Source organism: Yersinia proxima (genome assembly GCF_902170785.1).
Lineage (GTDB): Bacteria > Pseudomonadota > Gammaproteobacteria > Enterobacterales > Enterobacteriaceae > Yersinia > Yersinia proxima.
In genome coordinates, this window is record NZ_CABHYG010000017.1 from 519,043 (window position 1) to 567,100 (window position 48,058).

Here is a 48,058-nt window from a genome sequence, read left to right on the forward strand (position 1 = left end):
CCAGCACCGAAAGCTGAGAAAAAAGCTAAGAAGTAATCTCTATCTTGGCAAATAACCTTGTCCACGGATGAGGTTATTCGCAGAAGATATAACCCCCGACAATCGTTGGGGGTTTCTTTTTACAATTATCCTTCAAGTCAATCACCTCTCCTTACGACTTACCTTTACGTATGGCCTCTCAATGCGTCATAACGGCTATTTATCTCTACCCTTACCTCATTCACACCTCTCATAAGATAGATTCGCTCTGCCCCGTTAGTGATGTTTGTATCGGGATATAAATAAGGAATGAGCTCGACGTCATCTGTACAACGGCTTTGAACAATGCACCGCGGCGGGCACCTAACTTAAGTGTTCAGTCAAAAATATAATCTTTGGAGATGCTTGTTGTGCAAATGAGCGCTATGAATGGGGCTGTAGGGTTCTATTTGGCATTAATCTTATAAAAGGCAAAACTACCCCACGGTATGAATAAAATAGCCAGTGAGGTGTTCTGTTGCTAATTAGGGGTATTTAGGGATATTGCTGAAGGCAAGCCGCTTTAATAGCTTCTTTATAATGGCGACGACAAACTGAAACGTAACTTTCATTCCCACCAATGACCACTTGTTCACCATCGTGCACTGCTCGGCCCTGTGCATCCAAACGCAACACCATGTTTGCTTTGCGTCCACAATGACAAATGGTCTTTAGCTCGACTAATTTGTCAGCCCATGACAACAAGTATTTACTGCCGGGGAATAACTCACCAAGGAAATCAGTACGCAAGCCGTAACACAATACAGGGATATGTAATTCATCTACCACCTGGCACAATTCCTGAACCTGATCTTTGGTTAGAAACTGGCACTCATCCAGTAAAATACAATGAACCGGCTTTTCCTGATGCTCAGTGGCGATAATAGAGAATAATGATGTGCCACTATTGTAAAGCAGGGCTTGTGAAGACAGACCAATACGCGAACTGACCGTTCCGACCCCAAAGCGATTATCAATCTCGGCGGTAAACACCAGTGTACGCATACCCCGCTCTTGGTAGTTATAAGAAGACTGCAATAGCGCAGTAGATTTGCCTGCATTCATTGCTGAATAATAAAAATAAAGTTGAGCCATGGGCCCGTAACTCCAATAGTCTAATAAATGGTCACATTGACAATGTGTACGCAGTTTATCATAAATTCAGGGTTTCGCGGGGAGAGACTACTTTCCGTATATTACTGTTTTCTATATTAAGTAATGATACAGCCGGAACTATCATGTTAAATGCTTCTCTATTATTAGGCGCATTACATGACTCATTTCACAATATTGATACACTCAAAGGATTACTGCTTGAACATTAACCAGGTTAGAGCGATATGAAAGCAATAGTGTTTGATATGCAGGCCGCACGATTGGTTCATTAATGATATGGGTAATGTGTTGTCATGATTAATTCGTAAAATAGTGATAACAAATATTGCCCAATCTGACAAAGCTGGAGAAGCCTCTTTTTTTACGCAATATGTCATCACTGCTATATCAATATCGCGCTTCGCTTGTATGTTCAGTTATTGTGCCTCCCAACATGAGAAGTAACGTATTTTTGCTTTATTGATATAAAGCAAACTTATAACTTAGTGAGAGAATCATGTTAGCGAGTAGGATCATTAGCGAGTAAAACGAAGATTTACGTTAAAAACAGCTCAGATAATAACAAGAGCCTTGTGTTTATTAGTAGCAAGCAGCAACTTTTCGCTAATAAAATACGTAAATTCGAGTATGCTAATCAAATTGGCTATTGCAGAAATTAAAATAGCACTCTATTATTATCCAGACGCCCCCCCACCAATTATAATTTGAGACCAGGACAATGAGCGAAGCGTTAAAGATTCTTAACAACATCCGTACTCTGCGTGCACAAGCACGTGAATGCACTCTTGAAACTTTAGAAGAAATGCTTGAGAAACTCGAAGTGGTCGTTAACGAACGCCGCGAAGAAGACTCTCAGGCACAAGCAGAGATCGAAGAACGCACACGTAAATTACAGCAATACCGTGAAATGCTTATTGCCGACGGTATTGATCCAAATGAACTGTTAAATACCATGGCAGCTGCAAAAGCCGCTACTGGTAAATCAAAACGTGCTGCTCGCCCTGCTAAATATCAGTACACAGACGAAAATGGCGATGTTAAAACCTGGACAGGCCAAGGCCGTACTCCAGCTGTGATCAAGAAAGCCATTGAAGAACAAGGTAAATCACTGGATGATTTCCTGCTGTAATCGTGATAGTTAATTAACTATTGTGATAGAAATACCCTCCTATTATATGGGGGGTATTTTTTTGCTTTCATTTTAAGAGTTAAAAATTGACGACATCCTGATAAATTACCCTATCTCCAAAATTGATAAGCAACAGTCAATCTGAACATATCATTTTCAATAAATAACGTGCTGTTACCACTATCACAGAAAGTCGATAAGAATGCTCTGCTAATTTATAACAATACAATAATCGATATAACAGCCAAATCGACACCATCGTTTTGTGATATAAGGGAAACCCAGTGACAAACCACGGCGACTGAATCCTGCGGGATTAGAGTTGGCTACAAAACAAAAACTAATTTGATTTGTACCCAACACATAAAACCATCTTTATCACTTAATGCGCACGATTAATCGAATCGCCACGACCAATCCCGTAATAAGTAAAACCTCGACTATTTAAGCGTTCCGGATCGTACAAATTACGTCCATCAAAAATAACCGGTTGCTTGAGACGAGACTTGATCATATCAAAATCGGGCGCCCTAAAACTCTGCCACTCAGTACAAATAATCAAAGCATCAGCACCTTGTAATGCTGCCTCCTTTGTACCCATTAATCTTAAGTCATCCCTGGCACCATAAATTCGCTGTGCTTCATCCATCGCCTCAGGATCATATGCTTGAATAGTTACCCCGGCTTTCCACAAAGCCTCCATTAAAATACGGCTTGGAGCCTCTCGCATATCATCTGTATTGGGTTTAAATGCTAATCCCCAGAGAGCCAATGTTTTTCCAGCCAGTTGTGAATCAAAATGATGCTGAATAAATTCGGCCAATTTAAATTTCTGCTCATTATTGACACGTTCGACAGCCTGCAACAGTTGTGGCTGATAACCACAACTTTCAGCTGTACGAATTAACGCCTGAATATCTTTGGGGAAACAAGATCCACCATAGCCACAACCGGAGTAAATAAAATGGTAGCCAATACGCGAATCAGAACCAATGCCTTGCCGCACTTTTTCGATATCTGCACCAAGACGCTCAGCGATATTAGCAACTTCATTCATAAAGCTGATTTTAGTCGCCAACATACCATTTGCCGCATATTTGGTCAGCTCAGCACTGCGGATATCCATAATTAACATCCGGTCGTGATTTCGATTAAATGGTTCGTATAGTTCACTAATTAGATCGATGACGCTGTTATCATTTGTATCAATACCGATCACGATACGTTCAGGTCGTTTACAGTCAGCGACTGCTGCCCCTTCTTTTAGAAACTCAGGGTTTGAGACTACATTGAAAGCTATTTGCTTCTCGCGTTGTTGCAGAATAGTTTGAATCCTTTGCTGCACTTTCTCCGCAGTCCCTACTGGTACGGTTGACTTGTCAATAATGACTTTCGGAGTATCCATATACTTAGCGATTGTACTGGCAACCTCAAGGACATATTGGAGATCTGCAGCTCCATCCTCATCAGGAGGTGTACCAACGGCAATGAATTGGATGACACCATGTTTCACCCCTTCCGCTGCATCCGTAGAAAAACGGAGTCTACCCTCATCATAATTTTCTTTTACCAATGGAGCTAATCCAGGTTCGAAAATAGCGATACGGCCTTTCTGTAGGTCAGCAACTTTGTTTTCATCAATATCTATGCACAGGACATCATGGCCAACTTCAGCCAAGACTGCTGCCTGGACTAGCCCTACATAACCAATGCCAAAAACCGTAACTTTCATTCGATCAGTCCTCGAGTTCATATTCAATAAAGAGCGCGCTACTGACCATTATCAAGAACCAACCTTAATTTAGCCTGAGGCGATACTCTTTATTGCCTGCAAACAATAAAGCAGGTTAAAAATTTCAGAGACAAATAAGTAAGAAAGTATATCAACCGGTCATTCGGACATCTCGGCTGCACACATCGATTGAAACAAATTAGGTTTATTTCGCAGATTCGTTATAGAACCATTTATATTAGGATAGGCATTGCAGATAAAAACTGCGCTAATAGATTAGTTAAATAAATACTTTATTCTGTCATCAACTCACAGTAAGACCTATTCGTCAGTTGAAAGCATTAAGCGTAAGCGGCTACCTCCCCCCCAAACCTGGCACTGCCATGCATCACAACGTTGGCTGATTTGATTTAAATGAGTGGTTTTTAGAGTGCCTAGAGGCACACCATTACTGAGTTGGATCTGATTTTTACCGGCGTTGACATTAGCATGCAAGCCCGCAGAAACCAGAATCAGATTCTGATACTCCACATGATAATAGCCTACAAGCAAAGGAAACTGCCCATCCAAATGAGTACGCCTTAAGAGTTGGTTCAATTGTTCAAGCAAAGATGACATCTGCGGCAAGCGATGTTGTTGATGTGCCAAATGCTCCTGGAGAATCCCGTTGAATAGCACTCTTAACAATAACGCCGCCAAAATGCCATTATCTCCAGCCCGCGTGACATCCAGGCAGTAAAAGGCTAAATCTTTATCTGACAGTGCAGCAATATCCAACACCAGCCCGGGTTTCTCAACCATGGTCAATTGACGATAATTTATGCGGCAGTGTGCAAGAGTCTGCTGAGCGGGTGGTTGTAACTGTTTTAATAACTGAGCGGCGTCATAAGGATTCTTACGCAGCGCCTCCCAATCTTGAATAAGTTCACGTTCCTCAATGGCATGTGAGGTGAACAATGCAGGGTAAAGACAAGCAAGTACGGCTTCACGTAAACGATTTAGATCCCCAATCGGCTTCAGCAAAACATCTTTTACCCCCAGACGTAAGACTTGAGCAATATCTGTCATTTTATCGGTTGCTGATATGACTAAAACTGGAACCTTCACCCCTTGAATCAGTAAGCGCTCGACAAACTCTATCCCACCCATCACAGGCATTGCCAGATCGCAAAGTATTAAGTCAGGAACCTGAATTTTTAGCTGTTCCAAGGCTACCTGCCCATTTTCCGCCTGGTGAATTGTCGCGCCGAGTGACCCTAAGAATCCCGCAATAACTGAGCGAAAAACGGTTTCATCCTCAACAACTAAAATATTTTTACCTGCTAATGGTTTTTCCATGCACTGCTTCTCTTACTAACCTTAATGGTAATAGTGGCTCAAAATGATTGTTTGTGCTTGTCAGAAATTGTTATGTGCTGCTTTACAAACACCAACTTGTGCTATCGGTGCCTTATCAGTTGATATAATTGTTCCTCACACTTCTCCACAGCTAATTGCCCAGCAGCAATAGCTTCATCCGCACGATGAAAATCCAACATGGATATTTGTGGGCAATAAGGTTGAATGAGAACATCTGGAGGATCGCCGGCCATACGATTACGTTTCAACCGATTTTCTAATACTTGAATTGATGTAGACATTATTTCCATGGCACTGGGCGCATTTTTCGTCACGTTGTTAGAGGATAAACTCGCTATTCGAGCCCTTAAGCGCCCACGCCAACTATCCGGTATATCTGTAAACGTGTCCTCAAGAGGCGCTTGAGTAGAAAGAATATCTTGCTGAATAAGATGTGCGTCATGCTGTAAATCAACCGCAATAACCCTATCTGCACCCATTGCTCTGGCCAAAGAGATTGGAACCGGGTTAACTACTGCACCATCAACCAGCCAATATCCCCCGAACCATACGGGTGAAAATAACCCCGGCATACTGCATGATGCCCTAATCGCTTGCTTAATATCGCCCTCAGTAAGCCATAACTCCCGCCCGGTAGTTAAATTTGTCACTACAGATCCGAAAGGTAATACACAATCGGCAATATCCTGTACTTCGATTATTTCGTTTACAGCATTAAAAACCCGTTCCCCACGTAATAATCCACTGCGCCGCCACGAAAAATCCATCAAGCGGATAACATCCCAGTACTTAAATGAACGCACCCAGCGCTCCATGGCATCCAGATGATCACTCGCGTAGGCGGCACCGACTAATGAGCCGACTGAGCATCCGGCAACAACATCAATTTCGACGTCCATTTTTTTCAGCGCATTAATGACGCCAATGTGGGCCCATCCTTTTGCAGCCCCAGCCCCCAGTGCCAGTCCAATTTTACTTTTTCTCATTATGTTTCATCCATATATAATCGGTTTGGCACTGCCTCTCATCTGTATAAATCAAATAAATGTAACGTCACATACCGACAATCAATATAGTTCACATCAATCTGACTGTAACTAAGGAGTAAAACGCCTATTTATTCTTTTACTTTGCAGCATTACAGATGAAACTATAGTGAATATTTTTCCTTCTGGTATTTTGATACAAATACTTTACATTTCCTGACTAAGATATAGGCATCGGATCAAAGGAGGTACTATGAATATTGAAATATGCCAAGCCGACCTATTTATTCCTGAGCTTCTTACATTAATGACTCAATTAGATGCGTATCAATCCGCACTATACCCCGCTGAAAGTAATCAGGCAGAATCGCTCGAGAGTTTGGCTCAAATAGAAACATTCGTTTATGTTGCTAAATGTGAGGAAGATATTGTTTGATGCGCTATTCTGGCACTGCCCAAGACGCCCTACCCTGAAATTAAGCGCGTTTTTGTCAGCCCAGATTATCGAGGCCAAGGGGTTGCTCGACGACGAGTAGCCGCGTCACTCCAACAAGCTAATGCGTTAAATTTAAATGAAATTTATCTTGAAACGGGAGTTTATCAACTTGAAGCGATAAAATTATATCAGCGATTAGGTTTTGAATTAATATCTCAATTTGGCCGCTATGAATATGACCCATTAAGTGTGTATATGATGAAATCACTAGATTCCAGCCACTGAGCAAATGATGAGTAACATGCATAAAGTACATGCATCTAATTTAGGTCATTTGAGTTTTACTATTTTCAAAACAGCTGAAATGCAAAATAGCCGCCCTATGGCAGCTATTTAGAATAAATATTCAGGATTATACAAATCAAAATACTAAATATTGTATAATAACAACAAATTCAGAATCAGATAATTACATATTATGCTGTTATTTTACATTCTGTTTCCGATGTATACAGAACCATCATCCGCAAACTGAATTCCATCCAGAATATTGTGAAGAATCACGGATTAATGGTGAAGTAATTAACCGTTAATAGTGCCAAATGAGACGCTCATTTTTTCGAACATTGCGATAACTTTATTAATCAGTTTCATAGGTAGCTCCAGTAAATATCTTTATTTTTATGTGATACACATCACAGTTATAAAGTTACGCTGAAATGGAACGGCGGTCAAGTATTTTTGTGACGTCCATCACAAATCTTTTAGCTCAAACTTTTCTCTTGCATGGCTATCCACTTTGAACCTCAACACATGATTAGGTAAGATAGCTTTAGTATTCGCAAAAATTCGATTTTCCCAGCCCTGCTTGACGGCTTACAGGCAACGAGTCGTTATCACGGCATAGTAATTATCTGGAGAAATTTTGTCAGAACAGTGTCCTTGCGACAGCACACTTGAATATCAGAGGTGTTGTGAACCTTATATTCTGGGTACAGAAGTTGCGGCCACACCGGCCATATTGATGCGTTCCCGTTATAGTGCCTACGTGAAAAAGAATGTGGATTATCTCATTGCAACCTGGCACCCCGACTGCCACGCCGAAGAATGGCGCGATGGAATTATTCAAAGTTTCGGCAATACCACATGGCTGGGATTAACCGTTATTGCAGAAATGGCAGAAGATCATGAGGCCTTTGTTGAGTTCATTGCCCGCTTTAAAGATACAAACAGTCCTCAGGTTAGCGCGATGCATGAACGTTCCCGCTTCCTTCGTATAAAAGAACACTGGTACTATATTGACGGAATTCGACCATCTGTGGGTAGAAATGATACCTGCCCATGTGGGTCTGGAAAAAAATATAAGAAATGCTGCGGGCGCTAACAGTAAAATCGTTCTCTTACTGACCGTACCATCGAACATTTACATAACATCAAGTCATGATAAGACAGGATTTACCACCTTATGCCACACCAGAATATACAAAAGAAAGTGCTACGCACTATTTGCCCTGATGCCAAAGGCTTGATCGCAAAAATCACCAATATCTGCTACAAGCACCAACTGAATATCGTGCAAAATAATGAATTCGTCGATCATCTGACTGGCCGTTTTTTCATGCGCACAGAGCTTGAGGGTATTTTTAACGATACCACCTTATTGGCTGATCTGGATGATGCCTTGCCTGAAGGGACTAACCGCGAATTACACACTGCCGGACGTCGTCGCATTGTTATTATGGTAACGAAAGAAGCGCATTGCCTTGGCGACTTATTGATGAAAAGCGCGTACGGCGGTCTGGATGTTGAAATCGCGGCTGTCATTGGCAACCACAATGAGCTGCAGAATTTAGTCGAACGCTTTGATATACCGTTCCATCTTATTAGCCATGAAGGTTTAACTCGTGACCAACATGATCAGCGCCTGATTGAACAAATTGAACAATACCAACCAGATTATGTTGTATTGGCAAAATATATGCGCGTATTAACGCCAGCCTTTGTGCAACGTTTCCCATATCAGATTATTAATATCCACCACTCATTCTTGCCAGCATTTATCGGCGCGCGTCCTTATCACCAGGCTTACGAACGTGGGGTGAAAATCATTGGTGCTACAGCGCATTATGTCAATGACAGCCTGGATGAAGGCCCCATCATCATGCAGGATGTGATCCATGTTGATCATTCATATACCGCCGAAGATATGATGCGTGCCGGGCGAGACGTAGAAAAGAATGTGCTGAGCCGTGCGCTGTATCGTGTATTAGCACAGCGCGTTTTTGTTTACGGTAACCGTACTGTTATTCTGTAACCACACAATAAATCGATATTTTTTGCCGATATAACCATCGCCACGGACAAAAAAGCACCGAACAAATTATTTTTTTCATTTCAAGTCTTTACAGGGGCGCTTCATTTGATATGATGCGCCCCGCTTACCAAGACACTGTTGTTAAGCAATATTGTTGAGTAAATAGGCCAGTGGTGGGGTTCCCGAGCGGCCAAAGGGAGCAGACTGTAAATCTGCCGTCATCGACTTCGAAGGTTCGAATCCTTCCCCCACCACCATATCTCTATAATCATCCCAACCTTCTGATAAGCCTTTCAAGCAAAATAAACCTCATTATCAGGAAGGTAAGAACCTTCGACCAAGGTTCGCGCCGAGCGCAGCGAGACAACGACGTGCAGCGGCGGCCCGAAGGGTGAGGAACGAAGTGACGAATAATCCTTCCCCCACCACCATCTCTACTCAGTCGCTCTTCTCCATCATATGTTCATGTGTAAAAATAAAATCCAATAAAAAAACCAAATCAACTTACTAAGAATCAATAGATAAAGACCAACGTTATCGATAGCAAATTAACGGCCGAGATTTTCACACCAGAGTATGTATATAATCAATTAACCTATTAAGTACACTTGAATGTGACCTTGATTTGTAGAAATATAATTTATTTTCATCTTGAAAGTTTGTTAAGTCTATAAAATCTAATTTTGAGTCACCATTAAAATTATCCATAATGGAGTCTGTGATACAGATATATCTGCCAGAATAGATGAAATTCAAACAACAAGCCAGGTTATCCACCTGCCTCACATTGACTTTACTATATTGTTTTTTAACACATTCCTCCAGATATTTGACAAATTTACTTCTATATAACATAGGATTACACAGCCAAATGTTATTATGAAGAATGTTTATAATATCAGGACTTTCATTAATTATGTCTTTTCTACCATAAATACCAAATCCACTGTCCGGAACTTCATTCAATAGTATAAATCTGTCACTGCTGACTTTTTCAGACGAAAGGATAAGTGAGTTTCCATCATAGTCTCCAATCTCATCAATATTTTCATAATGAAACTTTATTATATTAGCCTGGATATTGTTCTTCTCAGCCACTCTATATAAATTCGTCAACTTTTCACTTTTCCCCCAGTCGTAATAAATGTTGATGATATTGGAAACGTGACCTGTGAGATGTTTTTTGGTGATTTCTTTTTCTTGTTGATATAAATCTTTTAGATCATTATATAAAACCTCGCCATCCCGCGTTAAACTCATGCCAAACTTTTCTCGTTTAAATAATTTTTTTCCTATTATGCTCTCAAAGTCTTTTATCGACTTCGCAACAGGCGGTGTAGTCCTGTTCATCACTCTTGCAGCCTTACTCAACGAACCATTCTCTACTACGGCCATAAAGGCCTCCAACTTACGAGATAGAAACATAATTCACCAATCCTTTGCTTTGCGTCAAAAACTATCAGAAAAAAAGACAAGCATGCCTACGTATATAATGCCAACTGTAGATATTGTTTATATATGTAATGAAAAAAATACCAGTGAATTTAAAATAATTTAGAAATATATAATAATAAGTTATTATCGCGTAGGCACTAACGACGTAAAGTTGCATGTTTTGCAATCAAAGTTTTGGCGATTTCGTGTATTACCGCCTTAACAGTGGAAATATTTTTAACAGAGTTCGCAATGTAGATCTATGATATCAAATGACTATTTTTTATTCTTCTCGTGATAAAATCGGTTACCTCGTTCTAATAGAAAAAAATAAAAATGCCTGTAATATTTGTCACCAAAAAATTGAAGTGAGTTTCTGTTTATAAAGGATGACTTAAATCATTTGTACCAAGAGAGTAATCAAGACACACTAATAGATATTTATAATGTTTCAATCACGAAAGATTGAAACTTATTTTCCTGTCAAAAAAAAACAGGATACTCTATAATTTATGGTTTTATGTTAAAGGCGACATTAAATATAGATAATACATCCAATACAACGTCTAATTAACAACCTATGACATCACGATAGCTCGTGATAAATATAAAAATATTCATATGTTATTTTGAGTTTTGTTGACAAACAATAATCCTTATTATCTATTTCCATTATGCTCTATTATTTATTCTTTTGTTGTACATTACATTTCCATTCGACATCTGCTAATATTCGACATCATTTCTAGCGAATATACGGTGCTGACCATGAAGTTTGTCTCTTTTAATATCAATGGCCTACGTGCTCGACCTCATCAGTTGGCTGCAATAATCGAACAACATCAACCGGATGTTATCGGGCTTCAAGAAACAAAAGTCCATGATGATATGTTCCCGCTTGAAGAGGTCAGTCAGCATGGTTATCACGTCTTTTATCATGGGCAGAAAGGGCATTATGGTGTTGCACTACTAACCAAGAATGAACCTTTAGCGGTTCGTCGCGGCTTCCCCACAGATGAAGAAGATGCGCAGCGCCGTATTATCATGGCCGATATTGCCACGCCACAAGGCCCTTTAACGGTCATTAATGGTTATTTCCCTCAAGGAGAAAGCCGCGACCATCCCATTAAGTTTCCCGCCAAAGAACGTTTTTATGCTGACTTACAGCAGTATTTAGAGCAGCAACTTTCAGCTGATGCTCAGGTGCTAATTATGGGCGATTTAAATATCAGCCCAACCGACCTCGATATTGGTATTGGCGAAGATAGCCGTAAGCGCTGGCTGCGTACCGGTAAATGCTCATTCTTGCCTGAAGAACGCGCATGGTTAGAGCGCCTGCAAAATTGGGGATTGGTAGATACATTCCGTGCAGCAAACCCGGATTGTAATGACCAATTTTCATGGTTTGACTACCGTTCGCGTGGTTTTGACGAGAATAGAGGCTTGCGCATAGATTTATTACTGGCAAGCCAACCTCTGGCCGCGCGCTGTATTGCTACTGGTATCGATTACGATATTAGAAGTATGGAAAAACCCTCGGATCACGCCCCGGTCTGGTCTGAATTCGCACTCTAATCATATTTTAGCTTGCGGCCGCCCTATTTACCTATAGGGCAACTTTTTGACACTACAAATAAACGTTGTAATCGGGCAAATAGAAAATGATTGATGTCGTTGCGGCAATAATAGAGAGAGATGGTAAGATTTTATTGGCGCAGCGGGATCCACATCGCGATCAGGCCGGTTTGTGGGAGTTCCCTGGGGGCAAAGTCGAAGCTGGAGAGAGTCAACCGCAAGCATTGATGCGCGAACTTGCCGAAGAATTAAATATTGACGCAATAATAGGTCGATATATTGCCACCAATCAATGGGACTCGCAGCAACGTATCATCCGATTGCATGCCTGGCATATTGAAAACTTCATTGGTGAGCCAGTATTACATTGTCACTCGGCTCTGGCATGGTTAACGCCAGAGGATGCTTACCACTATCCTCTGGCTCCCGCTGACATCCCGTTATTAGATGCTTTTATCGAACAAAAACGTTAATCGATTATCGGGTTAATCTTTTCCAGATAAGTGGATTAGTTCCAACTACGTTGGGATCACGCACACATTGCAAAACTTCACCTTCAACTCGTAATACGGCACCTTCCGAGTAATTTTGATTTTGGTAAATACAACAGCGTGTGCAGGAATTATTGTTGGTATTGCGATTTGATGAGTTATTCCACACCTCGGGAGGTAAAGGAACGACAACATCAACATTATTCCGATTTGCCAAAACCTGACCGGAAATAAGTGTGGCAAAACCAATACATCCCAGCATTACCCATGTTCTCATGACTTATTCTCCTTGGTTTTGGATGGTGTTTTCTTGCGCTTCTTTATCGCCCCAGTCGGGGCTGTTGGCAACCCGCGAAAAACCTGAGGTGAACGATTTTGTTTTGCCTGATTAATTAAATCCTGCAATGTGGCCACCAGCGGTTGCATAAAATCCTGATAGCGACAGTTTTTCTCACTGATTTGTGTCAGTGTTGATTCCCAGTGCGCCGTCATATCAGGTCGCGCTGCGATATCCGGTAGTGCATGAATCAATGCTCTTCCCGCCGGACTGGCATGAATGTAACGGCCTTTTTTATACAAAAAAGTCCGTTTAAACAATAACTCAATAATACCGGCTCGTGTTGCTTCGGTCCCCAAACCATCGGTTGCACGTAGCACTTTCTTCAGTTCTTTATCTTGCACAAAACGTGCAATACCCGTCATGGCTGATAATAAACTCGCATCGGTAAATGGCCGGGGCGGTTGAGTCTGACGCTCCACAACCTCACCACGCTCACACAACAATTCTGCCCCCTTCTCAACCACAGGCAGTGGTGCGCCTTCATTCTCTTCATCCCGCTCTTTACTACCGAGCAAGGTGCGCCAACCCGCTTCGGCCAGAAAACGGGCTTTAGCGATAAACTTACCCCCTGCAATATCCAGCTCAATAACACATTTACGGAACTGCGCGTCAGGACAAAATTGCATCAGATATTGCTGCGCGACTAATCGATAAACTTTGCTCTCATCGGCTGTCAGATTCACTTTACTGGCCCGTGCCGTCGGAATAATGGCGTGGTGGGCATCGACTTTTTTATCATCCCAACAGCGGTTGCTCCTATCACTGTCCATCACATCCAGCGGCAAAAGATCGGCCTGATGGATACTAATGGCATTGAGTACCGAATGACGCCCGGCGAAATGCTCTTCTGGTAGATATCGGCAATCCGAACGCGGATACGTAATCAATTTGTGCGTTTCATACAATCGTTGGCAAATATCCAGCACTTGCTGTGCACTTAATCCGAACCGTTTTGCGGCCTCAATCTGCAAGGTAGAAAGAGAGAACGGCAAAGGAGCAGTTTCTGATTCCCGTTTATCATTATAGGAGGTGACAAAAGCAGGTTGACCCGTGATACGGTTTACAACATGTTCTGCCAATGGGCGATGCAACAAACGCCCCTCTTCATCTTGATAGGATTCACAAGAATCACTCGGCTGCCATAGTGCGATAAAGCGCTCGTCGGCAGGCGTGACGATATGAGCCTTAACTTCAAAAAAATCTTTGGCAACAAAATCTTCTATTTCTTCATCACGGCGTACTACCAGCCCTAATACGGGGGTTTGTACGCGGCCGACGGACAACACACCATCATAGCCAGCATTACGCCCAAGAATGGTATAGGCACGAGTCATATTGATGCCATACAGCCAGTCGGCTCTGGCTCGCGCCAGTGCAGAAACACATAGCGGGATAAATTCTCGGTTATAGCGCAACCGCTCCACGGCGCGCTCAACCGCTTGCGGGTTTAAGTCATTAATCAAACAACGCCGCACATTTTGCCGTTTCTCTGCCGCCAAATCGAGGTAATCCAATACCTCGTCAACCAAAAGTTGCCCTTCACGATCAGGGTCTCCTGCATGAATAACTTCATCAGCTTGTTGTAACAACTGTTTGATAACATTTAATTGTTTACTGACTGAAGGACGAGGTTGTAACTGCCATTTTTCAGGAATTATCGGTAAATCGGCCAATGACCAACGCGCATAGCGGCTATCGTAAGCATCAGGTTGAGCTTGTTCCAACAAGTGGCCCACACACCAGGTCACCATGTTGTCACTACCACAGGCGATGAATCCATCACCCCGGCGATGCGGCTTTGGCAAGATATCGGCTATCGCCCGTGCCAGGCTCGGTTTTTCGGCAATAAAAAGTCGCATCATTCACCGCGCTGACACATCAAATAAAAAGACAGCAAAGAAAAGGTCATTCTATTATCTCAATCAAAGCTCGGTTGTCATCTGGTACATTGAGTTCACCAATGGCACTGAGCGTCATGCCATGTTGAGCGGCTATTTCCTGCACTTGCGCCTCGGCATCCGGTAAAACAGCTAACAGCAAGCCCCCTGATGTCTGCGGGTCGCAGAGTAAACTCTTCTGCAAATCGGACATTTTGCCAATCAGATGACCATAGCTGTCAAAGTTGCGCCCCGTTCCGCCCGGAACACAACCTGCAGCAATATACTCTTCTACTGCGGGTAACCGAGGGATAGACGAAAAATGTAATGTAGCCTGCACACCCGACCCCTGACAAATCTCACTGAGATGCCCCAGCAGCCCGAACCCGGTCACATCAGTCATGGCTGTGACCCCCGGAATATGCGCAAAGTCAGCACCAGACTTATTCAGTTGACACATTGTTTCCGTAGCAACACCTTGGTGCTCTGGCCGTAATAGACTCTTCTTCTCAGCGGTAGTGAGAATACCAATGCCCAGCGGTTTGGTGAGAAACAGTTTGCAGCCCGCTTTAGCTGCACTGTTTTTCTTAACCTGATCAGTGCTAACGATACCCGTAACGGCCAAACCAAAAATCGGCTCCGGCGCATCAATAGAATGCCCCCCAGCTAACGAAATCCCCGCTTGTTGGCAAACATATCTGCCGCCTTCGATAACTTGCCGGGCGACTTCAGGTGCCAGTTTATCAATTGGCCACCCCAATATCGCAATGGCCATAATCGGCTTACCGCCCATGGCATAAATATCACTGATAGCATTGGTGGCAGCAATGCGTCCAAAGTCGAAAGGATCATCAACGATCGGCATAAAAAAGTCGGTGGTACTGATAATACCGACACCACTGCCAATATCATAAACGGCTGCATCATCACGGGTTTCATTGCCTACCAGCAGGCGAGGATCAAGAAACTTTTGTTGCTCAGAATGTAAAATTTTATCCAATACTTTGGGCGAAATTTTGCAACCGCAGCCCGCTCCGTGGCTGTATTGAGTAAGACGTATCGCTGGCGATGTCATAACACTCTCCCGTCTGATGATTCAGTAATAAGCCGTTTAAAGATATATATACCCTAAATAATTCGAGTTACAGGAAGGCGGCAAGCGAGAGAACCCGATGAGCTTACATGAGTAAATGATTCGGGTAATTGAACATAGCCAACACACATGGAACTTGAAGTATGACGGGTATATGCATCCAAGGCACCTATGGTAGCGTCTCTAGCTTAGCTTAGTAAGTAGAGAGCGGTATTCGGGCAGATAGGTTGGTCACAAAGCAGGCGAAAACGCAGCTTGTTGCCGATAAAAGCAACAGGCTGCGTAGTATCGTGTAAAAAATAGCCGCTATCTCTCAGAAATAACGAACAAAAGTCGAGTGATCGGGTGGTGTCACTTTGGTCGCTGATTTCAGCTGTGGTGTCCCAAGATACAGGAAACCGACAATTTCATCTTGTTCACGGCAGGCAAAACCGTCACGGACAACCGGATGATGTGTCCAGGAACCGGTGCGCCAAATACCATTAAATCCCTGAGCCAGTGCCGCCATTTGCATAGCTTGCACCGCACAACCGGCAGAAACAACTTGCTCCCAGTTAGGGACTTTAGGATTTTCTGTAACATGAGCGATGACAGTAATAATCAAAGGCGCACGGAAAGGTGCCTGTTTCGCTTTCTCCAACACAGCTTCATCAGAACCATCGTGCTTGACCGCATCCTGTAGCAATTGGCTAAAACGTTGCAGCCCCTCATCTTGAATTAAAACAAAGCGCCATGGCTGCAATGTGCCATGATCCGGAGCGCGCATTCCTGCGTGAATAATATGGTCTAATGCTTCGCCTGCTGGGGCTGGAGCAGCTAAGCGCGACGCTGAACGGCGATTAAGTAACAGTTCCAATGCATCCATCATTTTCTCCTGATAACGATTTTCATTTTCAACACGGTAGCATAAGTTGTCGTTTTGTTGCCAGTGTTGGCCTATTAGCAAAGTTTCTCGATGATTTAAAGCTGACTTTTGTTCGTCAGGTCATTAGGATAACGATACTTGCCCGGTTTTGTTGGAGATAACATGCGCACTTTGTGGCGAATTATTGCTGGCTTTTTCAAGTGGACCTGGCGTCTGCTGAATTTTGCCAGAGAGTTTATTCTTAATCTTTTCCTGATACTGCTGATTTTGGTCGGCGTCGGTATTTACCTTCAGTTCCAAAGCAAACCGGCAGAACCGGTTAAAGGCGCACTGTTAGTGAATTTAAGCGGTGTCGTTGTCGATCAACCTGCGGTAAATAATAAATTGCGCCAATGGGGACGTGAGTTATTAGGGGCATCCAGCAATCGCCTACAGGAAAACTCCCTGTTTGATATTGTAGAAACCATTCGGTTGGCAAAAGCTGACAATAATATTACCGGTCTGGTGTTATCACTGAGCGACTTTACTGGTGCTGACCAACCTTCTCTACAATATATTGGCAAAGCGCTGCGGGAATTCCGTGATAGCGGTAAACCCATTTACGCGATTGGCGAAAGCTATAATCAAACTCAGTACTACTTAGCCAGCTTTGCCAATAAGATCTACCTGTCACCGCAAGGGACTGTCGCTCTGCATGGTTTTGCTAGCAATAATCTGTACTACAAATCACTATTGGAAAAACTCAAAGTCACCACCAATATCTTCCGCGTCGGCACCTATAAATCTGCTGTCGAACCGATGATTCGTGATGATATGTCCCCTGCCGCACGTGAGGCGGACACTCGCTGGATTGGTGGTTTATGGCAAAACTATTTGACAGCTGTTGCGGCTAATCGGCAATTAACCCCAGAACAATTGTTCCCAGGGGCGGCAGGCGTTGTCAGTGGATTGCAGGCCGCAGGTGGCTCTCAAGCGCAATATGCCCTGTCGAGCAAACTGGTCGATCAATTAGCCACACGCCCAGAAATGGAAAATGAGTTGGTTAAAGCCTTCGGCTGGGATAAGAAGAATAACGACTTCAACTATGTCAGCATTTATGACTACCAACCGACTCCAACTCCACAGCAAGGTGGACAGATAGCAGTGCTCTTTGCTAATGGTGCCATCATGGATGGGCCACAAACGCCAGGAAATGTGGGGGGTGATGCTTTAGCCGCCCAAATTCGTCAGGCGCGGTTAGATCCGAAAATCAAAGCCGTAATCTTGCGGGTCAACAGCCCAGGTGGCAGCGTCAGCGCCTCGGAACTGATCCGCTCTGAGCTGGCAGCATTACGGGCGGCTAATAAACCATTGGTGGTATCAATGGGCGGAATGGCAGCATCAGGCGGCTATTGGATCTCAACGCCGGCCAACTACATCATTGCCAACCCAAGTACCCTAACTGGCTCGATCGGTATTTTCGGTGTGATTAATACGTTCCAAAATACCCTGGAAAGTATCGGAGTACATACCGATGGTGTCGCAACATCGCCGCTGGCGAATGTTTCTGTGACCAAAGATTTGCCACCTGAGTTTTCTCAAATGATGCAAATCAATATCGAAAATGGCTACAAAACCTTTATTGATTTGGTGGCAACCGCTCGCCATAAAACACCAGAGCAAGTTGACCAAATAGCCCAAGGCCATGTTTGGATTGGAATGGATGCCAAAAATAACGGTTTGGTGGATCAACTGGGTGATTTTGACGATGCAGTTAAGAAAGTCGCTGAGCTGGCACAACTGAAAACCTGGCAACTGAATTGGTTTGTTGATGAACCAAGCCTCAGTGATTTGATTTTCGGCCAGATGAGTGCGTCAGTACAGGCGATGTTACCTACTGCGATTCAAGCCTGGTTGCCTGCACCAATATCTGCTGTGGCACAAGCGGTAAAAGATCAGCCCAACTTAATGAATACGCTCAATGACCCACAGAATCGTTATGCGTTATGCCTAACTTGCGGTGATGTACGCTAGTAAATTAAGCAAATAGTAGATAAATACTCTGCCCGGCACCTGTCGGGCTTTTTTTCCTCGCCAGTCGCCCTATAATTCAGCCATCTCATTTCGCACCACCTTTCAGGCATATTGCTCATGCAGAAGAAATCTATTTATGTCGCTTATACCGGCGGGACTATTGGTATGCAACGCTCGGATAACGGATACATTCCGGTTTCCGGCCATCTACAGCGCCAGCTTGCGCTTATGCCTGAGTTCCATCGCCCGGAAATGCCGGATTTTACTATCCATGAATATGCGCCATTAATTGACTCCTCGGATATGACACCTGAGGACTGGCAACATATCGCCAATGATATTCAGCAAAATTACGATTTATATGATGGCTTTGTGATTTTGCATGGCACCGACACCATGGCGTTTACCGCCTCAGCGCTCTCATTTATGTTGGAAAATTTAGCTAAACCGGTGATTGTCACTGGTTCGCAAATTCCCCTGGCAGAGTTGCGCTCTGATGGGCAAACCAACCTGCTGAATGCTCTCTATCTGGCCGCCAACCATCCGGTCAATGAAGTCAGTTTGTTCTTTAATAACAAACTGTTTCGCGGCAACCGAACCACTAAAGCCCATGCTGATGGGTTTGATGCATTTGCTTCACCCAATCTCTCGGTGCTGCTCGAAGCAGGTATTCATATTCGTCGGATGGCCTCAATCGAATCCCCTATCAATCGCGGCCCATTGATTGTGCATAACATCACCCCCCAGCCGATTGGTGTGGTAACTATCTATCCGGGTATCTCTGGTGCTGTTGTGCGTAACTTCTTGTTACAGCCAGTAAAAGCGCTTATTTTACGCTCCTATGGTGTCGGTAACGCACCACAAAAAGCCGAGTTATTGGATGAATTAAAAAATGCCAGTGAGCGCGGTATTGTGGTGGTGAATCTAACGCAATGTATTTCCGGCAGAGTCAATATGGACGGCTATGCCACCGGTAATGCATTGGCACATGCAGGGGTTATCAGCGGCTCTGATATGACTGTTGAAGCGGCGCTGACCAAACTGCACTATTTATTGAGCCAACCTTTATCTCCTGAAGAGATTCGCCGCTTGATGCAACAAAATCTGCGCGGTGAACTCACTGACACTAATCTATCTGATGGAGTGTGAATGAACGCAGCACTGCTCTTAATTGATTTACAAAATGATTTTTGCCCAGGTGGTGCGTTAGCGGTTGCCGAGGGCGACGCGGTAATTGCCATTGCGAATGAAGCTATTGCTACCTGCCTGGCTCACCAAATACCGGTTATCGCCAGCCAGGATTGGCACCCTGCAGAACATCGCAGTTTTGCTGTCAATTCAAATGCACAACCCTGGACGGTCGGTGATTTGGAGGGGTTAACCCAAGTGTGGTGGCCGGTGCATTGTGTTCAGAATTCAGTTGGAGCAGCTTTGCATCCAAAGTTGAATCAAGAAGTTATTACCCAGATTTTCCGTAAAGGTCAGGATCCGGATATCGACAGCTACAGTGCTTTTTTCGACAATGGACGGCGGGCAAAAACACAGCTGGATAATTGGCTACAACAACAAGGGATCAATTGCCTGTTCATTATGGGGTTAGCAACAGATTACTGTGTGAAATACACCGTGTTGGATGCATTGACATTAGGCTATAAAACATCTGTCATCAGGGAGGGGTGTCGTGGCGTCAATTTGCAACCACAAGACAGCCAACTGGCCCTTGATGCTATGAGTGAGGCCGGAGCTAACATACAGTCGCTGGCGCAATTTATTGCTGAAGTAAAGCAACTGACGGCTCGCTGATTCGATAAGATAAGCATCAACGGAGCCTCATCTGGCTCCGTTTTCCCTGTATCAAGCCTAAGTTGCTTGAACGATTATTCGGGCTTCAATTTAACCAGTGTCGGCTGACTGAATTGTTGCTTCAGCTCTTGCTTGGTTTTCATCACTATCTGGCCATCGGTGCCGATGCTCATATGTTGGGCATCTTCGTTATGGCGAGCCTGCCACAACATCACCATTTGCAGACTGTTCTCTTTCTGTTCAGGCGTCAATGCCACACCATCAGGCCATTTGCCTAACTCTACCGCCAGCATCAAACGTTGGTAGATTTCGGGCGTCATCACTGAAATCAGGTCTTCAAGCTCCATCAGAGCATCCTCAGTAAACGAATAATAAGCTGAATCGATTTTTCACTCATAAAATGGCCACAACAACCGGCATTTATCCGGGGATTTGTTCGCCATTTTGGTCATCAACAAAATTGAGTGAGGCCGAGTTCACGCAATAACGCTCCCCTGTTGGTTGCGGGCCATCAGGGAAGACATGCCCCAAATGCGCATCACAATGACCACAGCGAATTTCGACACGATGCATATTATGAGAATAATCATCGATATAGCGAATAGATTCAGCATCCAAAGGCTGATAGAAACTTGGCCAGCCACAGCCCGAATCAAACTTCGACTCTGAGATAAAAAGCGGCTGGTGGCAGCACAAGCATTGGTATACCCCTTCGCGCTTGTTATGCAGTAATTTGCCGCTAAAAGGCGCTTCCGTCCCCCGTTGTTGGGTGACATGCCGCTGAATATCGGTCAGTTTCTCAATATTTTCTGTAGGGTTCAGTTCTTTAGCCATTTGTGCGATTCTCTGGCAGGGAATAAAGTCAACGAAAACAACGTCTAATAATAACAAAAAATTAACAACAAAGCAGTTAAAATTGTCCTAAACTGTATGCCATCGAAGCGGCAACAGTATAAATGTGATAAAAATCGCAAATATTACTGATTCTCACTTTAAACTGAATAATTCGCCCCAATATAAAAATGAGGCTAATCGTATCTGGAAACGCGTGATTAATGTTCGATCTACCCTGTCTGGTTTGATTTGTAGCAATAATTGACACGATTCCGCTTGACGCTCGGTAAGGTTTTTGTAATTTTACAACCAACCTTTTATTCACTAACAAATAGCTGGTGGAATATATGACTATCAAAGTAGGTATCAACGGTTTTGGCCGTATCGGTCGCATTGTTTTCCGTGCTGCTCAGGAACGTTCTGACATCGAAATCGTTGCAATCAACGACCTGTTGGACGCTGATTACATGGCGTACATGCTGAAATACGACTCTACTCACGGTCGTTTTGACGGTACTGTAGAAGTAAAAGACGGCCACCTGGTTGTTAACGGTAAAACCATCCGTGTTACCGCAGAGAGAGATCCGGCTAACCTGAAGTGGAACGAAGTTGGGGTTGACGTTGTTGCTGAAGCAACTGGCCTGTTCCTGACCGACGAAACTGCACGTAAGCACATCGCTGCTGGCGCTAAGAAAGTGGTTCTGACTGGTCCGTCTAAAGATGACACCCCGATGTTCGTTATGGGCGTTAACCATAAAGAATACGCAGGTCAGGAAATCGTTTCTAACGCTTCTTGTACTACTAACTGCCTGGCTCCACTGGCTAAAGTTATCAACGACAAGTTCGGTATCGTTGAAGCGCTGATGACCACTGTGCATGCAACTACCGCTACTCAGAAAACTGTTGATGGCCCGTCTCACAAAGACTGGCGCGGCGGCCGCGGCGCATCCCAGAACATCATCCCTTCTTCTACCGGTGCTGCTAAAGCAGTAGGTAAAGTTATCCCAGCACTGAACGGCAAACTGACTGGTATGGCGTTCCGCGTTCCTACTCCTAACGTTTCAGTTGTTGACCTGACTGCACGTCTGGAAAAACCAGCTTCTTACAAAGAAATCTGTGCTGCTATCAAAGCGGCTTCAGAAGGCGAGCTGAAAGGCGTTCTGGGTTACACCGAAGACGACGTTGTTTCTACCGATTTCAACGGCGAAAAACTGACTTCAGTATTCGATGCTAAAGCTGGTATCGCACTGAATGACAACTTTGTGAAACTGGTTTCTTGGTACGATAACGAAACTGGCTACTCAAACAAAGTTCTGGACTTGATCTCTCACATCTCCAAATAATGGATTGATGTAGATTTCTGCCAAAAGCCACCCTTTCGGGTGGCTTTTTTATTGTTGATACAGTGTGAAACCACACTCTTTCCATTGCCCCACTACAAATAAAATTGCGCAATATCAATGATTCACTACTCGGTTAGCGCCGATTTGCTGCAAGATAGAAAGCCTGTGATATTATCGAAAGTCTGAAGTTCAATGGATCTCTAGCCCCTTTGCTCATAAGGCCAAACGAATGAACGAGAAAGTTTTCACCCTGCCCGTTGTTGAACAAATTTCACCTTATATCAGCCAGCGCCAGTTGGACGAACTGCCAATCGTAGTGGTTTCCCATCCGAAAGTGCGTGCCGCAGTCAGCTTGCAAGGTGCTCATTTATTGGCTTTCCAACCAAGTGGTGAACAGCCGATTATCTGGTTAAGCAACAACACGCCATTTAAAGACGGTGTCGCTATTCGTGGTGGTGTGCCGATCTGTTGGCCTTGGTTCGGCCCATCAGCACAACCTTCTCATGGTTTTGCTCGTTTACTGCCATGGACGCTCAGCGCCCATGATGAAAATGAGAATGGGGTTATCCTGACCTTCACTCTGGAAGACAGCGATGCCTCTCGTCAATTCTGGCCACATCCCTTCACTTTGATTGCCCGCTTCAAGCTGGGCGAAGAATGTGAAATGGAATTAGAATCACACGGTGATTACGAAGCAGTTGCTGCCTTGCACACCTACTTCCAGATTGGCGATATCAGCCAGATTAAGATCAGTGGCCTGGGCGATAAGTACCTTGATAAAGTACTAAAAATTGCTGATGCAACGCAACAAGGTGACTTGGTCTTTAACGGTCAAACCGACCGCATCTATACCCACCCTGAAGCCTACAGCCTGATAAAAGATGCCGCGCTGAAACGTACCATTGAAGTGCATCATCATCATCAAAGTGATGTGGTTGCGTGGAATCCAGGTGCTGAACTGTCGAGCAGCATGGTTGATATGCCAAATGATGGCTATAAAACAATGGTTTGTGTAGAAACTGCGCGGGTGAATAAACCGTTGGTTGCCAAACAAGACTCCCCTGCACGTCTGGCCATGACCATTCGTAGTCGCAAGAATGCCCAATAACGGCTGATATTGCAGATACAAAAATGGGGCACAAAGCCCCATTTTTTATTGTTCAGATAGGGTGCGTGATAAATTAACGGAAGGTATATGTGACCCCAGTCCACAGTACGCCGGTCCAGGATGCATCAACCATTGGGCTATTCTTAATTTCATTTGCCAGGTGAATATAACGGCCAGTAAAGAAAGCATTCCAGTTTGGGTTGATATTGTAGTTTGCCGACAATTCCAGATACGGTGACCAGCTATCATTAGGGCTGTACTGAGCCAGGCCACTACGGGCAGATTCCCCGCCGCTTACACCATAGTAATACTTATTCTGATCTTCACTGTTCCAGGCAACACCAGCGCCCGGAGTCAGCGTCCAGCTATCAACACTGAAACGATAGAGATAAGCCAGATCGCCGATAAAACCACCACTGTTATCCAGCACGTCACCGGAGAACATGGCGCGCAAAGTCCCCCAATCCTCAATATGAGAATAAGACATCCCCGCCATCAAAGTGCTACGGCGTTTATCCAACTGCTTCATCTGCTGGTCGTCACTGTCGCCCGGCGTAAAATGCAGTGGCAAATAATAGGCATCAATCGATAAACGGTTGGTGTCATCTTTCCACAGATAATAACCCGCAGCCAATGTGCGGAAATAGAAATTATCACTTTCATAAGAAACGATAGGCACTGGGTAAACACGGTCATTCTTACCGCGATATGGGTCAGGGCTGACTAATGCTGAGGCCCCCAGAGACCATGTTCCGGCCATCGCAGTTGGCATGCAAACCGCAGTTGCAACAGCCAATGCCGCCAGTGTTTTGAGTTGCTTCGTTTTTATGTCATGTTTTTTCACGGAAAAATCCCTTTGGTAACAAAATCGTTAGTTAACCTAGTGTAAATCAATTGCTTGCCCGTGGCGAAATCTTTACACATTCTCAGCCAATATCAATATTTTCTGTTCAATTTCTCGCCGAAATAAAACTAGTTAATAACCTAAAAATTTACGCAGATTTGATTACAATAAAATAACAATATATTCAAATAGATAATCTCAATTAATTAAATATAAAACACTGCCAATGAAATAAAAAATAGATTTAATTACTGAATAGTGGTTATTTAATGTACCAGGGGTGGTAAATCTGTCGTTAATGTCAACTTGACCTTTATGAGAGACGCGACCATAACAATAAGGTAGTAGTTTCAAAATTTTAACCCAATAAAGCACTACTATTATTTTATGTTCCCAACCATTCAAACAGGACGGGCATCGCTATGAACATATTTGATCACTACCGCCAACGCTATGAGGCTGCCAAGGACGAAGAGTTCACACTGCAGGAGTTCCTCACCATCTGCCAGCAAGATCGCAGTGCGTATGCCAATGCGGCTGAACGTCTGCTGATGGCTATTGGTGAGCCTGTCATGGTTGATACCGCACTCGAATCCCGCATGTCTCGGCTGTTCTCTAACCGAGTTATCGCCCGCTACCCTGCTTTTGAAGAGTTCTATGGCATGGAAGAAGCCATAGAGCAGATCGTTTCTTACCTTAAACATGCGGCTCAAGGGTTAGAAGAGAAGAAACAGATTCTGTATTTGCTCGGCCCGGTGGGTGGGGGTAAATCATCACTGGCTGAACGTTTAAAAGCACTGATGCAACGGGTGCCTATCTATATTCTAAGTGCTAATGGTGAGCGCAGCCCGGTTAATGACCATCCATTGTGCTTATTCAACCCGCAGGAAGATGCGGCGATTCTAGCCAAAGAATACAATGTTCCTAGCCGCTATCTCGGCACAATCATGTCGCCGTGGGCGGCCAAACGGTTGCATGAATTTGGTGGTGATATCACCAAATTTAAAGTCATCAAAGTCTGGCCTTCTATTCTTGAGCAGGTCGCGATTGCGAAAACTGAGCCAGGTGATGAAAACAATCAGGATATTTCTGCCCTGGTGGGTAAGGTTGATATCCGCAAACTGGAAAACCATGCCCAAAATGACCCTGATGCTTATGGCTATTCCGGGGCCTTGTGCCGCGCGAACCAAGGAATTATGGAGTTCGTCGAGATGTTTAAGGCGCCGATTAAGGTGCTGCATCCATTGCTGACTGCTACTCAGGAAGGGAACTATAACGGCACTGAGGGGATCTCTGCCCTGCCATTCAGCGGTATTATTCTCGCGCACTCTAACGAATCAGAATGGGTAACTTTCCGTAACAACAAAAACAATGAAGCCTTCCTGGACCGCGTCTATATCGTCAAAGTGCCTTATTGCTTGCGGGTATCAGAAGAGATCAAAATTTACGACAAACTGTTGAATCACAGTGAATTAACCCATGCGCCTTGCGCCCCAGGGACGCTGGAAACACTGGCGCGGTTCTCCATTCTCTCAAGAATGAAAGAACCAGAAAACTCCAGCATTTACTCCAAAATGCGGGTGTATGACGGTGAAAGCCTGAAAGATACTGATCCGAAAGCCAAGTCTTATCAGGAGTATCGCGATTATGCTGGGGTTGACGAAGGGATGAACGGCCTTTCGACCCGTTTTGCCTTTAAAATCCTGTCACGGGTATTTAACTTTGACCATGCAGAAGTGGCAGCTAACCCGGTGCACCTATTCTATGTGCTGGAACAGCAGATTGAACGCGAACAATTCCAGCAGGATGTCGCGGAAAAATACCTCGAGCACCTGAAAGGCTATTTGATCCCGAAATATGCTGAGTTTATCGGCAAAGAGATTCAGACTGCCTATCTGGAATCCTACTCTGAATACGGTCAAAATATTTTCGACCGCTATGTTATTTACGCCGATTTCTGGATTCAGGATCAAGAATACCGTGACCCCGATACCGGGCAACTGTTTGACCGTGAATCGCTGAATGCTGAACTGGAGAAAATTGAAAAACCTGCGGGTATCAGCAACCCGAAAGACTTCCGTAATGAAATCGTCAACTTTGTGTTGCGCGCCAGAGCCAATAACAATGGCCGCAATCCAAATTGGACCAGCTATGAGAAGTTGCGCACGGTGATTGAGAAGAAAATGTTCTCTAACACTGAAGAGTTATTGCCGGTTATCTCCTTTAACGCCAAGACTTCAACGGATGAGCAGAAAAAGCATGATGACTTTGTCGATCGGATGATGGAGAAAGGTTATACCCGTAAGCAGGTTCGTTTACTGTGTGAATGGTATCTGCGGGTAAGAAAATCATCATAACCTGTTATCGAACCACCCTAATATTACAGGTACAGCTTTTTGCATTGTGGCTGTGTTGCCAGCCAGCACAGTCACAGTGTGGAAGATGCAGGGAATAGAGGCAGGGGGAGTTATGGGCTACTTTATTGACAGACGACTTAACGGCAAGAATAAAAGCATGGTCAATCGCCAGCGCTTTTTGCGTCGCTATAAGTCGCAAATTAAACAATCAATTTCTGATGCCATCAATAAAAGGTCGGTAACTGATATTGAGAGTGGCGAGTCAGTGTCTATTCCCATTGACGACATCAATGAGCCGATGTTCCACCAGGGCCGTGGCGGACTGCGCCATCGGGTACATCCAGGTAATGATCATTTTGTCACTAATGACCGCGTAGAGCGCCCGCAAGGTGGCGGTGGCGGCAGCGGCAGTGGTCAGGGGAATGCGGGTCAGGACGGTGAAGGCGAAGATGAGTTTGTCTTTCAGATTTCCAAAGATGAGTATCTCGATTTACTGTTTGAAGACTTGGCGCTACCTAACCTGAAGAAAAATCAGTATAAACAGCTTACTGAATTTAAAACCCATCGTGCGGGTTATACCTCCAATGGGGTTCCTGCCAATATCAGTGTGGTGCGTTCACTGCAAAACTCGCTGGCCCGCCGCACAGCCATGACGGCCAGTAAACGCCGTGAACTACGCGAATTGGAAGAAACACTTAAGACATTGGAGAATTCGGAACCGGCACAATTACTGGAAGAAGAGCGGGTACGTAAAGCTATTGCCGAGTTGAAACAAAAAATCGCCCGGGTACCTTTTATTGATACCTTCGATTTGCGCTATAAGAACTATGAACGACGCCCGGAGCCATCAAGTCAGGCCGTGATGTTTTGCTTGATGGACGTGTCAGGTTCTATGGATCAAGCCACCAAAGATATGGCAAAACGGTTTTATATTCTGCTGTATCTGTTCCTGAGCCGGACTTATAAAAATGTCGATGTGGTGTATATCCGCCACCACACCCAAGCAAAAGAAGTTGATGAACAAGAGTTTTTCTATTCGCAAGAAACCGGTGGAACCATTGTTTCCAGTGCGCTGAAACTGATGGATGAAGTAGTGCAAGAACGCTATGACCCGGCGCAATGGAATATCTATGCGGCGCAAGCCTCGGATGGCGATAACTGGGCTGATGATTCGCCTCTGTGTCATGAATTGCTGGCGAAAAAAATTCTTCCCGTGGTGCGTTACTACAGTTATATCGAGATAACCCGCCGTGCCCATCAAACGCTGTGGCGCGAATATGAAGACTTACAGGCAAAATATGAGAACTTTGCCATGCAGCATATTAGGGAACCCGAAGATATCTATCCGGTATTTCGTGAGTTGTTCCATAGGCAGACTGTTGATAATTAACTTCCAAACTAGCCGGTCATCTTTTTCTGCCACAGAAATAGCTTTCCGGCTTTTTAATGCGCTAAAATTTCCACTCCCTGTTTAATTCCCAGAGCTACCCAATGAAATGGCATGATGGACTGCGACAACCGGGTGTATTGGCGGCATTAACTGCTGCGGTACTGTTTGGTGCGGGAACCCCGCTGGCAAAACAATTGCTGAATACGGTGAGTCCGTGGTTGCTGGCCGGTTTGCTGTATTTAGGATCGGGGGTAGGTTTGGCGCTATATCGGTTGATAACCCGCCCGGCGGCCGTCAAGTTACCGCGTAATGAATTATGGTGGTTTATCGGCGCGATTAGCGCCGGAGGGATCATTGCGCCAGTGCTACTGATGATAGGCCTTACCGGTATGCCCGCATCGGGAGCCTCACTGCTCCTCAATGCCGAAGGGGTATTCACTGCCCTGCTCGCCTGGTTTGCTTTCAAAGAGAATTTTGACCGCCGAATTGCCTTGGGCATGATGGTGATTGTAGCGGGTGCCGCGATTCTGAGCTGGCCGGGAGAAGCTCGCTTTGCCGGATTGTGGCCGACGCTGGCTATTCTGGGTGCTTGTTTCGCGTGGGGTATTGATAACAATCTGACCCGTAAAGTTTCGCTGACGGACGCCACCTGGATTGCTTCGGTCAAAGGATTGGTAGCGGGTTTGGTGAATCTCGCATTGGCATTTGCCCTCGGCGCAACCTTACCACCAGTGATCAATCTGGCAGGTGCCCTGCTGGTAGGATTTTTTGCCTATGGCGTGAGTCTGGCGCTGTTTGTTATTGGTTTGCGCCACCTAGGTACTGCTCGTACCGGCGCTTATTTCTCTATCGCGCCTTTCTTAGGTGCGGCGCTGGCAGTAGCTATGGGGGATGCTATAACAATCCCTTTGATCGTGGCTGGGTTATTAATGGCAATAGGAATTTGGTTGCATCTGACCGAACAGCATGAGCACCAGCACCACCATGAGAGCTTACTGCACGAGCACGAACATCTCCATGACGAACACCACCTGCATTCACATGACTTCCCCATCGATGCTGATATCCCCCATAAACACCCTCATCAGCACCACCCGACGGCGCATTCTCACCCACATTTCCCCGACGCACATCATCGCCATAAACATTAAAGCGCCATAAACCACCAGTTTATTGGTTATTAACTATAATAAATGCCGGTTTTAAATTAACAAACAGTATAATTATCCAATTAAAATCATTGGTTTATCCGCCCAAATAAATCATTTATGATAATAAAATTCTTGGGTTTATTGTGTTCCAGAGGGAACTGTGCGCCCCTTACTTTTACTGATACTTTGGCTGGCGTGTATCGCCCCATCACAGGCAGTTTATAATCCCAAAGAATATAATATTTGGCATATTCAAGGCGGCGTTTTATACGGGGCTACCCAAACAGAAGATGAGGAGCCGGTGCTTATCAGCATTGCTGGCCCCACAACTGATTGGGCAAATATGGTGATTTCATTAATAGACAATGAGCCCTGTGATAATAAGAAAACAACCACAGAATTTGCTTTTAATAATGATATCTTCACCGTCGAGTACAGTTGCCTGACAACCACTGATCACACCGTGATAAGTTACACGCTGCATGATGCTGCCAAAGTTAATAAACTCTATAACCAACTGAAATCAGGCTTTACCGTTACGCTCGATAAACGGATTAAAGTTTGGGCGGCCAATATTGGCACCCCCATCAACAGTGACTAACGCAATAGCAGCTTATTGATCGTCAAGTTGGCTAAAACGCAACGTCAAATAATCGAGCACACTGCGCACTGAGGGCAATAAACCACGCCGTGAAGGGAAAACAGCATGGATAATTTCATGGCGCAATGACCATTGCGGTAGCAGGCGAATTAAATCACCCGCGGCTAATTGCTCCGTCACCATCATGACAGGCAACTGCACTGCCCCGACACCACTTACCGCCGCGCTGCGTAATGTGGTCATATCAGCGGTCACCAGTCGCGGTTGATGATAGACCGCCGCATGCGCCCCTTCAGGCCCGTCTAAATGCCAGATAAACTCCTGTTGAGGCTGCCCCAGTCCAAGACTTGGCCAGCCGGTTAAATCAGCCGGCACTTTCACTTCCCCAAGACGAGCTATCAATTCAGGACTGGCCACCAGGCACTGACAGCGGTTACCCAAAACCTTCAACACCAGATCACTGTCTTGCAACGGAGGTGGGCGAACCCGAATCGCAATATCTATGGCTTCAGCAACCGGGTCTACCTGCCGATTAGTGGATTCGAGATGCAGCGTCACCAGAGGGCAACTGGCCATAAAATCTGCCAACATGGCACTGACCGTGGCCTGCAACAGTGCCACTGGGCAGGTGATGCGCACTACGCCGCGCGGTTCTGCTCGCGTTAACTCTATCGCTTCCTGTGCTGCTTTGGCTTCTTCCAGCATCGCTTTGCAATGTTCGTAATAGGTGCGCCCGACATCCGTCACCGCAAAGCGCCGGGTTGAACGCTGAATTAATCGAACCCCCAGTCGCTCTTCCAATAACGCCAACCGCCGACTCAGTTTTGATTTGGGTAACCCTAATACTCTGGCGGCGGCACTGAATCCGCCGTGCTCAACTACCTCCGCGTAATAATAAAGATCGTTTAGATCCTGCATACTCCGCCTCTCTGTTGTTTATTATTGTCCTAATAATAGAACACTGATAACCAATTTTGCTATCTACTGCCGAAATTATCCTGAATATATACTTTATTCAACTTGTGGCCAGGCGGATTGAATAGTCAGGCTGCTATACCTTATTAAGGCTGTTGTAAGGAGGAAACGATGAAAAAAGTCCAAGGCATTTATCGTGCACCGCGCCAACATTGGGTGGGTGATGGCTTCCCGGTTCGCTCACTGTTTTCATATCAGAGCCATGGTAAACAGCTCAGCCCGTTCCTGTTGCTGGACTATGCCGGGCCAATGGATTTCACCCCGACGCAGCATCGTCGTGGTGTCGGGCAACATCCACATCGTGGATTTGAAACAGTGACCATTGTGTATGACGGTGAAGTTGAACATCGTGACTCTACCGGTAAAGGTGGAGTTATTGGCCCCGGCGATGTGCAGTGGATGACCGCAGGTGGCGGTATTCTGCATGAGGAATTCCATTCCGATACCTTCGCGAAACGTGGCGGGGCTTTTGAAATGGTGCAGTTGTGGGTCAATTTACCGGCAAAAGATAAAATGACCACACCGGGTTATCAGGCGATTCGCAGTGAAAATATTCCTCAGGTCGCATTACCTGAAGGTGCGGGCAGCCTGCGTGTTATTGCGGGTGATTATGCCGGGAAAAATGGCCCAGCCAATACGTTCTCGCCACTGAATGTCTGGGATATCCGGCTAAATCAAGGGAAAAGCACCGAGTTCTCCCTGCCTGATGGCTGGAATACAGCACTAATTGTATTGCGCGGTACAGTGCAGGTTAATGGTGATGCCATTGCCCGCGATGCAGAAATGGTGTTGTTGGACGCTACCGGGAGCCATGTCACGATTGAAGCGAATAATGATGCAGTGTTGTTATTACTCAGTGGTGAACCAATCGATGAGCCCATTATCGGTTACGGGCCATTTGTGATGAATACGCAGGAGCAAATAGCCGAAGCTATCGCTGATTTTAATAGTGGCCGCTTTGGTTCGATGGATAATCACGCATAACCTCTAAATGACCCGCCATTACCTGATATCGTTATTGTCAGGTAATGGCTTTTCAAGCCAGAATATTGAGCGGCCCGATACTCTCCGCAAATCCTCTCTTTCCCTCCCCGGTTATCGACTAAACTTAATATTATATTCTGTGCCCAAAACAGCATCATTATGAATTAAGACGGCAGTATTTTTTTTGCATGTTACGCTTTAATTCACATTTGAATATTTGTCATTAATCTTATTCTATTTATAAACAAATAGTGATATTCCAATAGCCACAGTGATACTTCGCTCAAACCACAAGAAACAAGACTGCCAAGCGATTCTTTTTCCCAGGAATTAATCATGAAAGCCAAAAAAACAGTAGAATGGCAGAAAAACAGGCAGTCTAAGTACAACGAAAATAATGCCTTATTAACTGCATTGAATCATTCATTAGCAATTATTGAGTTTGATCTTTCCAGTCACATTATTGAAGTTAATCAAAACTATCTTGATTATTTTGGCTATCAGCGCGATGAAGTCATCGGCCAACACCATTTGATGTTCTGTCATCCCGGTTATGCCAGCAGCGAAGAATATCAAAAAATTAAAAAATGCCTACTGGCTGGACAATCGCTGGAAGGACGTTTTGAGCGTTTACATAAAGACGGTTCAACAGTTTGGCTGGCGGCCATTTATCAACCAGTACCCGGCCCTGATGGTTCTGTGACCCGCATAGTAAAAATCGCCAAAGACATTACCTTTTTAATTGAACAGCAAAGAGCAACCCAAGAGTGGGTGCAGCTTTTGACGCAATTAACCGACCGTAGTGATAGCGCAATGTTTATTGCTGCGAACACTGAACACGGGCAACAAGCTGTTTATATTAATCAGGGATTTACGAAACTGTTTGGTTATACCCCAGAACAAGCGCTGGGGCATAACATGGTCGATCTACTGCAAAGTGCACATCCTGAACAGCTCGCACCAGTCAATGGCCCCTCCCCCGATACGCGCCAACGACTCCTGCCTAAAGAGCTTTTTTACAGTAAAGACCGGCAACCCCATTGGTGTTCAGCCGTGATAAACTCACTGGTGAATGAACAAGGCGAGCAGAGTTACAGCATTGGGGTGCTAACGGATATCACCCTGACAAAAATGTACGAAGTGTTGCAATATAAAGTGCTGGAAGCCTTGGTCCGCGAGCGCCCACTTGAAGAAGTGATGTCATTACTCTGTCATGAAGTTGAGCGGATTGCCCCTGAAGTGACCGCCAGTATTTTACAAAGCATCGGGCAGAATCACCTTTGCCATCTTGCTGGCCCTAGCCTGCCACTCAACTATACGAGCATCCTCTCCTGTGTACCCATCGGCCCATTTGCCGGTTCCTGTGGGACTGCTGCATTTCGCAAACAAGCAGTTGAAGTACAAGATATCGCCACCGACCCGTTGTGGCAGGACTACCGTCATTTGATATTACCGCATGGTTTATTGGCTTGCTGGTCAACTCCCATTCTCTCCAGCCAGGGGCAGGTTCTTGGTACATTTGCTTTTTATTATAAACAGAGACAAAAACCCAGTGATTTTCATCGACAGTTGGTCAAACTAATTGCCAATTTATGTTCTCTTGCCATGGAGCGGGAACTCTCACGCAAACAAATTCAGCATTTGGCTTTTTATGATTCATTGACCGGGCTGCCCAATCGCACCCAGTTTTTAGTGTATGCCAAACAAGCCATTGCTCTGGCAACTGAAATGAATCATTCGCTGGCGGTGTTAGTGATTAATCTGGATCGGTTTAAACAAGTTAATGACTCACTCGGTCATGCTGCTGGCGATGAATTACTGGCCGCTATTGCCCTACGGCTACGCGACAGCTTGCCCAAAAACGACATTATTGGCCGCCTGTCCGGTGATGAATTTATTATTATTCTGACCTCATGCACCATGCAGCAAACCACCGTGAGGGTGGAGAAAATGCTTAGTTTGCTGTCTCAGCCTTGCCAAATAGCCAACATGACTATTATTCCATCAGCCAGTGTCGGCATCAGCTTGTACCCAGAAAATGGTATGGAAATGGATACCCTGATGAACCATGCCGATATCGCGATGCATAAAGCGAAGAATATGGGACGTGGGCATTTCAATTTTTTCAGTGTAGAAATGAATAATCTCAATCAACAGCGACAAGACATGGAAGATGCCCTACGCCATGCATTTCACATCGGCTCCCTTGAATTATTTTATCAGCCGCAAGTGATGCTAAAAGATGGCCATCTGTATGGTGTGGAGGCGCTAAGCCGTTGGAAGCACCCAATTTTGGGAGATATCCCACCACAACGTTTTATTCCGCTGGCCGAAGAGAGCGGCCTGATCAATGAACTGGCGCTGTGGGCGATAGAAACCGCCTGTCGACAATTGGCAGATTGGCGCTTGCGGGGCATTGATGTCCCATCTGTGTCAGTGAACTTATCCCCAACCAATTTTCACAATCTGGGTTTGCCTGACATGATCCTGCATATTTTGCATCATTATCATTTACCGCCGCAGGATCTGACGCTGGAAATTACCGAAGACATATTGATTGAAAATAACCCAGCTATTTTCGCGACGATAGAAAAAATTCATCGTCTGGGGGTGCGGCTATCAATGGATGACTTTGGCACCGGTTATTCCAGCCTCAGTTACCTGCGCCGGTTGGATCTTGATGAAATCAAGCTGGATAAAAGTTTTGTGCACGACCTTGAATATGATGAAACCAGTCGAACCTTAAGTGAAGCAGTGATACGCATTGGCGAGAGTTTGCAACTGTCGGTGATTGTCGAAGGGGTAGAGAATGAAGCCCAGCGCACTTTGTTGAGTCGACAAGGTTACCTGATTGGTCAGGGATTTCTATTTTCCGAAGCGCTGCCGGCGATTAAACTGGAAAAATGGTTAGAGCATCGTCTGACAAGTTAGCCAGCGAATAACAAGAGATATATGATTGGTTGTAGTAATCTATTAGAGATTTCTAAGCACCAATAAGTGACATTGTCACTAGAGGTTAATGGCAAAGTGCCCGTATCGGTGAAAACAGGCAGATCGTAAAGACGCCGTAAACCCTTCCCTGGGGGCTCGAGCCGCGCCGTCCCTGGCGCGGACGCTTTACTCTTCTACCTGTCTTAACCTTGCAAGATCGAGTCGTTGGGTTTGTCATCAGTTTGAAGTGACATTGTCACTATCGCTGGGTTGGGTCATGCTCAACCTTTTCATTTGTCGGCAAATTCTTTATCCTTGCTGCCTTTGTAATCTGGATGTTGTTTTGTTGTTATGCAAAAATTCCTTTTTCTGCTGTTAAGCCTGATATTGCTCGGGCCATTGGGCATCGACCTCTACTTACCCACCATTCCTGCTATTGCCAAGGGGCTGAACAGTAGCGAGTCATTGATCCAATCCACCATTGCGCTGTTTATTTTGGTGCTGGGGATTGGGCAACTGATTGCCGGGCCATTGGTTGACAAATATGGCCGCAAACCAATTGCCATCATCGGGATAATCCTTTACATGCTAGGTGCCGCCATGGCTGCTCTGGCTGTCAGCCCTTTCATGTTTGTCAGCTCTCGCCTGTTACAAGGTGTGGCCGTTTGCTGTACCGCAGTGGTGGCATTCAGTGGGGTGCGCGACCGCCTGAACGGCAATGAAGCTGCCCGTGCTTTTGGTTTCCTCAATGGCACATTAAATATCGTGCCGGCATTAGCCCCATTATTAGGTGGTTTGTTAGCCGAAGCCTTTGGCTGGCGCGCGCCATTCTGGTTCCTGGCTCTGTACGGATTGTTGGTATTAATCCTGGTTATCGTTTTCCTACCGGAGACTCGCCCGGCAGATACGCAACCGGTGAAGAGTTTGCCGATTAAAAACTATCTGCGCATTCTACGCGACGACCGTTTTCTGACTTTCGCGCTAGTGAATGCGGGCGCGATGGGAATGGCTTTAACTTATGTCTCTCTGGCACCCAATGTCTTGATGGTAGGCGCGGGGCTTAGCCCACTGCAATTCTCGCTGGTGTTCGGTGCCAATGGTTTTTGGATCATGGCCGTCAGCTTTTTTGCGAATCGGATTATCCAAAAAGTGGGCCGCCCAGCCTGTCTGATGACGGGGAGCGTACTGATGGCAGTCGGCTGTTTCAGCCTGCTATACGGCCTGCGCTTATCACCTGAAGTGCAGCATCACTGGCTGGTTTACATGTTACCCGTTGCCAGTGCCTGTGCCGGTTTAGCCTTTATGATGGGGCCAGCCACCAGCTATGCACTGGAGCCTTATGCCAATGAAGCCGGTGTTGCTTCAGCCTTGGTTGGGTTTGTACAGATGGCAGGAGGCGCGGGATTAGGTCTGTTGGCGATGGCCTTGCCGATTGAACCTAAGTTATCTCTGGCTATTGTGATGTTGGCCGGTTGCTTACTGGCCTGGCAAGCACGCCGTGCCAGCAAACATGTACGCGGTAAATTGCAAAAGATAAATTAGCACGCCACTTCAATAGCTAATAAGAAACCGATTACCCAAATGAATTGGTGTTGTAGCAAGGCAGCAAACGAACTCATCCCGATGAGCTGACATAAGTCAGTGATTCGGGTGACAAATCTTCCGGGAGCAGATTTGAACGCTGCTTGCAGCGGCCTCGCAGAGGCGAGGCCCATGGACGGGCCGAGTAACGAGAGCCGCTAACACCGCTACAGCGTCAAGTCAGAAGGGTAACCCTGGCTGCCAGCGCACACATCAACTCATACCCCACCGTTCCCGCGGCCTGTGCCACATTGTCAATGGGCACATTCTCACCCCATATTTCGACTTTGCTGCCCATCTGCGCTTGCGGACATGGCGTGAGATCCACGGTGAGCATATCCATCGAAATCGCCCCCACTGTGTGCGTCAATATACCATCCACCATGATAGGTGTTCCCGTCGGTGCTACACGCGGATAACCATCGGCATAACCACAAGCGACCACTCCTATGCGCTGCGCACCAGTGGCGCGATAACGGCTACCATAACCCACACTTTGACCGGCGGATAATGATTGCAGCGCGATAATCTCACTGTGCAAACTCATCACCGGGCGCAGACCAAGGCCAGCAATATCTGCGATATCACCACTGGGTGACGCGCCGTAGAGAATAATTCCCGGACGCACCCAGTCATAATGGGTGTCCGGGTTACGCAATATTGCCGCTGAGTTGGCAAAGCAGCGAGCCGCCGGAATATGTCCGCAGGCCTGCTGGATCTGAGCAAATTGCTCATCAGCGCCAATAGGATTATCTGCATTAGCAAAGTGGCTCATTAATGTGATTTCGCCGACATTGCTGAGGCTGTTGGCCCATTGCCACACAGCTTCCGCCTGACCAATTGGAAACCCTAAGCGATTCATACCGCTATTAAACTTTAAGTAAATATTGAGTGGCGCCGTCAGGCGGGCCGCTTTGATGGCCTCAAGCTGCCAGTCACTGTGCACCACCGTCGTCAGGCGATAATGATCCAGCAACACTAAATCCTGCGCTTGAAAGAACCCCTCCAGCAGTAAAATTGGCCCTTGCCAGCCCTGCTCTCGCAGCAGGATAGCTTCGTTTAAATCCAGTAAAGCAAATCCATCCGTTGCCGCCAGCCCTTGCCAGACACGCGCTAAACCATGACCGTAGGCATTGGCTTTCACCACTGACCAAATTTTTGCTGTTCCCACATGACTGCGCGCAACATTCAGATTATGGTGTAGCGCAGATAAATTCAGCGTGGCAGATATCGGGCGAGGCATGCTTATTCCTTCCAGAACACTATTTAGTTGTTATTAACAAAAGGGCTATCCACTAATACGCTAAATAATTTGAGTTGCAGCCAACGTACATGCAACTTTAAGAATGGCGGATATGAACTAGCGAGCCGGATGGACGTCATGTAACGGCGCAACATTCAGCGGCCGAAAGCCCGCGCTATAGCGCGAGACCGAGAGATCATCAGCCAGAATCGCAGGACGCCGACCAAACATAATATCAGCCAATAGCTGGCCTGAGCCGCATGCCATGGTCCAGCCCAAAGTGCCATGACCGGTATTGAGGTAAAGGTTTTTAAGCGAAGTTCGCCCAACAATAGGCGTGCCATCCGGTGTCATCGGGCGCAGACCAGTCCAAAACGTTGCCTGACTGATATTACCGCCATCGGGATACAAATCGCCGACCACCATTTCCAGTGTTTCTCGCCGCGCCTGATCCAGTTGGGTGTTGAATCCCACGATTTCCGCCATACCGCCCACCCGAATGCGATCGTCAAAACGGGTAATGGCTATCTTATAGGTTTCATCCAGTACGGTAGAATATGGCGCACAAGCAGGGTTAGTGATGGGAATGGTCAGAGAGTAACCTTTTAGCGGATAAACCGGAATTGATACCAATCCCGCCAGCAGTGCAGTTGAATAAGCGCCAAAAGCCACGACATAAGCATCGGCTTTAATGATGTCATCACCGCACAACACCCCAGCGATTTGATCTCCATCCACCAGCAGTTTATCCACTGAGCGATTGAAGATGAACTTCACGCCAGCCTGTTCAGCCATTTTTGCCAACCGCTCGGTAAACAACTTACAGTCGCCAGTTTCATCATTAGGTAGACGTAAGCCGCCAGTGAGCTTATGTGCCACTGTTGCCAATGCGGGTTCGACGATGGCCAGTTGATCCGCGGTTAACAGCGAATACGGCACACCGGCGTCATCTAATACTGCAATATCTTTGGCGGCATTATCAAATTGCTGTTCGGTACGGAATAATTGCAGCGTTCCCCCTTGCCGCCCTTCGTACTGAATACCGGTATCTTCGCGCAGCTCTTTCAAGCAATCACGGCTGTACTCGGCCAACCGCACCATACGGCTTTTGTTAATCATATAGTGGGAAGTGTCACAGTTTCTTAGCATTTGCCACATCCAGCGCAACTGCGAAGCACTGCCATCCAGATGAATCGCCAACGGCGCATGGCGTTGGAACATCCATTTAATGGCTTTTAGAGGAACACCGGGGGCAGCCCAAGGTGCCGCATAGCCGGGAGATATCTGGCCGGCGTTACCTGCACTGGTTTCCTGAGCTGGCCCATCCTGCCGGTCAATGACCGTGACATCATGTCCATCTTTCGCTAAGTACCAGGCACTGGCAACACCCACCACACCACTTCCTAAAATGACAACGCGCATATCACCCCCACACCAAAATGCATCAAAAGCACAATATTCTGTTGACAGAAAATTAACTCAGCAGAAAAAACTATCCAACACATTAATGATAGACTGTGACTTAATTCACAATTAATTTACACTGCAATCACTTTTCAATTCAATAGCAGGCTAAAAATAGAGATAACATGCTATTTTTAGCGAGTTATACAAAAGAATGACTGAAAATCCCCCTAATTATCCCTATTAACAGTATGAATAATTAGCATGTTGTTGATGTTAATTTTATTGGCTTTATATTCTGCACTTATAGCAAATAAACAGAATAATAATCTAATTAAATCTCTTTTAAGATAATTACGTCTGCCAGTAAAAAATACCCCGTACTCCCCACCATGGAGAGTTTCTCTTTTGAAAGATGGCGGATATTCATTGACATAACGTCAAGACAGGCCTCAATTTGTTCATATTGAGCTAGGATTATACTCAAGTGACTTCAAGATGCAGGAAGGCAGCCAACACACCTGCATCTTGAAGGGCGACGGGTATATTGAAGTGACCAGTATTTTGCAGGGTTATAAACCGTGAGGATGCGCTAATGACAACTTCAACATCGAAACACACCGCGCAAGATAAGCGCCTGACTGACGGCCCAGACTGGACATTTGAATTGTTACAGGTCTATCTGGATCAAATAGATCGGGTGGCAAAACATTACCGGCTCGATACCTACCCCCATCAGATTGAGGTCATTACCTCGGAACAAATGATGGATGCCTACTCAAGTATTGGCATGCCCATTAATTATACCCACTGGTCTTTCGGTAAAAAATTTATCGAAACTGAGCAAAAATATAAGCACGGCCAACAGGGATTAGCCTATGAGATTGTGATTAATTCCAATCCTTGTATTGCTTATTTAATGGAAGAAAACACCATTACCATGCAAGCCTTAGTGATGGCTCACGCCTGCTATGGTCATAACTCTTTCTTTAAAAATAATTATTTATTCCGCGCATGGACTGATGCCAGTTCCATCGTTGATTATTTATTATTTGCTCGCCATTACATCAGTGAATGCGAAGAACGCTATGGTGTGGAAGAGGTTGAACGACTGCTCGACTCTTGCCATGCACTGATGAATTATGGTGTTGACCGCTATAAACGCCCGCAAAAAATCTCGTTAGTTGAGGAGACTGCGCGGCAAAAAAGTCGAGAGGAATACCTGCAAAGCCAGGTCAACTCCTTATGGAAAACCTTGCCACGTAAAGATAAAGAAGAAGTGCAAGCCCAGGCTCAGCGCTACCCAAGTGAGCCACAAGAGAATCTGCTCTACTTTATGGAGAAAAACGCCCCATTGCTGGAATCATGGCAGCGGGAAGTACTGCGGATTGTGCGCAAAGTGAGCCAGTATTTTTATCCGCAAAAACAGACCCAGGTGATGAACGAAGGTTGGGCCACTTTCTGGCATTACACCATTCTTAATCATTTATACGATGAGGGTCAGGTCAGCGATCGGTTTATGATGGAGTTTTTGCACAGCCATACCAATGTGGTGTATCAACCGCCGTATAACAGCCCTTATTACAGTGGTATCAACCCTTATGCTCTTGGCTTTGCCATGTTCCAGGACATCAAACGCATCTGCCAGTCGCCAACCGAAGAAGATTACTACTGGTTCCCCGATATTGCCGGTAAAGATTGGCTGGATACACTGCATTTTGCCATGCGTGATTTTAAAGATGAAAGTTTCATTAGCCAGTTCTTATCACCGAAAGTGATGCGCGACTTCCGTCTTTTTACTGTCTTGGATGATGATAAGAATAATTATCTGGAAATTTCAGCCATTCATAATGAAGAAGGCTATCGTGCTATTCGTAATGAATTGTCTGCTCAATATAATTTAAGTAATCATGAACCTAACATTCAAGTGTGGAATGTTGATCTGCGCGGGGATCGTTCTCTGACGCTGCGTTATATTCCTCACGACCGGGCACCGTTGGATAAAAGTCGCCAGCAAGTGATGAAGCATATCCATCGCTTATGGGGGTTTGATATTCATATGGAACAACTCAATGATGATGGCAGTATCGAACTGCTCGACAGTATTCCACCCAGAACCAATAAACTCTAATCTGGCAGTATCATGTAGTTGATATTAATGGAAAAGGGGCGCTGCTGGCCCCTTTTTACTGTTCTGCTTTGACTATAACTCTTCTAGCGGCGAGCTTCTGCCAAATCACTTGGCATGGTGCCCTGCATACTGTGCCAGATAGCCCCGCTCTCTTTACCGTAGGCACGCAGGCAATCCAACACCTGGTCATAGGCTTTTTCATCACAGAGCGTTGATAGCTTGCTATAAAACGTCAAAGCCAGCTTGCGCGCTTCTGGATTCGAGAAATAGTAACGGCCCACGCGAGTATAAAGCCCTTTCAACCCATTGAGAATTAAACCGTAAATCGGGTTACCTGAAGCAAAAGCCAAACCACGGAAAATACCGTAATCCAATGCAGTGAAAGACTCAGCGTTATCATCAACCGTCTGCGCTTGCGCCAGAATCTCTTGTGCTTTTTCGGGATGATTGCGAATAGCCGTCCGGACAAAGATGGTAGCGATGTTAGTTCGAACAGCCAGTAAGTTATCTATCAATTGTGGCACACTGTCATGGTCAAGCCGCGCCAGTGTTTCCAGAATATTAAGGCCGGAGGTTTCCCAAAAGTTGTTTACTTTCGTCGGTTTACCGTGCTGAATAGTGAGCCAGCCATCGCGGGCCAGCCGTTGTAGCACTTCGCGCAATGTTGTGCGGGTTACTCCAATCAGCTCTGAAAGTTCACGCTCCGCGGGCAAAATTGTGCCTGGGGGGAAGCGATTATTCCAAATACTTTCAATAATATACTCTTCCGCGAAACCGGCAGGACTTTGCGCCTTTATAACCATATTTTTTGACGTTCCGTAGCGATAAATATCAGCAATTTAGTGCGCTCATCATACCAGACGACGCTATTCTGATATAGCTCCAGAGCCGAACAAATGGTGAAAGCAGTCATAAAGTTGCAAAAATTGCGCAGATGTAATGATGAACAGATTATACATATTGCTTTTAGGCGAATAACGTAAAGTAAAATGTAACCTTGAGCAGTAATAACGCCTTATATCCTAAATAATTCGAGTTGCAGGAAGGCGGCAAGAGAGAGACAAATTGGTCGGGAACCGATTTGAACAACCATGCAGCTTGAAGTATGACGGATATAATAATTTATTAAGGAGACTATAGCCCACAATGGATATCACCATTAGACAAGCCATTCTCAGGAATTTTCTCGGTAATTCACCAGATTGGTACAAGCTGGCAATTGTAGCGTTTCTTATCATTAACCCGCTGGTGTTCTTCTTTGTCAGCCCTTTCGTCGCCGGCTGGATGCTGGTGATTGAGTTTATTTTCACGTTGGCGATGGCACTAAAATGTTATCCATTGCAGCCCGGCGGTTTACTCGCTATTCAAGCCGTCGCTATCGGGATGACCAGCCCGCATCAAGTAGCAGAAGAAGTTGCCAATAACCTCGAAGTTCTGTTGTTGTTGGTATTTATGGTGGCGGGCATCTACTTCATGAAACAGCTCTTGCTGTTTATTTTTACCAAACTGCTACTGAGCATCCGCTCAAAAATTGCGCTCTCCCTCGCTTTCTGTGTCGCTTCTGCCTTCCTTTCAGCCTTCCTGGATGCGTTGACTGTTATCGCCGTTGTTATTAGTGTGTCTGTCGGTTTTTATACTATTTATCATCATGTTGCCTCAAATCATTCAGATAAGGACATCAATGATGACAGTTGGATCGACAGTCAGGAAAATCGCAAAACACTGGAACAATTCCGTGCATTTTTACGCAGCCTGATGATGCATGCGGGAGTGGGAACGGCACTGGGTGGCGTAATGACCATGGTGGGCGAACCGCAAAACCTGATTATCGCTAAAAGTGCTGGCTGGCATTTTGGTGATTTCTTTATGCGGATGCTGCCCGTCACCTTGCCAGTACTGTGTTGTGGGTTATTGGTTTGCATGTTGGTCGAGCGTTTTAAACTTTTTGGCTACGGCGCGGAGCTGCCTGAACGGGTTCGTCAGGTTCTGACGGATTACGATAAGCAGGCTAGCGCGAAACGCAACCGCCAGGAGAAAGTAAAACTACTGATTCAAGCACTGATTGGCGTTTGGCTGGTTCTTGCACTGGCACTACATGTGGCTGAAGTTGGCTTAGTGGGGTTATCAGTCATTATTCTCGCGACCTCACTTTGTGGTATCACCAATGAACATGCGCTGGGGAAAGCCTTTCAGGAAGCGCTGCCTTTCACTGCACTGCTTACGGTATTTTTCACAGTAGTCGCAGTTATTATCGAACAAAGTTTATTCACGCCAATTATTCAGTTTGTTTTACAATCCTCCCCCTCAGCCCAATTATCCCTGTTTTATCTGTTTAATGGCTTACTGTCCTCGGTTTCTGATAATGTTTTTGTCGGCACCGTATACATTAATGAGGCGCGAAAAGCATTCGAACTGGGCGTTATCTCACTTCAGCAATTCGAGTTATTGGCCGTCGCCATCAATACCGGCACCAACTTGCCCTCAGTAGCCACCCCCAATGGTCAGGCCGCGTTCTTGTTCTTACTGACCTCAGCACTCGCCCCATTGATTCGCCTGTCCTATGGCAGAATGGTATACATGGCCCTACCCTATACAATAGTGATGACAGGTGTTGGCCTGCTCGGTGTGGAGTATTTATTAGTCCCGGTGACAGAGTGGATGATGCAAAGTGGCTGGATAAGTTTGCCTCATATTGCTGCGGGAGTTAGCATTACACACTGATGACTTGCATTATAGTCCGTGCCAGCCCGATATTTCCCTCGCTACATGGGGCTAAGATGGGCTGGCAAAACAAACCAATATCTCACCCAAAGTAAAATTGATGCTCGTGATGGCCGCTACTGGCGAGAAATCACTGATTTTTGCCTAATTTTACCTTTGGGTAGCTGGCAGCAAAGATGAATTGGTTTACACTGCCAGTACAATTGCTTACTGCATGGAAAATAAAGATATGTTGCAATTCCTTAACCGTTGCTCTAAAGGGCGCGGTGCTTGGCTATTAATGGCCCTGACTGCACTTGTATTAGAATTGGTTGCGCTCTATTTTCAACACGTGATGCTGCTACAGCCTTGCGTAATGTGCATTTATGAACGGGTCGCATTATTCGGTATTCTTGGTGCATCACTGCTGGGTGCTATCGCGCCTAAATCACCTTTGCGCTATCTGGCTATTTTTATCTGGATCTACAGTGCCTGGAGAGGTGTTCAGTTAGCCTGGGTGCACACCATGCTGCAATTACATCCATCGCCTTTCACCACCTGTGATTTCTTTGTGAGTTTCCCTACATGGTTGCCACTCGATAAATGGTTCCCGGCTATTTTTGTTGCCAGTGGTGATTGCTCAGTAAAACAGTGGGAGTTCCTGTCGCTGGAGATGCCACAATGGTTAGTCGGTATCTTTGCTGCTTACTTGTTTATGGCGGTATTAGTGCTGATCAGTCAGTTTGTTAAGCCGAAAAGACGCGATCTATTTAGTCGATAATTTTCATTTCGATTGATAGTTTTCATTTCGGTTGATCATTTTCACACATATCTTTATCTGTTTAAGGCGCCCAGAAATGTGGCGCCTTTTTATATTCTGATCGTCGAATGATGCCCGCAATTCGTCACATTACTTATTAACGAATAATGCCACGAGCCGAACGGCTGAAAAAGGGTTTATAAGCCAACAGTATTTGCCACTCTTTAGCCAATAACTCAATTTCATTATTCACATCAGCCACTAACTTACCTGTATGATAAATAAGCCGGTAAGCCTCTATAACCGCTTGCCGGTCACCACTATTTAACCAATCAGCCTCAACTCCAGTTTCTCTTATGCCTACGGGAACAGCACGATTTCCTTCAGCTATCACATAAGGAGGTATATCCTGCACCACACAAGCACCGGTATTAATTAATGCGTAGGTTCCGATAACACAGAATTGATGTACCGCACTGCCAGCACTGATAATAGCAAAGTCATCAACTTCAACATGTCCAGCCAAACCCACATTTGAAGCAAATAAACAGTGATTACCCACGATACAATCGTGGCCAATATGAACATGACTCATCAGATTATTATCATTACCGATATGTGTAACCCCACCGCCCTGCAACGTACCCCGATGGATGGTGACATTTTGCTGAATCAAGTTGCGGTTGCCAATCACAACCCGAGTGCTCTCACCCTTATATTTAAGATCCTGATTAACCTCTCCGATGGAAGAAAACTGTCCAATATTATTGTCACATCCAAGCTCGGTAAAACCATTAATCACAATATGTGATTTAAGTACCGTGCCGGAACCAATAGTGACTTGAGAACCAATGTAGCAAAAGTGGCCAATTTGCACATTCGCACCAATCACCGCCCCCTTCTCAATAATTGCAGAAGCAGAAATTATCGCGGTGGCATCAATCAAGCTATTTAACTCTCCTGGTGGAGGACTCACTTACTGCTTTGTGGGTAACTTCAGTGTTGACTGAGAGACTAATCCATCCATTGGTTTAATCGGATTTACTGACAGAAAAAAGATAGGAATACGAGAATATGGCCGTCATGCTGACTCATCGCCCATATAAAAAACCCCGGCGAAAACCAGGGTTTTGAAAAGGTGCCGGTACTTTCCCGGCCGTCATGTTATGGCGTAAGCGTCCATCGTACACTCCAACGTTACACAGCCTAAGCATGACTATTGCATAACAGAGAAACACACTGGCAATTGCCCCAATACGTTTTTCTGTTAAACAACTTCTCCCGCACTCCGCTAGCTGTACCAGGCTTTAACTTCACGCGACTAATAATCATACAGCGTTATAATATTTCATCAAGACCAATTGAATATAATTTTCTATTTCAGAACAATCTGGATTTTTTATTTCTTGCTAACACAAAATAAATGACTGTTCTGCCCGTGATACAACTAAAAAAGGCCGCCTGATGGCAGCCTTATTTTACCAATATAATCAAATCATTATGCTTTGGTATGGGTACAAGTATACTGACTGGCCTGCTCACCATCGACAATAGCCAGGCGGATTGGCATTGCAGAAATATTAAGCGCGGCAATAACATGTTCTTGGTTATTTGCCTTCTGGAAGATTAATGACTCACCCTGACCTTCCGGATTAACTTTAACAAATTGAAAAACTGACTTATCAATGGTCAATTGCTGATTAGGACCATCCAATACAGCAGAAAGGTTGCCGCCATCTTTCAATTCACAGTCAAGATTAATTAATGAAGCCCCAGCGGCCTGAACCTGGTGTGAAACACTAACTAAAGTAGCGGAGATGCCGATGATAACAGCGGCCAATGTTGAATATTTCATTTTTTAAGTTTCTTAGTTAAATTTCGGCGTTAGTATGCCATATCTGGCTAATAATAGTGACGAGTTATCAGGCTCTCTGAGGTTTATTCGGAATGTACCCCCCATAAAACCAGGCTGTTCGGGGCTTTATGACCCTTTCCACCGGCTGATGCACCATCTCAATTTGGGCGTTAACACCCTGCCGAGTAAGTGGCTGTCAGCCAAATGGTCAATTGGGTCGCCTTTGAAGAAATCATAGTTAAGCATAAAATCTTTGGGGACAACTTACACCACGCTCAGAAGGTATAGAGAAGATATATGCGCTGCGTAACAGTAGGCAGCCCTGACATGATACTCATCCTCAGGGTCAGAGACCTCTGGTGAACTACATTTTAAGCCTCTGAAACATTTACCTTAGCCTTAAAGTTAACGGCTATTTGCAGTAGTGCCATTTTCGTTTCATTGGACTTGCCTGCTTTCTATTACACTCTCCACAGCACCTATCTGGTTAATTAGGTTCGATTGAGTTTTCTACTCTACATCATCCAGATTCCATTCTGAGTTCGGAATAATTATGGAGTCAGGTTCAAGCATTTTTTGTGGCATATATTGACCATATCCATTATTTATACAGAATCTTTTAAAATCGTAGAAAGAATCACAGTGTACTTTATGGTAAATGTTTCCCCGATAAACTTCGACCTCTTGCTCAGAGATCGCCAACCTTTGGGCGATAATTTTATTACTTATATTGTGAAGCAAAAAAAACACCACATCAAATTCTTCATCAGTAAAAAATTCATCTGGTTTCTCAACTAATAATGTAAAAGGTAATTCCTGGCTAACATATTGCGCACCTGAGAAGAAATCCATTTTTTTTCCATGGAAAATAATACCTATGCACTCTTTCTCACTATTTAAAAGTGGAAACTTATCGAAAATATAAGGTTGTAATTTTTGTTCACGGCCAAAGTAATGTACCTCAATCGAAGATACTCTCTTTTTAGTTATCGCCGCAAGTTGCTCTTGCTTTCTAAACTGTGATGAAAACCTAACAAAAGAATGATGAGGTAATTCGTCATCTGACAACCCTTTAATACTAAATTTTGGTGGAAAATTTAATAGTTCAAGAAATGGGATATTAGCGTGCAAATAGTGCGAATCAAGATCTTTGAAGCCCCAAGCCTCGTCACTGCTCTCCCATAACAACATTAACTGTAGAGGGATTTCGTTAGGAAGATGCAGATATTGATTATTATTACACATATAACCCCCATATTTAATATTCACATTATTATATTAATAC

General features: G+C 45.1%; 42 protein-coding genes, 1 tRNA gene and 1 other RNA gene (1 of these 44 cut by a window edge). 25 read left to right on the plus strand and 19 right to left on the minus strand.

Annotated features, from left to right (window positions below):
• On the plus strand, positions 1-36 hold the final stretch of the coding sequence (gene adhE / locus FTB31_RS18595; RefSeq protein ID WP_019079517.1) for a bifunctional acetaldehyde-CoA/alcohol dehydrogenase. The gene continues 2,640 nt to the left of window position 1, outside the view; the window shows 36 of its 2,676 coding nt (coding positions 2,641-2,676); its start codon lies off the left edge, out of view; its stop codon occupies positions 34-36.
• A 477-nt stretch (positions 37-513) separates the two neighbouring features.
• Here the strand turns inward: adhE and FTB31_RS18600 are convergent, their stop codons facing one another.
• Positions 514-1,113, minus strand: coding sequence for a thymidine kinase (locus FTB31_RS18600; protein ID WP_050075547.1), 600 nt, complete (start codon positions 1,111-1,113; stop codon positions 514-516).
• 739 nt (positions 1,114-1,852) lie between these two features.
• Here FTB31_RS18600 and hns point away from each other — a divergent pair.
• Complete coding sequence (gene hns, locus FTB31_RS18605) at positions 1,853-2,263, plus strand: histone-like nucleoid-structuring protein H-NS (RefSeq protein WP_004708400.1); 411 nt, start codon at positions 1,853-1,855, stop codon at positions 2,261-2,263.
• 382 nt (positions 2,264-2,645) lie between these two features.
• Here hns and FTB31_RS18610 read toward each other — a convergent pair whose 3' ends face one another.
• The 3 genes from FTB31_RS18610 to rssA all read right to left on the minus strand — a co-directional run bounded on the left by FTB31_RS18610 (position 2,646) and on the right by rssA (position 6,340).
• Positions 2,646-3,995 (minus strand): UDP-glucose dehydrogenase family protein, encoded by a 1,350-nt coding sequence (locus tag FTB31_RS18610; RefSeq protein WP_227731686.1) that lies wholly within the window; start codon positions 3,993-3,995, stop codon positions 2,646-2,648.
• Positions 3,996-4,316: 321 nt separating this feature from the next.
• Entirely contained in the window at positions 4,317-5,333 is a 1,017-nt protein-coding gene (rssB, locus tag FTB31_RS18615) for a two-component system response regulator RssB (protein ID WP_077174772.1), read from the minus strand.
• 101 nt (positions 5,334-5,434) lie between these two features.
• Entirely contained in the window at positions 5,435-6,340 is a 906-nt protein-coding gene (rssA, locus tag FTB31_RS18620; protein ID WP_050075543.1) for a patatin-like phospholipase RssA, read from the minus strand.
• Between the two features lie 253 nt (positions 6,341-6,593).
• Here rssA and FTB31_RS18625 point away from each other — a divergent pair, with 253 nt between their 5' ends.
• The 6 genes from FTB31_RS18625 (at position 6,594) to FTB31_RS18650 (ending at position 9,521) form a co-directional block, all read left to right on the plus strand.
• On the plus strand, positions 6,594-6,776 hold the full coding sequence (locus tag FTB31_RS18625; protein WP_227724561.1) for a hypothetical protein: 183 nt from the start codon (positions 6,594-6,596) through the stop codon (positions 6,774-6,776).
• A gap of 39 nt (positions 6,777-6,815) precedes the next feature.
• The gene (locus FTB31_RS18630) at positions 6,816-7,061 is read left to right on the plus strand and encodes a GNAT family N-acetyltransferase (protein ID WP_230676981.1); all 246 of its coding nucleotides are present in this window, start codon (positions 6,816-6,818) and stop codon (positions 7,059-7,061) included.
• A gap of 640 nt (positions 7,062-7,701) precedes the next feature.
• Positions 7,702-8,160 carry a YchJ family protein gene (locus FTB31_RS18635; RefSeq protein ID WP_050075542.1) on the plus strand — a complete coding sequence of 153 codons (459 nt, stop codon included), beginning with the start codon at positions 7,702-7,704 and terminating at the stop codon, positions 8,158-8,160.
• Positions 8,161-8,241: 81 nt separating this feature from the next.
• The gene (purU, locus tag FTB31_RS18640) at positions 8,242-9,090 is read left to right on the plus strand and encodes a formyltetrahydrofolate deformylase (protein ID WP_005166151.1); all 849 of its coding nucleotides are present in this window, start codon (positions 8,242-8,244) and stop codon (positions 9,088-9,090) included.
• 172 nt (positions 9,091-9,262) lie between these two features.
• Positions 9,263-9,347: transfer RNA gene (locus FTB31_RS18645), tRNA-Tyr, on the plus strand.
• Between the two features lie 46 nt (positions 9,348-9,393).
• A non-coding RNA gene (locus tag FTB31_RS18650) (RtT sRNA) lies at positions 9,394-9,521 on the plus strand.
• Positions 9,522-9,654: 133 nt separating this feature from the next.
• On the opposite strand, the gene ytxR is transcribed toward FTB31_RS18650, so the two are convergent.
• Positions 9,655-10,515 (minus strand): LysR family transcriptional regulator YtxR, encoded by an 861-nt coding sequence (gene ytxR / locus FTB31_RS18655; protein WP_050075541.1) that lies wholly within the window; start codon positions 10,513-10,515, stop codon positions 9,655-9,657.
• A 777-nt stretch (positions 10,516-11,292) separates the two neighbouring features.
• On the opposite strand from ytxR, the gene xthA reads away from it, so the two are divergent.
• Together xthA and FTB31_RS18665 are read left to right on the plus strand one after the other, a co-directional pair.
• On the plus strand, positions 11,293-12,099 hold the full coding sequence (xthA, locus tag FTB31_RS18660; RefSeq protein WP_050075540.1) for an exodeoxyribonuclease III: 807 nt from the start codon (positions 11,293-11,295) through the stop codon (positions 12,097-12,099).
• An 86-nt stretch (positions 12,100-12,185) separates the two neighbouring features.
• Positions 12,186-12,572: a pyrimidine (deoxy)nucleoside triphosphate diphosphatase gene (locus FTB31_RS18665; protein WP_077175374.1), complete on the plus strand. Its 387-nt coding sequence runs from the start codon at positions 12,186-12,188 to the stop codon at positions 12,570-12,572.
• 4 nt (positions 12,573-12,576) lie between these two features.
• Here the strand turns inward: FTB31_RS18665 and FTB31_RS18670 are convergent, their stop codons facing one another.
• The 4 genes from FTB31_RS18670 to FTB31_RS18685 all read right to left on the minus strand — a co-directional run bounded on the left by FTB31_RS18670 (position 12,577) and on the right by FTB31_RS18685 (position 16,765).
• Entirely contained in the window at positions 12,577-12,867 is a 291-nt protein-coding gene (locus FTB31_RS18670; protein ID WP_050075538.1) for a DUF1496 domain-containing protein, read from the minus strand.
• A complete protein-coding gene (locus tag FTB31_RS18675; protein ID WP_227731687.1) occupies positions 12,864-14,789 on the minus strand; it encodes a DNA topoisomerase III in 1,926 nt (641 codons plus the stop codon). Before FTB31_RS18675 ends, FTB31_RS18670 begins: the two co-directional genes overlap by 4 nt.
• Positions 14,790-14,835: 46 nt before the next feature.
• Positions 14,836-15,882, minus strand: coding sequence for a selenide, water dikinase SelD (gene selD, locus FTB31_RS18680; RefSeq protein ID WP_050075529.1), 1,047 nt, complete (start codon positions 15,880-15,882; stop codon positions 14,836-14,838).
• A gap of 331 nt (positions 15,883-16,213) precedes the next feature.
• Positions 16,214-16,765 carry an NAD(P)H nitroreductase gene (locus FTB31_RS18685; protein ID WP_050075528.1) on the minus strand — a complete coding sequence of 184 codons (552 nt, stop codon included), beginning with the start codon at positions 16,763-16,765 and terminating at the stop codon, positions 16,214-16,216.
• A gap of 162 nt (positions 16,766-16,927) precedes the next feature.
• Here FTB31_RS18685 and sppA point away from each other — a divergent pair, with 162 nt between their 5' ends.
• From sppA to pncA, 3 genes are all read left to right on the plus strand, one after another.
• Positions 16,928-18,778: a signal peptide peptidase SppA gene (gene sppA, locus FTB31_RS18690; RefSeq protein WP_227731688.1), complete on the plus strand. Its 1,851-nt coding sequence runs from the start codon at positions 16,928-16,930 to the stop codon at positions 18,776-18,778.
• 117 nt (positions 18,779-18,895) lie between these two features.
• Entirely contained in the window at positions 18,896-19,927 is a 1,032-nt protein-coding gene (gene ansA / locus FTB31_RS18695; protein WP_050075526.1) for an asparaginase, read from the plus strand.
• Positions 19,928-20,581, plus strand: a complete 654-nt coding sequence (pncA, locus tag FTB31_RS18700) for a bifunctional nicotinamidase/pyrazinamidase (RefSeq protein WP_050075525.1) — start codon at positions 19,928-19,930, stop codon at positions 20,579-20,581.
• Between the two features lie 74 nt (positions 20,582-20,655).
• Here pncA and FTB31_RS18705 read toward each other — a convergent pair whose 3' ends face one another.
• Positions 20,656-20,928 carry a YeaC family protein gene (locus tag FTB31_RS18705; protein WP_050075524.1) on the minus strand — a complete coding sequence of 91 codons (273 nt, stop codon included), beginning with the start codon at positions 20,926-20,928 and terminating at the stop codon, positions 20,656-20,658.
• 73 nt (positions 20,929-21,001) lie between these two features.
• Positions 21,002-21,415: a peptide-methionine (R)-S-oxide reductase MsrB gene (gene msrB, locus FTB31_RS18710; protein ID WP_050075523.1), complete on the minus strand. Its 414-nt coding sequence runs from the start codon at positions 21,413-21,415 to the stop codon at positions 21,002-21,004.
• A gap of 347 nt (positions 21,416-21,762) precedes the next feature.
• Here msrB and gapA point away from each other — a divergent pair, with 347 nt between their 5' ends.
• Positions 21,763-22,758 carry a glyceraldehyde-3-phosphate dehydrogenase gene (gene gapA, locus FTB31_RS18715; RefSeq protein ID WP_050075522.1) on the plus strand — a complete coding sequence of 332 codons (996 nt, stop codon included), beginning with the start codon at positions 21,763-21,765 and terminating at the stop codon, positions 22,756-22,758.
• Positions 22,759-22,987: 229 nt separating this feature from the next.
• Complete coding sequence (locus tag FTB31_RS18720) at positions 22,988-23,866, plus strand: D-hexose-6-phosphate mutarotase (RefSeq protein ID WP_050075521.1); 879 nt, start codon at positions 22,988-22,990, stop codon at positions 23,864-23,866.
• Positions 23,867-23,939: 73 nt separating this feature from the next.
• On the opposite strand, the gene FTB31_RS18725 is transcribed toward FTB31_RS18720, so the two are convergent.
• A complete protein-coding gene (locus FTB31_RS18725) occupies positions 23,940-24,710 on the minus strand; it encodes a MipA/OmpV family protein (RefSeq protein ID WP_320407096.1) in 771 nt (256 codons plus the stop codon).
• Between the two features lie 422 nt (positions 24,711-25,132).
• Here FTB31_RS18725 and yeaG point away from each other — a divergent pair, with 422 nt between their 5' ends.
• From yeaG to FTB31_RS18745, 4 genes are all read left to right on the plus strand, one after another.
• A complete protein-coding gene (gene yeaG, locus FTB31_RS18730; RefSeq protein WP_019079537.1) occupies positions 25,133-27,067 on the plus strand; it encodes a protein kinase YeaG in 1,935 nt (644 codons plus the stop codon).
• Positions 27,068-27,179: 112 nt separating this feature from the next.
• Positions 27,180-28,457 carry a YeaH/YhbH family protein gene (locus tag FTB31_RS18735; RefSeq protein WP_050075519.1) on the plus strand — a complete coding sequence of 426 codons (1,278 nt, stop codon included), beginning with the start codon at positions 27,180-27,182 and terminating at the stop codon, positions 28,455-28,457.
• A gap of 101 nt (positions 28,458-28,558) precedes the next feature.
• A complete protein-coding gene (locus FTB31_RS18740) occupies positions 28,559-29,608 on the plus strand; it encodes a DMT family transporter (RefSeq protein ID WP_077295185.1) in 1,050 nt (349 codons plus the stop codon).
• A 160-nt stretch (positions 29,609-29,768) separates the two neighbouring features.
• Positions 29,769-30,209: a hypothetical protein gene (locus FTB31_RS18745; RefSeq protein WP_050075517.1), complete on the plus strand. Its 441-nt coding sequence runs from the start codon at positions 29,769-29,771 to the stop codon at positions 30,207-30,209.
• Between the two features lie 12 nt (positions 30,210-30,221).
• Here FTB31_RS18745 and FTB31_RS18750 read toward each other — a convergent pair whose 3' ends face one another.
• Positions 30,222-31,127: a LysR family transcriptional regulator gene (locus tag FTB31_RS18750; protein ID WP_227719894.1), complete on the minus strand. Its 906-nt coding sequence runs from the start codon at positions 31,125-31,127 to the stop codon at positions 30,222-30,224.
• A gap of 168 nt (positions 31,128-31,295) precedes the next feature.
• On the opposite strand from FTB31_RS18750, the gene FTB31_RS18755 reads away from it, so the two are divergent.
• The 3 genes from FTB31_RS18755 to FTB31_RS18765 all read left to right on the plus strand — a co-directional run bounded on the left by FTB31_RS18755 (position 31,296) and on the right by FTB31_RS18765 (position 36,641).
• The gene (locus tag FTB31_RS18755) at positions 31,296-32,168 is read left to right on the plus strand and encodes a pirin family protein (protein WP_077175382.1); all 873 of its coding nucleotides are present in this window, start codon (positions 31,296-31,298) and stop codon (positions 32,166-32,168) included.
• 336 nt (positions 32,169-32,504) lie between these two features.
• Positions 32,505-35,099, plus strand: coding sequence for a bifunctional diguanylate cyclase/phosphodiesterase (locus tag FTB31_RS18760; protein ID WP_227719895.1), 2,595 nt, complete (start codon positions 32,505-32,507; stop codon positions 35,097-35,099).
• A gap of 351 nt (positions 35,100-35,450) precedes the next feature.
• Positions 35,451-36,641, plus strand: a complete 1,191-nt coding sequence (locus tag FTB31_RS18765; protein WP_050075513.1) for a multidrug effflux MFS transporter — start codon at positions 35,451-35,453, stop codon at positions 36,639-36,641.
• A gap of 214 nt (positions 36,642-36,855) precedes the next feature.
• Here the strand turns inward: FTB31_RS18765 and dadX are convergent, their stop codons facing one another.
• Positions 36,856-37,923: a catabolic alanine racemase DadX gene (dadX, locus tag FTB31_RS18770; protein ID WP_050075512.1), complete on the minus strand. Its 1,068-nt coding sequence runs from the start codon at positions 37,921-37,923 to the stop codon at positions 36,856-36,858.
• A 117-nt stretch (positions 37,924-38,040) separates the two neighbouring features.
• Positions 38,041-39,345, minus strand: coding sequence for a D-amino acid dehydrogenase (locus tag FTB31_RS18775; protein ID WP_227731689.1), 1,305 nt, complete (start codon positions 39,343-39,345; stop codon positions 38,041-38,043).
• Between the two features lie 577 nt (positions 39,346-39,922).
• Here FTB31_RS18775 and FTB31_RS18780 point away from each other — a divergent pair.
• The gene (locus tag FTB31_RS18780) at positions 39,923-41,458 is read left to right on the plus strand and encodes a SpoVR family protein (RefSeq protein ID WP_050075510.1); all 1,536 of its coding nucleotides are present in this window, start codon (positions 39,923-39,925) and stop codon (positions 41,456-41,458) included.
• 83 nt (positions 41,459-41,541) lie between these two features.
• On the opposite strand, the gene fadR is transcribed toward FTB31_RS18780, so the two are convergent.
• Entirely contained in the window at positions 41,542-42,261 is a 720-nt protein-coding gene (gene fadR / locus FTB31_RS18785; protein WP_050075509.1) for a fatty acid metabolism transcriptional regulator FadR, read from the minus strand.
• 343 nt (positions 42,262-42,604) lie between these two features.
• Between fadR and nhaB the strand changes: the two genes are divergently transcribed.
• Positions 42,605-44,179: a sodium/proton antiporter NhaB gene (gene nhaB, locus FTB31_RS18790; RefSeq protein ID WP_050075508.1), complete on the plus strand. Its 1,575-nt coding sequence runs from the start codon at positions 42,605-42,607 to the stop codon at positions 44,177-44,179.
• 229 nt (positions 44,180-44,408) lie between these two features.
• On the plus strand, positions 44,409-44,939 hold the full coding sequence (dsbB, locus tag FTB31_RS18795) for a disulfide bond formation protein DsbB (RefSeq protein WP_227731694.1): 531 nt from the start codon (positions 44,409-44,411) through the stop codon (positions 44,937-44,939).
• Positions 44,940-45,075: 136 nt separating this feature from the next.
• On the opposite strand, the gene lpxA is transcribed toward dsbB, so the two are convergent.
• The 3 genes from lpxA to FTB31_RS18810 form a co-directional block, all read right to left on the minus strand.
• Positions 45,076-45,864, minus strand: coding sequence for an acyl-ACP--UDP-N-acetylglucosamine O-acyltransferase (gene lpxA, locus FTB31_RS18800; RefSeq protein WP_227731695.1), 789 nt, complete (start codon positions 45,862-45,864; stop codon positions 45,076-45,078).
• 552 nt (positions 45,865-46,416) lie between these two features.
• Positions 46,417-46,773, minus strand: coding sequence for a hypothetical protein (locus tag FTB31_RS18805; protein ID WP_227731690.1), 357 nt, complete (start codon positions 46,771-46,773; stop codon positions 46,417-46,419).
• 510 nt (positions 46,774-47,283) lie between these two features.
• A complete protein-coding gene (locus FTB31_RS18810) occupies positions 47,284-48,018 on the minus strand; it encodes a PAS domain-containing protein (protein WP_077175390.1) in 735 nt (244 codons plus the stop codon).
• Positions 48,019-48,058 lie beyond the last annotated feature (40 nt).

Excerpts from the sequence above, each read along its gene's own strand:
- FTB31_RS18600 (WP_050075547.1), bottom strand. The coding sequence starts at position 1,113 with ATGGCTCAACTTTATTTTTATTATTCAGCAATGAATGCAGGCAAATCT.
- hns (WP_004708400.1), top strand. The coding sequence starts at position 1,853 with ATGAGCGAAGCGTTAAAGATTCTTAACAACATCCGTACTCTGCGTGCA.
- FTB31_RS18610 (WP_227731686.1), bottom strand. The coding sequence starts at position 3,995 with ATGAAAGTTACGGTTTTTGGCATTGGTTATGTAGGGCTAGTCCAGGCA.
- rssB (WP_077174772.1), bottom strand. The coding sequence starts at position 5,333 with ATGGAAAAACCATTAGCAGGTAAAAATATTTTAGTTGTTGAGGATGAA.
- rssA (WP_050075543.1), bottom strand. The coding sequence starts at position 6,340 with ATGAGAAAAAGTAAAATTGGACTGGCACTGGGGGCTGGGGCTGCAAAA.
- FTB31_RS18625 (WP_227724561.1), top strand. The coding sequence starts at position 6,594 with ATGAATATTGAAATATGCCAAGCCGACCTATTTATTCCTGAGCTTCTT.
- purU (WP_005166151.1), top strand. The coding sequence starts at position 8,242 with ATGCCACACCAGAATATACAAAAGAAAGTGCTACGCACTATTTGCCCT.
- ytxR (WP_050075541.1), bottom strand. The coding sequence starts at position 10,515 with ATGTTTCTATCTCGTAAGTTGGAGGCCTTTATGGCCGTAGTAGAGAAT.
- xthA (WP_050075540.1), top strand. The coding sequence starts at position 11,293 with ATGAAGTTTGTCTCTTTTAATATCAATGGCCTACGTGCTCGACCTCAT.
- FTB31_RS18665 (WP_077175374.1), top strand. The coding sequence starts at position 12,186 with ATGATTGATGTCGTTGCGGCAATAATAGAGAGAGATGGTAAGATTTTA.
- FTB31_RS18670 (WP_050075538.1), bottom strand. The coding sequence starts at position 12,867 with ATGAGAACATGGGTAATGCTGGGATGTATTGGTTTTGCCACACTTATT.
- FTB31_RS18675 (WP_227731687.1), bottom strand. The coding sequence starts at position 14,789 with ATGCGACTTTTTATTGCCGAAAAACCGAGCCTGGCACGGGCGATAGCC.
- selD (WP_050075529.1), bottom strand. The coding sequence starts at position 15,882 with ATGACATCGCCAGCGATACGTCTTACTCAATACAGCCACGGAGCGGGC.
- FTB31_RS18685 (WP_050075528.1), bottom strand. The coding sequence starts at position 16,765 with ATGGATGCATTGGAACTGTTACTTAATCGCCGTTCAGCGTCGCGCTTA.
- sppA (WP_227731688.1), top strand. The coding sequence starts at position 16,928 with ATGCGCACTTTGTGGCGAATTATTGCTGGCTTTTTCAAGTGGACCTGG.
- ansA (WP_050075526.1), top strand. The coding sequence starts at position 18,896 with ATGCAGAAGAAATCTATTTATGTCGCTTATACCGGCGGGACTATTGGT.
- pncA (WP_050075525.1), top strand. The coding sequence starts at position 19,928 with ATGAACGCAGCACTGCTCTTAATTGATTTACAAAATGATTTTTGCCCA.
- FTB31_RS18705 (WP_050075524.1), bottom strand. The coding sequence starts at position 20,928 with ATGGAGCTTGAAGACCTGATTTCAGTGATGACGCCCGAAATCTACCAA.
- msrB (WP_050075523.1), bottom strand. The coding sequence starts at position 21,415 with ATGGCTAAAGAACTGAACCCTACAGAAAATATTGAGAAACTGACCGAT.
- gapA (WP_050075522.1), top strand. The coding sequence starts at position 21,763 with ATGACTATCAAAGTAGGTATCAACGGTTTTGGCCGTATCGGTCGCATT.
- FTB31_RS18720 (WP_050075521.1), top strand. The coding sequence starts at position 22,988 with ATGAACGAGAAAGTTTTCACCCTGCCCGTTGTTGAACAAATTTCACCT.
- yeaG (WP_019079537.1), top strand. The coding sequence starts at position 25,133 with ATGAACATATTTGATCACTACCGCCAACGCTATGAGGCTGCCAAGGAC.
- FTB31_RS18735 (WP_050075519.1), top strand. The coding sequence starts at position 27,180 with ATGGGCTACTTTATTGACAGACGACTTAACGGCAAGAATAAAAGCATG.
- FTB31_RS18740 (WP_077295185.1), top strand. The coding sequence starts at position 28,559 with ATGAAATGGCATGATGGACTGCGACAACCGGGTGTATTGGCGGCATTA.
- FTB31_RS18750 (WP_227719894.1), bottom strand. The coding sequence starts at position 31,127 with ATGCAGGATCTAAACGATCTTTATTATTACGCGGAGGTAGTTGAGCAC.
- FTB31_RS18755 (WP_077175382.1), top strand. The coding sequence starts at position 31,296 with ATGAAAAAAGTCCAAGGCATTTATCGTGCACCGCGCCAACATTGGGTG.
- FTB31_RS18760 (WP_227719895.1), top strand. The coding sequence starts at position 32,505 with ATGAAAGCCAAAAAAACAGTAGAATGGCAGAAAAACAGGCAGTCTAAG.
- FTB31_RS18765 (WP_050075513.1), top strand. The coding sequence starts at position 35,451 with ATGCAAAAATTCCTTTTTCTGCTGTTAAGCCTGATATTGCTCGGGCCA.
- dadX (WP_050075512.1), bottom strand. The coding sequence starts at position 37,923 with ATGCCTCGCCCGATATCTGCCACGCTGAATTTATCTGCGCTACACCAT.
- FTB31_RS18775 (WP_227731689.1), bottom strand. The coding sequence starts at position 39,345 with ATGCGCGTTGTCATTTTAGGAAGTGGTGTGGTGGGTGTTGCCAGTGCC.
- FTB31_RS18780 (WP_050075510.1), top strand. The coding sequence starts at position 39,923 with ATGACAACTTCAACATCGAAACACACCGCGCAAGATAAGCGCCTGACT.
- fadR (WP_050075509.1), bottom strand. The coding sequence starts at position 42,261 with ATGGTTATAAAGGCGCAAAGTCCTGCCGGTTTCGCGGAAGAGTATATT.
- nhaB (WP_050075508.1), top strand. The coding sequence starts at position 42,605 with ATGGATATCACCATTAGACAAGCCATTCTCAGGAATTTTCTCGGTAAT.
- dsbB (WP_227731694.1), top strand. The coding sequence starts at position 44,409 with ATGTTGCAATTCCTTAACCGTTGCTCTAAAGGGCGCGGTGCTTGGCTA.
- FTB31_RS18805 (WP_227731690.1), bottom strand. The coding sequence starts at position 46,773 with ATGAAATATTCAACATTGGCCGCTGTTATCATCGGCATCTCCGCTACT.
- FTB31_RS18810 (WP_077175390.1), bottom strand. The coding sequence starts at position 48,018 with ATGTGTAATAATAATCAATATCTGCATCTTCCTAACGAAATCCCTCTA.